The sequence below is a fragment of the Streptomyces sp. NPDC046821 genome, assembly GCF_040645335.1.
Classification (GTDB): domain Bacteria; phylum Actinomycetota; class Actinomycetes; order Streptomycetales; family Streptomycetaceae; genus Streptomyces.
The window spans coordinates 57672-112736 of sequence record NZ_JBEYYB010000013.1; the positions used below are offsets into that span (position 1 = coordinate 57672).

The following is a 55065-nucleotide window of genomic DNA, read 5'->3' on the forward strand; positions in this document are numbered from 1 at the left end:
CTCCAGCCGGGCCAGGAGTTCACGGTCAAGGAGATCGCCGAGCAGTACGGCGTCTCCGCGACCCCGGTCCGCGAGGCCCTGGTCGACCTCGCCGGGCAGGGCCTCCTGGACTCCGCGCAGCACCGCGGCTTCCGGGTCCACGAGTACACGTTCGCCGACTACCGCGGCATGATCGAGGCCCGCAGCCTGGTCACCGACGGCATCTTCCGCGGCCTCGTCGCGAACGCCGACCAGCACCACGCCACCCCCGCCGACCTGGCCGGCGTACGACGCCGCGGCGAGGAGGCCGCCCGCGCGGCCTCGGCCGGCGACCTGAACGTGCTGATCGGCTACGACCTGCGGTTCTGGCGCGAGCTCAGCGCCCTGTTCGGGAACCCGTACCTCTCCGACTTCTTCCACCGCCTGCGCGTCCAGGCGTGGATGTACGCGGTCCCGCACCTGCGCCGCGTGGACGACCTGCGCGGGCACCTCTGGTCGGGGCACACCCTCCTCGTCGACGCCATCGCGGACCAGGACGCCCTTGCCGCGCAGGACATCGTCACCGCGTACAACGAGGACTCCCTGGCCCTCGTGGAACGGCTGGCCTCGCAGTGACGACGGAACCCGCCGACCGCTCCGTCGCCGTGCTCGACGGCCTCGTCGACCTGACCGTCGTGGTCCCCGCGTACAACGAGGAGGCCCGGCTCGGCCCGACCCTCGACGCGATCAGCGCCTATCTGGACGACGGAGACGGCGACGGGTGGGGCGAGTGGGAGATCGTCGTCGCGGACGACGGCTCCACCGACCGCACCGGCGAGATAGCGGAGCTGGCCGCGGCCTCGGATCCGCGTGTCCGGGTCGTCACCAGCCCCCGCAACCGAGGCAAGGGTCACGCCCTGCGCCAGGGCGTCATAGCCTCCCGGGGCCGCCGCGTCCTCGTCACCGACGCCGACCTCGCCGCCCCCATCGAGGAGCTGGACGCCCTCGACAAGGCGCTCGGCGAAGGGCACACGGCGGCGATCGGCTCGCGCGCGACCCCCGGTGCCACGATCACCCGCCACCAGCACTACCTGCGCGAACTCCTCGGCCGCACCGGCAACTTCCTGATACGCGCGACGGCCGTCCCCGGCATCAAGGACACCCAGTGCGGCTTCAAGCTCTTCGACGGTGACCGGGCCCGCGCCGCGTTCGGCGCCGCGCGTCTGGACGGCTTCGGCATCGACATCGAGATCCTCATGCACTTCCGCCGCTCCGGCTGGCCCGTCGCTGAGGTGCCCGTGCGGTGGTCGCACCAGGAGGGCTCGAAGATCCGCCCCTTCGACTACCTGCGCGTCCTCGCCGAACTCGTGACGCTCAGAGCGCGACTCGTGACGCTCAGGGCACGCTCGGCGTCGAAGGCCGACTTCCTCATGGCGGCCCTGTTCCTCTTCCTGTCCGTCGTGCTGTACGCGGCCCGCTGGGTGTCCCCGGCCCACCGCTACCTGCCCGGCTCGATGCAGGACCAGAACCAGTGGGAGTGGTTCTTCGCGGTGACGGCGGACAATGTCCGCCACCTCCACAACCCCCTCTTCACGACGCTCCAGGGCTTCCCGGACGGCGTGAACCTGATGGCCAACACCGCGATGCTGGGCCTCTCCATCCCGCTCGCGCCGCTGACCTGGGCGTTCGGTCCGGCCGTCGCCCTGAACGTGGCGATGACGGGCGGCCTGGCCGCCACCGCGTTCGCCTGGTACCGGCTGATCCTCAAACGGCTCGTACGGAACAGAGGGGCCGCCGCGACCGGCGCGCTGCTCGCCACGTTCGCGCCCCCGATGATCAGCCACGCGCAGGCGCACCCGAACTTCGTCGTCCTCTTCATGATCCCGCTGATCATCGACAGGGCGCTGCGCCTGTGCGAGGGCGGGCGCGTGGTCCGCGACGGCGTCGTCCTCGGCCTGTTCACGGCGTACCAGATCTTCCTCGGCGAGGAGCCGCTGCTGCTGGCCGCGCTGGGGATGCTCCTCTTCGCGCTCGCCCACGCCGTCGTGCGCAGGGACGTCGCCAAGGCGGCCTGGCGCCCGCTGCTGCGCGGGATGGGGATCGCCGCCGCGGTCGCGCTGCCGCTCGTCGCGTTCCCCCTGTACTGGCAGTTCGCCGGCCCGCAGAGCTACAAGAGCGTGCTGCACGGCGACAACGCGGGCAACAGCCCCCTCGCCCTCCTCTCCTTCGCCCAGAACTCCCTGGCCGGCACCGAGGAACGCGCCGCCGCGCTCTCCCTCAACCCGACCGAGCAGAACGCCTTCTACGGCTGGCCGCTTGCCGTCCTCGCCTTCGCGATCGCCGTACGGCTGTGGCGGAACACGGCCGTCAAGGCGCTCGCGTTCACGGTGTTCGCGGCGGCACTGCTCTCGCTCGGCCCGAGGTTCCGGATCCCGCTGACGGACGTCGTACTGCCGGGCCCCTGGGCGCTGCTCGCGCACCGGCCGCTGTTCGAGTCGGTCATCGAGTCGCGGGTGGCGATGGTGTGCGCGCCGGCGCTCGGGATGCTGCTCGCTCTCGCGCTGGACCGGCTGCCGAAGCTGGACGCGCGGCGCCGGTTCGTCGGTATCGCGGTGGTCGCGGCGGCGCTCCTGCCGATCGTCCCGGCACCGCTCAGGGCGGTCGAGCGCACCGACGTACCCGCCTTCATCGCCGACGGGACGTGGCGCCGGTACGTCGGCCCCGGCGAGAGCCTCGTGCCGGTGCCGCTGCCCGACCCGGGCAACGCGGAGGCCCTGCACTGGCAGACCGCGGCCGGCCTCGGCTTCCACCTTCCCGGCGGCTACTTCAACGGCCCCTACGGCCCCGACCACGTCGGCATCTACGGCGCCGCCCCGCGCTGGACCTCCAACCTGCTGCGCGACATCCGCTATTCGGGCCGCGCCCCCGAGATCACCGACGCGTGGCGCGCCCAGGCCCGCCGCGACCTCGCGTACTGGCACGCGGGCGTGCTCGTCCTCGCCCCGCAGCAGAACGACACCCTGCTGCGGAAGACGGTCGACCAGCTGGTCGGCGAGAACGGGGTGTGGACCGGAGGCGTATGGGTCTGGGATCTGAGCAGCCTGCAGGGTGGGAGCTGAACCGGCTCCCGCGCATTACGCTGCCTTACCCGTCGTCTACTGACCGGAGGAGTCGCCTTGGCCTGTGACCTGTGGCTGGTCCCCCTCGTCGATGTGCTGTGCCACAGCCCCGACAACCCCTTCGCCGAGGAACTCGCGCTCTACGACAAGGCGTTGCACGAGGCAGGACTGCCGCCGGTGCCGGTCTACTCGTACATGCCGGGCCTCTCCGGTGACGTGGCCCCCGTCGCCGGCTTCGACTACGACGCGCTGCACTTCCTGCGCCGCGCCTACCTGCTCCAGATGTGCGGCCTCGCCGTCACGCCGGTCGACGAGCTGGGCGGCGACTACGAGCAGCTCCTGGAGATGTTCGAGACCACGGCCCAGCAGTCCCACCTGGTCTGGCACTACGACCACGCGGGCGCGTACGTCCCCGTGGACTTCCCGAGCCCGCTCTCCGACGACGAACTCCTCGCCGGGGGCGGCCCGTTGGGCTCCTCCCACGCGCTCCTCCGGGAGCTGGAGTACGTGGCTCCGTCGATCGGCATAGACCCCGCGAACCCTCCGGCACCCCCTGTCCCGCCGGCGGGCCCCACGGCCCTGGAGGAGCCGGCCGCTCCCGCGCCCCTCGACAACAGCCCGTTCGCCCGCGAACGCCATGTGTGGCTCGGCCTGCACGCGGCCGCGACCCGGAGCCTGGCGCAGGGCTCGATGATCGTCTTCAGCTGACCCCTGACCCCTGACCCCTGACCCGCTGACCCGGCGTCCCGGGGAGTGTCCTGCCTGAGTCCTCGCGCGAGAAGCTCTCAGCGGGGCTCGGGCGGGCGCTGGCGCGGCATGTTCGGGCGCGCGCCCGGGGGGAGGGGGAAACGTCCCGGCGGCGGATCGACGGGACGTACGCCCGGGGGGACGGAGGACTGCATCATCAGCGGCGCCGGGCCCGAGCGGAACTCCACCATCCAGTCCGCCGTCTCCGAGCGCACCAGCTCCGTCACGTCGTCCGTGAACCGCCGCAGCACCGACAGACATCGCTCGGTGGCCTCGCTGGCCGTGCCCTCCGCCGGACCGAGCACCTCCCGCACGCTCTCCGACGCCCAGTCGAACTGGAGCCCGTGCAGCCGCCGCTGCACCGCCTGCGCCGTGGCCACATCTCTTATCCAGCCCGACGTGAACCCGAAGTACCGGTCACAGGCCACACACGCCACCCCGAGCAGCAGCGCCAGGAACCCCCAGGGCGCGACCCCGCCGAGCGCCCCCGTCAGATCGAGCAGCGGCAGCGCCGCCCCCGACACGGCGCCTAACGCCGCGCCGCCGCGCAGTCCACGCGCCGCCCGCCGCTTCCACACCCGGTCGGCGAGATACCAGGAAGCCGTCTGCAGAGCCCCGCGCTCCACCCATCTGTAGAGCTCGTCGAGGCGCTCCGCGGGCTCGCCCCAGTCGCCGACCGGAAACATCCGTCCGGCCAGATCCCCCGGCCGCGCCGCCCCGCCCGTGCCGTCACGCCGCTCACCGCGCCCGTCCCACTCCTGCTGCGGCAGTCCCTCGGGCTGCATCTCCGGCTGACTCACCCGGCACTCCCTACGACTCGGTCCTGGTCACGGCTGAAGCTCAGCTGAGGCTCATGTGGCAGAGCATCTTCTTACCTCCCAATGGGTGGCCAAGGGCCCGTTTTCGAGGTATTTGAGCCCGGAAGTGGGCCTTGATCAGGTATAGGAAAGCAGGCCGCTTCACTCGAAAGAGTGCGGTGAAAGGTGCCGGAGCGGGCGCATCCCCGACCACGTAGGCTCGTTCCAGGGCGGAGACCCCGCCCGCGAGCGCAGGTCGAAACAGGACGCAACAGGAGCTGATCGTGATTCCCGGTGGTGGCCAGCCCAACATGCAGCAGCTGCTGCAGCAGGCCCAGAAGATGCAGCAGGACCTCGCGAAGGCCCAGGAGGAGCTGGCGAGGACCGAGGTCGAGGGCCAGGCGGGCGGCGGCCTCGTCAAGGCGACGGTGACCGGCTCGGGCGAGCTGCGCGGCCTCGTCATCGACCCGAAGGCGGTCGACCCCGAGGACACGGAAACCCTCGCCGACCTGGTCGTCGCGGCGGTCCAGGCGGCCAACGAGAACGCGCAGACGCTCCAGCAGCAGAAGCTCGGCCCGCTGGCCCAGGGACTCGGCGGCGGAGGCATGCCGGGACTTCCCTTCTAAGGAAGCCCGCGCGCAACTAACGTACGTACTACTCGGCGGCTGACATGCTCAGCCGTACGGCATCCACAACGGCACAGACAGACGGCACAGCAGAATTCGGAAGGCACTCCGTGTACGAAGGCGTGGTTCAGGACCTCATCGACGAGCTCGGCAGGCTGCCCGGCGTCGGTCCCAAGAGCGCGCAGCGGATCGCCTTCCACATCCTCCAGGCGGAGCCGACGGACGTCCGGCGCCTCGCGCAGGCCCTGATGGAGGTCAAGGCGAAGGTCCGCTTCTGCGCGACCTGCGGCAATGTCGCGCAGGAGGAGCTGTGCAACATCTGCCGCGACCCGCGCCGCGACCTGACGGTCATCTGTGTCGTGGAGGAGCCCAAGGACGTCGTCGCGATCGAGCGGACCCGTGAGTTCCGCGGGAAGTACCACGTACTCGGCGGGGCGATCAGCCCCATCGAGGGCGTCGGCCCGGACGACCTGCGGATAAGGGAACTCCTGGCCCGGCTCGCCGACGGCACGGTCACCGAGCTGATCCTGGCCACCGACCCGAACCTGGAGGGCGAGGCCACGGCGACGTACCTCGCCCGCATGATCAAGCCGATGGGCCTCAAGGTCACCCGCCTGGCCAGCGGGCTCCCGGTGGGGGGCGACCTGGAATACGCGGACGAGGTCACCCTCGGCCGCGCCTTCGAGGGGAGACGACTCCTAGATGTCTGACGCCACACTGAACACCGTCAAGGACGATCCGAACGACTTCGCGGTCCAGATCTCGGACCAGGTCGAGTCGTTCCTCGTCGCGGTCGCCGAGGTGGCGAAGGGCGACGAGCCGGACTCGGCGGTCCCCTTCCTGCTCCTCGAGGTCTCCCAGCTGCTCCTGGCCGGCGGCCGCCTCGGCGCGCACGAGGACATCGTCCCGGACGAGCGGTACGAGCCCGACCTCGGCCCCGAGCCGGACGTGGACGACCTGCGTCAGAAGCTCGCCCGCATCCTCGACCCGATCGACGTGTACTCCGAGGTGTTCGACCCCTACGAGCCCCGCAAGGCCCCCGTCGCCTGCCGGATCTCGGACGACCTCGCCGACGTCATGGCGGACCTGCGGCACGGCATGGCCCACTACCGCGCGGGCCGCACCACCGAAGCCCTGTGGTGGTGGCAGTTCTCCTACTTCTCGAACTGGGGCTCCACGGCCTCCGGCGCCCTGCGCGCGCTCCAGTCCCTCGTGGCCCACGTCCGGCTGAACCAGCCGCTGGACGACCTGGACGGCCTCGACACCGACGAGGACCTCACCGAGGACGCCCTCGCCGAGGTCGCGGGCCAGGTCATGGCGGAGGAGATCGCCGGTCCGCTGGGCATCCGTACGGCGAAATAACCGGCCGGTGACCGGCCGGCCGCGCCGGTGAGAGGTGTCCGGCCGTGGGTACTCGCGGGTGTGACACGGCGGCCGGTGAAGTGACCCAGCCCACTTTTCCGGTTGCCCGGCCGGGGTGCGGGCATGTGCCTGTCCGAGCGGCCGGAGCGCGACGCCCGCACCGGACCCCTACGATCCGGTGATCACTTCTTGAGCGGGACATCTCAGGATGTGGTATTCCCGGGGCTGATTTCGGCCGCTCGTTAGACTGAGCCGACCGAGACAAACTGAGCGAGGAGCGCACGTGGGCCTTGTCGTGCAGAAGTACGGAGGCTCCTCCGTAGCCGATGCCGAAGGCATCAAGCGGGTCGCCAAGCGAATCGTCGACGCCAAGAAGAACGGCAACCAGGTGGTTGTCGTGGTGTCCGCGATGGGCGACACGACGGATGAGCTGATCGATCTCGCCGGGCAGGTATCCCCTATTCCTGCCGGGCGTGAGTTCGACATGCTGCTGACCGCCGGAGAGCGGATCTCCATGGCACTGCTGGCCATGGCGATCAAAAACCTGGGCCACGAGGCCCAGTCGTTCACGGGCAGTCAGGCCGGCGTCATCACCGACTCGGTGCACAACAAAGCCCGGATCATCGATGTGACCCCGGGCCGGATCAGGACGGCGCTCGACGAGGGCAACATCGCCATCGTCGCCGGCTTCCAGGGCGTCAGCCAGGACAAGAAGGACATCACCACGCTCGGCCGTGGCGGGTCCGACACGACCGCCGTCGCCCTCGCCGCCGCGCTCGACGCCGAGGTCTGCGAGATCTACACCGACGTCGACGGTGTGTTCACCGCCGACCCGCGCGTCGTGAAGAAGGCGCGGAAGATCGACTGGATCTCCTTCGAGGACATGCTGGAGCTCGCCAGCTCCGGCTCCAAGGTGCTCCTCCACCGCTGTGTGGAGTACGCGCGCCGCTACAACATCCCGATCCACGTCCGCTCGTCCTTCTCCGGACTGCAGGGCACCTGGGTCAGCAGCGAACCACACGATCAAGGGGACCAGAAGGTGGAGCAGGCCATCATCTCCGGTGTCGCTCACGACACCTCCGAGGCGAAGATCACCGTCGTCGGCGTCCCGGACAAGCCGGGCGAGGCCGCGAACATCTTCCGGGCCATCGCGGACTCCCAGATCAACATCGACATGATCGTCCAGAACGTGTCGGCGGCCTCGACCGGCCTCACCGACATCTCCTTCACGCTCCCCAAGACCGAAGGCCGCAAGGCCATCGACGCCCTGGAGCGCACGAAGGCGGCCGTCGGCTTCGAGTCGCTGCGTTACGACGACCAGATCGCCAAGATCTCCCTCGTGGGCGCCGGCATGAAGACGAACCCGGGCGTCACCGCCGGGTTCTTCGAGGCGCTCAGCGACGCGGGCGTCAACATCGAGCTCATCTCGACCTCCGAGATCCGCATCTCGGTCGTCACCCGCGCCGACGACGTGAACGAGGCCGTGCGCGCCGTGCACACCGCCTTCGGACTCGACTCGGACTCCGACGAGGCCGTGGTCTACGGAGGCACCGGCCGCTGATGGCCCGGACCGAGAGGCCGACGCTCGCGGTCGTGGGAGCGACCGGGGCCGTCGGCACGGTCATGCTCCAGATCCTTTCGCAGCACGCGGACATCTGGGGCGAGATCCGTCTCGTCGCCTCCCCGCGCTCGGCCGGCCGCAAGCTGGCCGTGCGCGGGGAGGAGGTCGAGGTCGTCGCGCTGAGCGAAGAGGCCTTCGACGGCGTCGACGTGGCGATGTTCGACGTACCCGACGACGTCGCGGCCGAGTGGGCGCCCGTCGCCGCCGCCAAGGGTGTCGTCGTCGTGGACAACTCGGCGGCCTTCCGGCTGGACCCGGACGTGCCGCTCGTGGTGCCCGAGGTCAACCCGCACACCGCGCGCGTCCGCCCGCGCGGCATCGTCGCCAATCCCAATTGCACGACCCTGTCGATGATCGTCGCCATCGGCGCCCTGCACGCCGAGTTCGGCCTCCGTGAGCTGGTCGTCTCCAGCTACCAGGCTGTCAGCGGCGCCGGCCGCGCCGGCATCGACACCCTCCGGCAGCAGATGTCGCTCGTGGCCGGTACGGAACTGGGGACGCACCCCGGTGACGTACGGCGTGCCGTCGGCGACCTCACCGGCCCCTTCGCCGAGCCGGTCGCGCTCAACGTCGTGCCGTGGGCCGGCTCCCTGCGCGAGGACGGCTGGTCCTCCGAGGAGATGAAGGTGCGGGACGAGTCCCGCAAGATCCTCGGCCTGCCCGACCTGAAGGTCGCGGTGACCTGCGTACGGGTCCCCGTCGTGACCACGCACTCCCTCACCGTCCACGCCCGCTTCCAGAGCGAGGTCACCGTGGACAAGGCCCGCGAGATCCTGGCGACCGCGCCCGGTGTCGTCCTCTTCGACAACCCCGAGGCCGGGGAGTTCCCCACGCCCGCCGACGTCGTGGGCACCGACCCGACCTGGGTCGGCCGCGTCCGCCGCTCCCTCGACGACCCGGCCGGACTCGAACTCTTCGTGTGCGGGGACAACCTGCGCAAGGGCGCCGCGCTGAACACGGCGCAGATCGCGGAGCTGGTGGCGGGGGAGTTCACCTCAGGGTGACGCGTCTGGCGGGCGGCGGTCAGGCTTGGCCGTCGCCGTTGTCTTCCCCCGTCCGGCGTTTTATAAGATCTGCGCAAAGTCCTGTGTCGCCGAGTGGTGGTCTCAACCACTTGTCCCGAGCCCTCGCGGCGTCGGAAGATGCATCGGACATCCTTCTCCGTTCCGTGCAACCGGGCGGCGTGCGGGGGGCGTCTACGCGAACACTCTTCGGGGGCGTAGGGCGCCGGGGGACTGGGGCATAGGGGAAGAGCTGGTACGCATGAGGGCACTTGACGCAGTGTCGCGGGTGAGGCCTGCCGCGAAGGGGACGCAGATCGCGTACAACCCTGGCGGGGGGACGTGTGTCCAACAGGCGTGGCAGAGGTACTCGATTTCACAGTGGCACAGGCGAGGGGCGCGGCCCTCCGCCCGCCCCGGCGTCCCCGGAAGGCCGGTTCGTCCGGCGGTATGCCGGTGATCGCCCCGATGCCCACCGCGCGGTCAGCCCGCATACCGGCCCAGCGTGACGGCTCCGACGAGACGACGGCGGCCGGCACCACGGTCGACCACCTCACCGAGACGTACCGCGCCCACTACCGTTCGCTGCTCGGCCTCGCGGCCCTGCTCCTGGACGACACGGCCTCATGCGAGGACGTGGTGCAGGAGGCGTTCATCAGGGTCCACTCCGCGCGCAAGCGCGTGCGGGACCCGGAGAAGACGCTCGCGTATCTCCGGCAGACGGTCGTCAACCTCTCGCGCTCCGCGCTGCGCCGCCGCATCCTCGGCCTGAAGCTTCTGACGAAGCCGATGCCCGACATGGCGAGCGCGGAGGAGGGCGCGTACGACCTGCTGGAGCGGGACGCCCTGAAGCAGGCGCTGCGCGGACTCCAGCGCCGTCAGCGCGAGGTCCTCGTCCTGCGCTATTTCGCGGACATGACCGAGGCGCAGGTCGCTGAGGCGCTCGGAATATCCCTGGGCTCGGTGAAGGCGTACGGTTCCCGGGGCATGGCGGCGCTCCGCGTCGCCATGGAGGCATCGGCATGACCAGCGACCACGACCGTGACGACCGGTATGACCAGAGCGACAGGGATGAGCAGGGCAGGCGTGTGGGATCCGGGGACGACACTGTGAATCACGGCCCTGGCCCTGACGACGGCGCGGACGTGTTCGACGGTGACGAGCTGGCGCTGCGCCGCCTGATGCAGCACGCCGTCGAGGACATCGAGCCGAAGAGCGGGACGCTGGACCACCTGAGCCGCGCGGTGCCGGCCCGGCGGGCCCGCAAGCGGCAGGCCGTCGTCGGCATGGCTGCCGCGGCCCTGTTCATCGGTACGGCGATCCCGGCCCTCGTCCATGTGACGGCCGAGAGCGGTTCGAACGACCACCCGTCCATCGCCGGCAACAGCCAGGCGTCGCACGGCGGTACGGGTTCCGGGAAGGAGCCCGACGGCGGCCAGACCGGTACGGGCAGCCCGTCCGGCAAGGTGAAGTCCAAGGACAAGGGCAAGACGAAGGACAAGCCCGGCGACAAGGGCAAGGGCGTGGGCGGCGGGGCCACCGGTGGCCCCGACCCGTCGGGCACGGCGGCCGCCAGCTCCCCGGTCTGCGGCCCGGCCGACCTGGGCAACGCGACGGCGACCCTCGGCATGACCGAGGCGGACGGCAAGGTCTACGGCTCGTTCCGCGTCACGAACGTCTCGGCGGGCAACTGCACGGTGGACGGGCCCGGCGCGGTCTCGGTCCTCGCCCAGGGCGCGACCCAGTCGGCCAACGTCAACGTGGTCGACCACACGACGGGCGACGCGGCGACCGGTCTCCCCGACCCGTCGACGGCGCCCAGCCAGCTGATCCTCGAACCAGGTATGGCCTACGAGGTCCGCTTCGCGTGGGTCCCGTCGGCGGCGTGCCCTCCGGTGGACGGCAGCACGGGCGGCGGCGCGGGCGGCAGCGGCGACGCGTCCCCCACCCCGACCCCGTCGTCCGACACCACAGCCGAAACGACCGGCACGACGACGGACCAGTCAGGCATGTCCACCCAACTGGGCACCGAGGGCGGAACGGCGGACGGCCGAGTCTCGGTCACTCACACGGCAGAAGCGGGCACGGCGTCGGCGACGACGGTGATCCCTAATGCTTGCGCGGGAACGGTTTATCGGACGGGGATTTTGCCGGGGTCGTAAGGGAGCGCGTCGGCGTCGGCCGGGTTCCGTGACGGGTGCGGGGAGGTGTGACACACCTCCCCATCCCATTCCGCCGCAACGGCGCCGCACCACTACGGCGCATCCCGGCGGTGCCGAACTGGCCTCAGGCCGTCGTCTCCGCGCTCGCGGAGCGCGACGCACCCGGCACGTCCACGCCGGGCGCCCCATCCCCGTCAAGCCCCAGCGCAGCGTCCCGCTGGAACTCCACCTCCCGGCGCAGCAGCCGGAACCACATGAACAGCACGAAGCCCGCGAAGACGAACCACTCGCCGGTGTAGCCCAGGTTCTGGAACGCCTTCAGGTCGAGCCCGCTGCCCTGCGGGGCCGTCGCCGGGACGGCCGTCATGCCCGAGTCCGCCTTGTCGAGCGTGATCCACGCGTCGTAGACGTCGTACGGGACGAGGTTCACCAGCGACGCCGCGCTGATCGCGCCGAGCTGCCCGGCCGGCAGGCCTCCCGCCGCGGACGCCCCGTTGACGCCGGGGCTCTCCGAGGCCTGGAGCGCGCCGGTGACGGTCACCTCACCCTTGGGCGCGGCCGGCGCCTTCGCGGCGTTCACCGCGCCGGGCACCCATCCCCGTACGACGGGCAACGCCCGCCCCCCGTCGACGCGGAGCAGCGTCACCACGTAGAACCCGGTCCGGCCGTCGAGCTCACGGTCGGGGACGAGGAGCTGCTTGTCGTAGCGCCCCTTCGCGACGGCGCGCTTGCCGGACGACTTCCCGTCCACGGGCAGCAGAGAGCCGAGCGGCCGGGGCGCGGCCTTCTCGTTCGCCGTCGACTGCGCGGACGCGTCCTGGTGGCTCTGCACGCGGTCCTCGAAGCGGCCGAGCTGCCAGGAGCCCATGAACACGCAGAACGGGATGGCGAGCACGACGAACACGTTGATCCCCCACCACCGGGGGGTCAGGAGGAACCGGTACACCCGTCCCACGGTACGGCGCCCGCGCGGCGACCCCGGTCTCGGGGTGGGACCACTCACCCCGAGACCCGTAAAACTCCCGGCCCGTCGGCCCGTCGGCCCGTCAGCCCGCCAGATGCCGCGCCGCGAAGTCCAGCTCCAACCGCACCTGCTTGATCCGCTCCTCCACGACCAGCGACCCGTGCCCCGCGTCGTACCGGTACACCTCGTGCGTGGCGCCGCGGGCCACGAGCCGGTCCACATAGTTGTCGATCTGCCGGATCGGGCACCGCGGGTCGTTGACCCCCGCCGAGATGTAGACCGGCGCCTTCACGTCGTCGACGTACGTCAGCGGGGACGACGCGCTGAACCGCTCCGGCACCTCCTCGGGCGTGCCGCCGAACAGCGTCCGGTCGAGGGCCTTCAGCGCCTCCATCTCGTCGTGGTACGCGGTGACGTAGTCGGCGACGGGCACGGCCGCGAGGCCGACCGCCCAGACGCCGGGCTGCGTGCCGAGGCCGAGAAGTGTGAGGTACCCGCCCCATGAGCCGCCGGCGAGGACGAGCCGGTCCGGGTCGGCGAGCCCGGACGACACGGCCCACTCCCGCACCGCCGAGACGTCCTCCAGTTCGATGAGCCCGACGCGGTGCTTGAGCGCGTCCGTCCACTCACGCCCGTATCCGGTCGAACCCCGGTAGTTGACGCGGACCACCGCGTACCCGTGGTCCACCCAGGCCGCGGGCCCGGCCGCGAACGAGTCGCTGTCGTGCCAGGTCGGCCCGCCGTGCACCTCGAACACGGTCGGCAGCGGCCCCGTCGCCCCCGCCGGCTTCTGTACGAGGGCGTGGATACGGCCGCCGGGCCCCTCCACCCACACGTCCTCCACCGGCACGGACACCGGCGCCTTCGTCCCCGGCGGATCGAGGACGACCCCGCCGGACGTGGAGCGCACGACCGACGGCTCGGCCGCCGACGACCACAGGTACTCCACGCTCCCGTCGGGCCGCGGCGTCGCCCCCGACACCGTGCCCGGCGGCGTCTCGACCCGGGTCAGCGCGCCCGACCCGAACTCGTACCGCCACAGATCACTGCGCGCCTCGAAGCTGTGCGCGACAAGGAGCGCCGAACCGTCCGGATACCACTCGGCCGAGACGTCCCCGGGCAGGTCGAGGGCGAGCTCGGTCTCCTTGCCGGAGGCCACGTCCCACACCATCGGCTCCCAGCGCCCGCGCCGCTGGTGCCCGACGAGGAGCCGCGTGTCCCCGTCGACCGGCGCGAAGCCGAGAACTTCGAGACCCAGCTCGCGCGTGCCGCCCGCCGTGTCGTCGAGCTCGGCGACGGCCGTCCCGTCCGGCCGCACCACGCGCAGCGCCGCGTGCATGGCGTCCCCGTGCTCGGTGTGCTCGATGGCGATGAGGGTCCCGTCGTGCGAGAGGTCTCCGACACCGGCCGACTCACGGTGCCGGTAGATCTCCTGGGGCGCGCCGCCGTCGCGGACGACATGGATGGTCGTGCCGTCCTCGTCGGTGGAGCGGCCCACGACCGCCGTCGAGCCGTCTCTGCCGAGGGCCAGGCCCGCCGGGTACGAGGGTTCGAGCCCGTCGACCGCGGGGACGTCCTCGCCGCCGCCGAAGGGCTGGCGCAGCCACACGCCGAACTCGTCGCCGTCCTTGTCGCTGAACCACCAGATCCACTCGCCGTCGGGGGAGAGGACACCGTCCGTCGTCCCGTTCGGCCGGTCCGTGGCTCTGCGCTGCTCGCCCGTCGACCGGTCCCACGCGTACAGCTCGTACGTCCCCGTCGCGTTCGACACGAACAGGGAGCGGTGCGGCGCGTCCTCGGCCCAGTCGGGCAGGGACACCCTCGGCGCGCGGAAGCGCTTCTCCCAGTCCGGCACGGATCCGCCGTCCGCCCCCCGAGGGGCCCCGTTGCTCTCAGTCATGGCCCCATAGTGCCCCCACCCGCGGACAATCCGCTGACGAGGTTCCCCAGCCTGTGGATAACTTTCCGGCCGAACTCGCGGAACGGGTCACTCCGAGGCGTGGGCCTCGCCCTGCGCGACCTCGACACCCGAGTGCAGGTCGTACGCGGCTTCGGTCGCCGCGCCCGCGGAGAGCGCCGCGCACACGAGGAGGGCGCCGGCCACGGTTCGGCGCAGCGCCTTGCGCGGGCGCGCCGAGGTCGAACCCGGCGCGAGCAGCGCGGATACGCGCCGCGGAACCGGTCCCGCCGTGGCGGCGAGCGCCACGCGGGGCCGCGCCCCGGGCCCCGGCGCGCGCGCCGCCGCGAGCGCCGCCCGGCCGATCGCGCGCGCGGTCAGCGCCCGGTCACCCGTCGCGCTCGCCGCGGACTCGTCCGCCCAGCGCTCCAGCGCGTACGCGAGCGGTTCGCGCAGGCCGCGCAGCATCGGGTGAAGGGTGACGGCCAGCTCGGCCGCCGAGAGGAACAGATGGTGGCGGCCCTTGAGGTGCGCGCGCTCGTGCGCGAACAGCACCTCACGCTCCCGCGCGTCGAGCGCCCGCAGCATCCCCGTCGTGACGACGATCCGGCCCGGGCGCCCCGGCAGGGCGTACGCGTACGGGGACTCGTCCGGGTGTACGGACAGCTCGTCGGCGCCGCCGGCGGATCCGGCGTGGGCCGTGCGCATTTCGCGCCGCTGCCGCAGCCCCGTACGGACCAGCGCGCACGCGCCCGCCGCCAGCGCGACCAGGGCGAGCAGCGACACAGGGAGGGGGACCGAGGCGTCGTCGCCGAGGAGGGGCGGCGAGAGATGAGCGAAGGCGGCCACCGGCGGCAGCCGCAGCGCCCCGGCCGACGCGAGGAGGCCGAGCGCGGCCGTGCTGGACCCGGCCAGGACGACGGAGAAGCCCGCCAGTGTCCAGGCCGCCGCGCGGGGCGGCAGCCACTCGGCGGCCCGCCGCGCGGCGGGCACGGCGAGCAGCGGCATGAGCAGCGGAATCCAGACGGCATAGATCATCGGCCGGTACCTCCACCGCCGTCGGAACCACTGTCGAAAGCGCTGCCCGCGCCGTCGAGCAGCGCGCGCAGCATCTGCTCGTCCTCGGAGCTCAGCTCGGAGACGAAACGCGCGAGGACGGTACCGCGGTCCTCGTCCTTGTCGAGCTCGGCGTGCATACGGCGTGCCGTGAGCCCGTGGGAGTCCTGCGCGGGCCGGTACGCGTAGCCCCGCCCGGCGCGGTCACGCGTGACCGTCCCCTTGGCGTGGAGCCGGGTCAGGATCGTGGTGACGGTGGTGCGGGCCAGGTCGTCGGCGAGCGCGCGCTGCACCTCGCCGGGGGTGAGCGGCACCTCGGCCGCCCACAGCGCCGCGAGGACGCTCGCCTCGAGTTCGCCGGCGGGACGCCGTTCCTGATCCTCGGCCATGGGAACGATCCTCCGCTCTTCTTCGTCTACAGTTGCGTAGACCGTCTACACGACTGTAGTCACTCGGTCGGGTGAGTCCATATGGGGCAGCCCGTACCGCGCGTCCCGTCCTGCCCATTATGACGACGAAGAGAGGAGCGGCCCCGTGGCCGTAGACCCCCTCGCCGCCGCGCAAGCGGTGAACGTGCTGGACGCGGGTTCGCTCCTGTCCGCATTCGGAGCCCTGGGAGTGGCCGCCGTCCTCTTCGCGGAGACCGGCCTGCTCGTCGGCTTCTTCCTGCCGGGAGACTCGCTGCTCTTCACGGCGGGCCTGCTCTGCGTGAGCGGCTCGCACGGACCCGTCCACCTGTCCTTGCCGCAGGTCCTGGCCGCCGCCGTGGTCGGCGCACTGGTCGGAGCACAGGTCGGGTACTGGATCGGACGGCGAGGCGGCCGCGCGCTCCTCGCCCGCAGCAGATCCAAGAAGCTCCACGAGGGCGCGGCCCGCGCCGAGGAGCTCCTGGAGAAGTACGGACACGCCAAGGCCATCGTCCTGGCCCGCTTCGTCCCCGTCGTCCGTACGGTGCTCAACCCGCTGGCCGGAGCGCTCGGCGTACCGGCCCGCGTCTTCGTCCTGTGGCAGGCCGTCGGCGGCCTCGTCTGGACGGTCGGCCTGGTCCTCGCGGGCTACGCACTCGGCTCGTCGATTCCGAACGTGGACCGGTACCTCCTGCCGATCGTCGCCCTCGTAGTCATCGTTTCCCTGACCCCCCTGGCCCTGGAGCTGTGGCGCTCCCGTGCCCGGGCCCGTGAGCGCAGCGCCACAGAGGAGAGCACCTCGTGACCGACCCCCTAGCCTTCAGCGGCGCGTCCGTGGACGGCGGCCTCTACACCTGGGTGACCGATCTCGCGAACCGCAGCCCGCACTTCGTGAACCAGGTGGTGTCCCTGTGGACCGACCTCGGGCTCGGGCTGTTCGCCGTGCTGATGATCGTGGCCTGGTGGCGCGCGCGAGGTGACGGCAGCGTCCGTATGGCCAGGGTCCTCGCGTCCCCGGTCATCGTCGTCGCGGCGTACGCGGTGAACTCGGTCATCAAGTCGCTCGTCGACGAACAGCGCCCCTGCCAGACCATCCACACGGTCACCGTGGAGGCGTGCCCGGCGGTCGGCGACTGGTCGTTTCCGAGCAACCACTCGGTGATCGCCGCCGCGGCCGCCATCGCCCTGCTGTACGCGGACCGGCGCATCGGCCTGATCGCCATCCCGGCGGCGCTCCTGATGGCCGCGTCCCGTGTGTGGGTCGGCGCGCACTACCCGCACGACGTGGTGGCCGGCCTGCTGGTCGGCGCCGTCCTGGCCGTGATCCTCGCCCCGCTCGCGACCCGCGCCGCGCCCCTCGTGGACCGCCTGAGCACCACGCGCCTGCGCCCGCTGGTATCGGCGGGGTGACGTGACGGAGGGGGACGCGGTGAGCACGGGGGCCGAACGCGAACCGGACGCGGCGGGAAGCGAACCGGACGCTCCGGCCATCGAACCGGACGCGCCGGAAAGTGAACCGGACCCACCGGCGACCGAACCGGACGCGCCGGGAAGCGAACTCGCCACCCCCACGTCCACCCCCGGCTCGCCCGCGCACACACGGCGCGAGAGCCGCATTCCCCTCCTCACCGCCGCCACCTCCGCCGTCTGCGCCCTGCTCTTCACGGCGCTGACCACCCTGATCGTCGTACGCCACGGCCAGCCGCTCCCCGGCGACGCGGCACTCCACGACTGGGCCCGCGCCCACCGCCCGCCCGTGGCGCTGGCCCTGGGACGTGCGGTCACCGCCACCGGCACCGGAGTCTGGCCCTACCTCCTGGCGGTCCTGGCCGGAGCGTTCGCCTGGCGCGGGGCACCGGCACGCGGACGCCTGAAGGGCGCCGTCCTCGCCCTCGCCGTCCTGGTCGCCGGACAGCTCATCCGCACGGGCCTGATGGAACTCATCGCCCGCGCCCGCCCGGCCCGCCACGACTGGGCGACACAGGCCTCGGGCCACTCGTTCCCCTCGGGCCACGCCACGACATCAGCGATAGTCGCGGGCCTGCTCTGCTGGGCAGCGCGCCGCACGGTGACCCGAGTCATCGCCGTGAGCTGGGCGCTCGCCGTGGGCCTGACCAGGATCGAGCTCGGCGTGCACTGGCCGACCGACGTACTCGCGGGCTGGCTGCTCGCGACGGCCTGGCTCCTCGCCCTGCACACGGCGACCCCCCGATTCCGAGCCCCGCGACTCCCCACCACCGACGACCCCACCCCCGCGCCCCGTCGAATACGCCGAGTGACACCGCTGCCCCCGCGTGCCACTCGACGACAGACAGGTCCCACGTCAGGTGAACCCGAACTCCCCGTCCTCCGAGCCTGGGTCGTTACCGCCCGTCCCCACTGACCCACGGCAAGGCAACAACCCCCGTCCCCCCAAAACCTCCCTGGGCCCCCGCGTCCTCACCCTGATCAGGCGCCGCCTCACCTGGCTCATGGTCGCCGCCTACATCGGCGCCGTACTGGTCCCCGGCCCCGGCAAGTGGGCACGCACGACAGGGTGGGCCACCCTCACCCTCCAGCAAGGCGCCGGCCTCACCCACGCCACCACCAGCGCCGGCGCCCCCGCACCCGGCGGCCCCACCCTCCCCTCCCTCCTCCTCGCCTACGTGCTGTTCACCGCCGCCCTCCAGGTCCCCGCGCGCGAACTGCCCACGCTGCTCCGCCGCCCCCTGCCCCTGCTCATCGGCACGGCGGCCGCCGTCGGCGTACCCGTGGCGCTGCTGTTCGTGCTCTCCCGCGCGTTCGCATGGCTGCCCGATTCCGACGGCGGCAGCGGCCTGCTCACCGGGCTCGCGCTGATCGGCGCCATGCCCGTGGCCGGCGGCGCCACGGTGTGGGGCGGCAGAGCCGGCGGCAATCACACCCTGGTCGTCGGCCTGGTCCTGTCGTCGACGCTGCTCAGCCCGCTCACCATCCCGCTGACCCTGCTGGCCGCCGCCGCGGTCACCCACGGCCACTACTCCACGTCCCTGGGCCAGCTGGCCGGCACGGGCGGCGGCCTCTTCGCCGTGATCGGAGTCGTCGCCCCCTGCCTCGGCGGCCTCGCGGTACGCGCCTTGCTGCCCAGCCGTGCGCTGACCGGCGGCCTGGCCTGGCCGAAGGTCGTCGCACTCGCCGCCGCGCTGCTGCTCACGTACACGAACGCCACCGGCGGGCTCGGGGACCTCGTGAGCCACCCCGATCCGCTGCTGTTCGTCGCCGCGGCGGGGGCCGCCGCACTGATGTGCGGGGCGAGTTTCGGCCTCGGCTGGTGCCTCGCGCGGGCCCTGCGCAGCGACCGCCCCGACGCCATCGCGATCACATTGGCGACCGGTATGAACAACAGCAGCGCCTCCGCAGTCCTCGCCGCCGACCGGCTCGCGGATCACCCGCACGTCCTGCTGCCGGTCCTTGCCTACAGCGTGCTCCAGAAGGTCCTGGCCGGTCTGGTCGACAACGCGTTCACACGATCCTCGGAATTCGCGTCACGAATTACTGAACTTCACGAACTCCGAGAACCGTAAAGCGCAATAGCCCTCTATAAATAGAAGTCCGCCGGACGGGGCACGTTTCGGCCGTGACCTGACGCACGCACATCCGTTGAACCGGCGTGCGGACGCGACTGTGCGGCCGTATGTACCCAGTAAAAGGAGAACGTGATGTCTCGCATCGCGAAGGCCGCAGCTGTCGTGCTCGGCACCGGCGCCGTGGTGATCAGTGGTGCCGGCCTGGCCATGGCCGACGCCGGCGCCCAGGGTGAGGCCGTCGGTTCGCCCGGCGTCATCTCGGGCAATGCGGTCCAGGTCCCGATCCACGTCCCGGTGAACGTCTGCGGCAACACCGTGAGCGTGATCGGCCTGCTGAACCCGGCCTTCGGCAACACCTGCGCCAACACCGACCACGAGGGCGGCAGCGGCAACGGCGGCAGCACCGGCGACCACGGCTACGGCGACTGATCAGAGCCTGAAAAAGGCCCCCGGCGCAGCTGCGCGGGGGCCTTTCCCATGGGCGAAAGCGGAGGCGAAGGCCTCCTATGTGTACCGGTACAGATCCCCGTGCCCGATGAGCGACCGCGGCTTCACGTCCCACGGCGGCATCGGCTGGTCGCCCGCCACCACACTCCCCGTCCCCGAGGCCTTCCTCGCGGGCAGAAAGGCCGTCGACTGCGGATGCCGCCGCTGCCAGCGGTCCCACAGCAGGTCGATGAACGAGTGGTGGAGCCAGAACACCGGGTCGTTCACGGAGGCGGCGCCCAGCATGTGCCCGCCGATCCAGCGGTGCACCCGGTTGTGATTACGGAACCGGGCGTTGCCCACCCCCGACGTCCACCCCTCCAGCTTGTTGCGGAACCCGCGCGAGGAGGTCGAGTTCCAGGGGGCGGAGTCGTAGAGCGAGTCCCGCATCGCCCACTCCAGTTCGTCCTTGGTGGGCAGATTCATCGGGTCGCGTGGGCGGCCGAATTCGCGGGTCAGGAACTCGCCCTCCGTCACCGCCTCGTTGATGTTCCAGTTGCCGCTGTCGTAGGCGAACGGCCCCGTCATCACGCGCTTGTCGGAACGGCGGCCGTTCCCGCCGAGGAAACCCTCACCCCAGATCGAGGAATGCGGCGAGCGGTCCACGGTCCAGTCCCAGTAAGGGACGGAAACCCCGGGGTCGACGTTCTGCAGTGCCCGTTCGAATTCCAGCAGGAAGCGGCGGTGCCAGGGCAGGAACGTCGGCGCCATGTGCGCCACCGGATGCCCGCCGTCCCCGTCGCCGATGTAGAACTCCACATGCATCCGCACGAAATCGTCGTACTGTCCCGAGCGCTTGACCGCGAGCACCGCGGACACGAAGCGCTTCTTCTGCGCCGTCGTGAGCGTGCTCTGGTTCTGCCGCGTGTAGACCAACGCCGTCCCCGTTCATCGTCGTTCTGCGTGCCGCCGTACTCGGGCGCCGCGATCAGGTCGCCGTAATCCGGTCGCCGTACTCAGAGCGCGTCGCGGCGCAGCATCTGGTCGCCGAGCTCGTCCACGGCCCCCCGGGCGGCGCCCAGGGGGGTGGCGTACGACTGGTAGTGGTCGACCATGCTCAGGTAGGTGCCGTCGGCGCGCCGCATCAGATGCAGCGGCCGGCCGTCGACCGTGACGTTCCAGGGATGGGCGCCGGAGGCGTCGGCGTGTGCGCGCATCGACATCGCGCCGCGCTCACCGCGGATATGGCGTCCCCGGTAGGTCTCCTCGAAGTCCGCGCCGGCTGCCTTCTCGTCGTCGTGCGGCTCGCGGAACGCCCGGCCGACGAGCGCGGCGGCCGGCACCACGGCGGCGGCCACCGCGATCCCGATCGCCCCCCGCACCACGGCCTTGCGGGGGACGCCCCCTCCGCCGGCGCGGACCGGACCCAGGCGTGACGTTCCGGCACCCACTCGCTTTCCCCTCTGCACCATCTGGCCCCTCCGCATCCTCATGCGAGGTCGAGGACCGCGCCCGGCGTCGTCTTCAGGAGCGGCGATTCGAGCCCGGCCTGCGGCAGCGCCACGTCCGGCAGCCCCATCCGGTCGGCCCGCGGACCGGAGAGCGGCGGGTTCACCGACGCGCCGGGGGTCGCCGTCTGCACGGGGGAGCCGGGAGTGGCCAGGCCCAGATGATCGATCTTGTGATCCCCCGTCAGATCGGACAGCGGCGCCACGACCCGGGTCGCGGGCAGTTCGGTGCTGAGCGGAACGGCCGGCAGCAGCGGCTGGGGAAGCATGTGTCCCGTGGTGAACCGCGGCGCTTCGGGCCGGCCCGGCAGCGGAACCGGAACCCCGGTCGACAGCTCGGGCGCCTTCACGTGGAGGGCGTTCTCCACACCGTTCAGCGGGACGGGTACGGGTACCTGGCCGCCGCTCGCGGCGGCGGGGGCGGCCCCCGCGCCCGCGGCTGCGAGGCAGCCGGCCAGTACGGCGAATGTTCCTCGGGCAGTTGACTTCATGGTGTGCACGGATCCTTTCGGGCTTCGCGGCACTTGTCACCGCGAAAGGACTAACGACCCGGTGGGCGAGATCAGTGCAAACTTCCCCCAGCCGGTGGAACCAGCCGGAGCTTCAGCTGGTCCAGAAATCCCACCAACGGGTGAGAACCAGCATTCCGATGATTCCGACGTGCAGGACCGGGAGCACCCAGGTGAACTCGCCGAAGAAGGACCGGAGCCAGGGCGGCGCGGGCAGGAATCCCTTGCGCACGTTGTACGAGGTCACGTACCAGAACATGGTGATCGTGGCGACCCACGCGAGGCTGCACCACAGGCACAGCGCGTTGATCCGGTACAGCGACTCGAACTGGAGCCAGGTGCAGAAGCAGACGCCGAACAGCGTGCCCGCGTTGAACGTCAACCAGTACCAGCGCGGGAACCGCCCCCGCGCCAGCAGGCTCATCCCCACTCCGATCACCACCGCGTAGGCGGCGAGCCCCAGCATCGGGTTCGGGAACCCGAACACCGAGGCCTGGGCGCTCTTCATCACGCTGCCGCAGGACACCACGGGATTCAGGCTGCAACCCGGCGTGAAATTCGGGTCCTTGAGCAGCTTGAACTCGTCGAGGGTGATGACCCACGCCGCGAGCAGCCCCGCCGCGCCGGTGATCACCAGAAGCAGGGCGAGCCCGAGCGAAGCGCCTTCGGCGGCGTTCGGCGCATCAACTGATCGCTCATCAAAGCGAGTTGGCTCGGACTGCCGCGGCATCATGTCCGGGCTTCCCTCGGTCCTCGTGGTTCCCATCGGGCGGCTCCTTACTTGTCAGACGCGCAGCTTGCGTACGGGGAGCAGGCAGTGGGCCGCGCCGGTCAGCGTCTCCTCGTCCCCCGCGAACGAGGTGAGGTCCGACTCGGAGACCGGGCTCCCGGGGACCGCCGACGTCCAGGGGCGGGTGGTGAACACGAAGTAGGCGTAACCGCGTTCGGCCGCCGCGGCGAGCCACTCGGGGGGCGCGACGCACTGGGCGTTGAGATAGGGCATGTTGACGACGGCCTGACCGGCCTCGACGAGCAGCGAGACGGGGAAGCTCGGGTTGCGCGTGGCGTCCACGACCTTGCCGACGGGCAGGCCGTTGTTCTCGAGCAGCGTCCGCACGGCCTCGGTCGATGCCTCCTGCCCGCCCGCGCCGTCCCCGAGGGAGTAGGCGAGGAGGAAGGGCATGTCCCCTGCCTCGTCCGGGTGTTCGCCGCTCCAGGCGATGACGGCGAGGGTGCCCAGGTCGGCGGCGCGGAAGGCGCGGTTCTCAGTCGGCGTTGAAGTCACCACGGCAGATTAGCCACGCTCGCCGGGCGCCCCGCCGACGTTTCACCCGCTTGGGTTAACGCCGCCCACTCGAACGAGAAGGCGCCGGCGCCGGACAGGCCAACAGCCAAGCGCAACCAGCCAGGCGCCCGCGCTGAACCGGCCACGAGACCGGTCCGGACAGGCCAAGAGGCCGGTCCCTGTCCGCTCGACGCGGTGGGTCCGGCCTCTTGTGGGCTGTCAGCCGGTGCGCGCGGGGGTGCGCACCTGGGGTGTCAGCTGTTCTCGCCGGCGTTTCCGAAGGCCGGGTTGAGACCGGCGATGCCGTTGACCGTGTTGCCCACGACGTTGACCGGGACGTGGATCGGCAGCTGGCCGAAGTTGCCCGAGCCGACACCGGGGGAACCGACAGCCGCGCCCTGGGCGCCGGCACCGTCGACGGCGAAGGCGCTGCCCGAGGCGGCACCGGCCGCGAGACCGGCGGCAGCCATGACCAGAGCAGCCTTCTTGGCGGAGTTCATCAGAAAAGCCTTCCCGATTGGAGTTTTTTGCAGCTTATGGAGTGATTTGCATGGCGGACGGCAGGAACACGCCCGCGCGGAGCGCTACTTGCCGAGGGGAAGGCCGCCGAGGAGACCGGCGGGGGCACCGGCACCGGCGTCGTTCAGCTTGTCCGCCGTGCCCTGCACCGTGTTGAGGACCGAACCGCCCTGCTGGGTGTCGAGCATGTTGGTGTGCAGCGGCTGGGCGTCGAGCACCGACTGACGGCTGAGGGTGTCGACCGCGCCGTTCAGGCTCGTCGGCGTGAGGTCGGAGGCGAAAGCGGGTGCGGCCGCACCGGCGATGACCAGGGATCCGGCGACGACGGCGGCGGCCTTCAGGGGCTTCATCATGTTCCTTCCTTACGGTGACGACTTGTCACCGGCGACGGAAGGCTCAACGAGCATTTCCGGCAATGGAAACTCCGGGTCCCGAGTATTCGCGGAACCCACACGAACGAAGTTCCCTGGAGTTTTCATATGAGACTTACGAAGAGGTGAATTGTCGGCGCGGGGTCCCCGAACTGCGGCGGGCCGGACATGAAAAGCCCGTCGCGCCGGGGGAGGACCGGCGCGACGGGAGGGTGAGGGCGCCCGCTCTGTCGCGGACGCGCCCCTGTCAGGAGGGTGCGACGGGCAGCGCCGGGGCCTGCGGGAGCGAGGCGGTGGACGGCAGGGGGAGGCCGGTCGACGGGAGGGAGGGCAGCTTCGGCAGGCCCGGCAGGTTCGCGGCGGGCAGTCCGCCGCCGAGCAGGGTGGCCGCGAGCAGGTTCACCAGGCTGGTGACGACGCCCGTGGCGGCCGTGGCCACACCGGCCACGTCGCCCGCCGTGGACGCCTTGATCAGGGCGTCGACCGCGGACTGGACGGCGGCGAGCGCGTCGCTCTTGACGTCCATCGGGGCCTTGGCGGCGTTGGGGCCGGACGACTTGGGGGTCACGGGAGTGGCGGGGGCGGCGCCCTTGACGGCGTCGATGGCCGCCTTGATCGCGTCGGCGTGCTTCTGTGCGTCGGCCGCGGAGAGCTTTCCGTTGTCGGCCTTGAGGACGGCGGTGAGCAGGTCGGTGACCGGGGTGATCACGGAGCTCATGCCGCCGAGCGAGGACGCCTGGCCCAGCAGCGCGTCCGCTCCGGGGACCGGTGCGCGCAGGGCCTCGACGCCGGTGGCGCGTCCCGGATCGCTTTCGGAGGCGAGTGCCGGAGTGGCGGTGCCGAGGAGGATCGTCGCGCAGAGAGCGGCGGTGGCGAAGCGCCGTACGGGCTGAGAAGGCATGGTTGATCTCTTTCGGTGGTGTTTTTCCGATCTTGTGACCACCGTCGGATGGCTGAACGCACCGCGCAACCGAGCCGCGACACGCCGTGCGCCATCCCCCTCGCCTCTCGGCGTGTCGTGCCAGGTGGGGCGCCCGTTCGGGGTGCTGACGATCCGTTCGGGAACACCCCCCGTACGGCGCAACGCACACAACAACGGCCGCCCCCGAAGGGGCGGCCGCGGAAGGGTCCGGGGGAACCGGATCAGTTGTTGTTCTCGCAGTGGTTGCCGAAGGTCGGGTTCAGCAGACCGATGACGTCGACCGTGTTGCCGCAGACGTTCACCGGAACGTGGACCGGCACCTGGGCCATGTTGCCCGAGAGGACACCGGGGGAGTTGGTGGCGGCACCCTGCGCGCCGGCGTCTGCGGCGGCGACACCGGCGGTGCCGGCCAGCGCTGCGGCGGCAACGGTGGAAAAGACAAAGGCCTTCGCGGTACGCGACATGGGGAAGAGCTCCTCGGTCGGTTGGTACGTCTCCGGGAATAAGTCCCGGCGCGTGGCTCAACGCTTGTTCCCGGTGCGGGGTTTCGCCCCCGATCGGGTGATGGAGCGCCATTGACTTAACTGCTTTCACCATTCCGACACACATGACGAGCTTCACGGTTAAATGCTCATCGGTCGGTACAGTGACTCACCTCCCAGCTCGGCGAGGCGATCGCACAAGTGGCACCATTTAAATGTGACTTTCGCATTCTCATTCCGTGATTGAAAAGCTCTTCGTCCCTGAAAGGGAATCGGTCATGCGTCATCCCTTCGGCTCGCTCCTGAGTCGCCGGGCCAGACCCGTCGTGCTGCGGAACACCGCCAACTCCGCGGAAGACGTGCTCAGTTCGAGCATCAGTGAACCGGGACGCGCGCAGCCGCGAAGAACTCCCGCGTACGCCAGCACCCCCGGCTACGACTCGGACGTCTTCGCGGTCGCCAGGGGCAGCAGGCAGCGGGGGCCGGGACTCGGCCTCCGGATGACGCCGCGGCGGGACACGGCCTGGACCGGCGTGCTCTTCGCGGCAGTCGACGCCAGGCCCTAGCGCGTTTCCCCCCAGCACCATGACCAAGGGAAACGCGTATGCAACTGACAGCGACCCCCTCCGGACCCCGTGTCCTGCACGTCACCCAGCCCGTCGACGGCGGAGTGGCCCGCGTCGTCCGTGATCTGACCCGCGCCCAGCTCGGCGCCGGTATGCGGATCAGCGTGGCCTGCCCGCCGGACGGCCCCCTCGCCGGCTCCCTGCGCAGCATCGGCTGCGACGTCCTGCCCTGGCAGGCGACCCGCTCGCCCGGGCCCGGCATCGCCCGTGAAGTGCGCGGCCTCGCCAAGCTGGTGGCCCAGGTGAAGCCGACCGTCGTCCACGCGCACAGCGCCAAGGCCGGACTCGCCGCGCGTCTCGCCGTACGCGGCAAGGTCCCCACCGTGTTCCAGCCGCACGCCTGGTCCTTCGAGGCCGTCGACGGTCCCACCGCCCGGCTCGCCCTGGCCTGGGAGCGGCGCGGCGCCCGCTGGGCCTCCCGCGTCGTGTGCGTCAGCGAGGCGGAACGGGCCACGGGCGAGCGCGCCGGGATCACCGCGCGCTGGGACGTCATCCCCAACGGGGTCGACCTCACCCGCTTCGCCCCCGGCGGCGAACCGCGCGAGGCCACCGCCGATCCGCTCGTGGTCTGCGTCGGACGCATCTGCCGGCAGAAGGGGCAGGACGTCCTGGTGCGCGCCTGGCCCCTCGTGCAGGAGCGGTTCCCCAGGGCGCGGCTCGTGCTCGTCGGGGACGGACCCGACGCGGAGACGCTGCGCCGGCAGGCCACCGCCGCTGTGCGTTTCGTCGGGGCGGGCGACCCGGTGCCCTGGTACCGGCAGGCCGACCTCGTCGTACTGCCGTCCCGCTGGGAGGGCATGGCGCTCGCGCCCCTGGAGGCCATGGCCTGCGGGCGGCCCGCCGTCGTCACCGACGTGGACGGCGCCCGCGAGTCCATGCCCGCCGACCTCGCGCCCCACTGCCTCGTCCCCCCGGACGACCCGGCCGCGCTCGCGCGTGCCCTGACCGGTCTGCTGCGCGACCCCCACCGGCTCGGGGCCCTCGGCGAGGTGGCCCTCCGGCACGCCCGCACGCACCACGACGTACGGCGCACCGCCGACGCGGTCGCAGACGTGTACCGCGAACTACTGGGCGCGGAGCCCACCGAGTGCAGGGAGCCCCTCAACACGTGACCGCGGAACGTACCGTTGCCTCCCCCGCGGGGCAGTCACGCGCGACTGCCACGAGCACCCTGCTCGCCGCGGTCATCCCGCCACGCGCCGCCGCGGGCGGCCGGCTGTCCCAGGCGGGCCGGCCTCCGGCCGAGCGCCACTCCTCCCGCACGTCCCTCCTCGCGGCGGACGCCACGGCGGCCGTGCTCGGCACCCTGGTGATCGAGCCGGTCCAGCGCCACCCCCTGCTCGTGATCGCGCTGGTCGCCGCCGTCGCGGCGGCCAACGCGCGCGCCGGGCTCTACCGCTCCGACGTGCACCGTTTCCTGCTCGACGACCTGCCGGCGCTCGCCGGACGCGTCGTCGCCGTCTGGTGCGTCATGGCGGCCGGGCTCGCCGCGCTCCCGAAGCTCGACCGGCTGCCGGCCGCCACGCTCGGGAGCGGCATCGTGCTGCACTGCGTCCTCGCGGGCGCCTGCCGCGGCATCGTCTACTGGCGGCGCCGCGAGGCCGCGGCGCGCCGCCCCTGCCCGACCCTCATCGTCGGCCCCGGGACCGCCGCCCGGCAGGTCGCCGCCGCGCTCCTGCGCCACCCGCGCTCGGGTGTCCGCCCGGTCGGCATCCTGGCGGCCAAGGAGCTCGAACGCCCGGCCGGCGACGGCCCCGAGCTGCCCGTCCTGTCCACCGCCGACGAACTGCGCCGCGCGGTCATCCAGAACGGGGTGCGGCGGGTGATCCTCCTCGACGGACCCGTCGGCGCAGCTTCTCCCTCGCCCGACTGGGCCGCCTGCCAGTCCGTCCTGGCCGAACACGACTGCGCCGTATGGGAGTTGGACCCGAAAGCCCCGACCGCCCCGGCCGCGTACCCGTACCCCTCGCGGCACCTCGCCGGGTTCCGGTACCGGCCGCAGCCGGCGTCGCCCGCCGCGCGGCCCGGCAGTGCCGGGAAGCGTGCTCTCGACCTCGTCGTCTCCGGGGCCCTGCTCGTCCTCGTCAGCCCGGTGCTGCTGGTGTGCGCCGTGTGGCTGCGCGTCACCGAGGGGCCCGGCGTCGTCTTCCGGCAGGAACGTATCGGGAAGGACGGCAAGCCGTTCACGCTGCTGAAGTTCCGTACGCACCGGCCGAGCGACGCGATGGAGTCCGCCACGCGGTGGAGCGTCGCCAGCGAGCAGCGGATGCGGTGGTTCTGCCGGTTCCTGCGGCGCACTTCCCTGGACGAGTTGCTCCAGCTGTGGAACGTCTTCCGCGGCGACATGAGCCTCGTCGGGCCGCGCCCCGAACGCCCGTACTTCGTCATGCAGTTCAGCGAGACGTATCCCGGTTACGCGGCGCGCCACCGTATGCCGACCGGCATCACCGGGCTCGCCCAGATCCACGGACTGCGCGGTGACACCTCGATCGAGGACCGCTGCCGCTTCGACAACGCGTACATCGACAGCTGGTCGCTGTGGCAGGACGTCAGCATCCTGGTCCGCACGGCGGCCGCGCTCGTCCGTTCCACGGGGAGTTGACCCGGGTGACCGCCACCGCCGCGGACGCCGGTCCGCGTACGGCTCATGCGACCACGGGGGCGCGGCCCGCACCGGCGGCCGCGCTCGTCGCCGCCGTCGGCCGGTACGCGCCCGTGCTCCCGGCCGTCCTCATGGTCGCCGTGCTCGGGCTGCCCATGGCGCCCGGCACCGCCGGGTCCGGGGGCGGCAGCCTCTCCGACGCGGTGTCCGGCCTCGTCGTCGCCGTGTGCGTGGCCGTCACCGTGCGGCGCGCCGAGCGGCCCCTGACCCGTACCGCCGCCGTCGTCCTCGGGCTGCCCGTCGTCGGGATCGCGCTCGCCGCGGCCGGCGCGGACTCACCGTCGACGGCGCTCGTCGGCATGGTGCGCTACTGCCAGATCTTCGTCCTCGTCCCCGTGTCCGTCCTGGTCCTGGTCCGCGACCGCCGCGACTTCCGGCTCCTGGCCTGGTCGTTCGTGGGACTCGCGCTGTGGCAGGGCGTCATCGGCGTCGAGCAGTACCTCACCGGGACCGGCGCCTCGTACATGGGCGAGGACATCCGCGCGGTCGGCACGTTCGGGCCCACGGACGTCATGGGCATGGCGACAGTGGTCTCGTACGGGCTCGTGGCCGCCGTCGGCCTGGCCCTCGGCGCCCGCGACGCGGCCCGCCGCACGCCCGCCCTGCTGTGCGCCCTCGCGCTGCTCGTGCCGCTGGCCCTGTCGTTCAGCCGGGGCGCGTGGATCGCGACCGTCGTCGCCTGCGGCGCACAGGTGCTGCTCGGCGGAGTGCGGCGCGCCGTCCGCCTGTTCGCCGTGGCCGCCGCGGCCGCCGTCGTCCTGGTGGGCGGCCTCGGTGTCGGTACGTCGATGCTCCAGCAACGGATGAGCAGCATCACGCAGGTCACCGACGCCCCCGACCAGTCCGTCACCGACCGGTACACGATGTGGGCGGCGGCGGTCGACATGTGGCGCGAGCATCCCGTGACGGGCGTCGGCCTCAAGGGATTCCCGGCCCACCGCGACAGCCACGCCTCGCTCGCGCTCTCCTCGGGCAGCGACACGGCGGGCGCGGGCGCCGCGTTCGAGAAGCAGCCGCTGCTGTCGCCGCACAACATGTATCTGCTGATCCTGAGTGAGCAGGGGCTGGTCGGCCTTGTGGGGATTGCGGGGGGATGGCTGGCGCTGCTGGTTCTTGGGCTGCGGAGGCTCGGGCGGGATGCGTCGGGCAGGGGTGAGCGCGCCGCCGATTGCGCCCTCGTCGCCTGCGGCCTCCTCCTCTGGCAGCTCGTCGACTTCGTGTACGCCGACATCGGCGGCCCCTCGACCGTGCTGACCGGACTCGTCATCGGCCTCGCCGCGTCGTGGGGCCTCGCGCCCCTGAAGGAGGCGGGCCCGCGGTGACCCTTCCCACCGCGGGCGGCTCCACCCGTACCGCCGTCCCCGCCCAGGCGGCCGCCACCGCACCGCCCGCCCCCGCGCGCGCCAAAGGCCTGAGCGGCCGCCTCGCCAAGGCCGCGCTGCTCACGGCGCTGCTGTCCGCCGCCGGTTCGGTCCTCGGGCTCGCCCGGGACCAGTCCCTCGCCCACCTCTTCGGCGCCGGCACCGAGACCGACGCCTTCCTGGTGGCCTGGACCGTCCCGGAGTTCGCGTCCACGCTCCTCATCGAGGACGGCCTCGCGTTCGTCCTCGTACCGGCGTTCAGCGCGGCCATCGCCCGCCGCGCGCAGGCGGCCGGCCGCGATCCGGTACGGGCCCTCGTCTCGACGTCACTGCCCCGCTTCGGCCTCGCGTTCCTGGCGGCGGCGGTGCTGCTCATCGCCGGGGCGCCCGGCATCGTCCACGTGCTCGCCCCCGGCCTGCCCGACCCGGGCCTCGCCGTCGACTGCACCCGGCTGACGGCCACCTGCGTCCTGACGTTCGGCCTGACCGGCTACTGCAGCGCGGCGCTGCGGGCCCACAGCTGTTACGTACCGCCCGCCGCGATCTACGTCGCGTACAACGTCGGCATCATCGCCACGATGCTCGCGGGCGGGGCGCGCTGGGGGGTGCGGTCGGCGGCGATGGGGGTTGCCGTGGGCGGGTTCCTGATGGTGGCGATCCAACTGCCCGCGTTCCGGCGGAGGTTGAGGGCGGCGAAGGCGGCGGAGCGCGTCGCGGACACCGGCCGACCCATCCCCGAGCACACCCCTGACCAAGCCCTCGACCAACCCCGCGCCCTCCGCCTCGCCCTCATCGCCGCCGTCCTCGCCTTCGCCCTGTGCCGGCAGTCGCAGGTCTTCATCGAGCGCTTCCTCGCGTCGTCGCTCGCCCCGGGCGCCATCTCGCACCTCAACTACGCCCAGAAGATCGCCCAGTTGCCGATGGTGCTCTCCCTGATGCTGTGCACCGTCACGTTCCCCGTCGTCGCGCAGGCCGTGGCGCGCGGTGACATCGCGGCGGCCCGCGCCCGCGTCGAGCGCGACCTTGGCCTCGCCGCCTGCGTCGTCCTCGCCGGCGCCGCAGCCGTCGTCGCGTGCGCCCCGCAGATCGTCCAAGTCCTGTTCCAGCGCGGCGCGTTCACCGCCGCCGACACCGCCGCCACCGCCTCCGTCATGCGCGTGTACGCCCTCGGCCTCCTCGGCCACTCCATGGTGGGCGCCCTGGTCCGCTCCTACTTCTCCGGGAGCCGCCCCACCTGGTACCCGGTCGGCGCGATGGCCCTCGGCATGGCCGCCACCGCCGGCGTGGGCGCGTGGGCCGTCGGCCCCTGGGGCGTACGCGGCATCGCCGCCGCCAACGCCTTCGGGATCACGCTGACCGCCGTGCTCCTGCTCGCCGCGGTGAACCGGCGCGGCGTCCCCGTCGACGTACCCAAGGTGCTGTCCGAGCTGGTCAAGCCGATGGTCGCCGCCGTGGGCGCGACCGGGGCCGGACTGCTCGCCGCGGCTTCCTGCCCGTCCCCGGTCACGGCGGGCGCGGCCGGCTGTCTCGCCGTGCTCGCCGTGTTCTCCGTCCTGCTGTGGGCGCTGCGGGCCGAGTGCCTGGCGCCCCTGGCCCCCGTAGTCCGCTCCATGACCAGAAAGCTCCGGAATGCGCGTTGACACAGGACGCACCGAGACCAGAACCCCCTCCCGGGCCGTGGCCCGCACCCGGCACCTGCTGCCGGCCCGGCCGCTGTGGGTGGCGATGTACCACTCCGTGGACGACTGCCGCGACGACCCGTACGGCATCACCGTCTCCCCCGAACGCCTCCAGGAACAGCTGTGCTGGCTGCGTACGCGCGGGCTCCGCGCCGTGAGCGTGGCGCAGCTCCTCGAAGCCCGCGCCCGCGGCACCGACCGCGGACTGGTGGCCCTCACCTTCGACGACGGCTACGGCGACTTCGTCGAGAACGCCCTGCCGCTCCTGCGCCACTACGACTGCGGCGCCACCCTGTTCGTCCTGTCCGGCCGCCTCGGCGGCGAGAACGAGTGGGACGCGCTGGGCCCCCGTAAACCCCTGCTCTCGGAGCGCGGCATCAGGGCCGCGGCCGCCGCGGGCGTCGAGATCGGCTCCCACGGCCTGACCCACGTCGACCTCACCCGCGCCGACGACCGCGTGCTGCGCGAGGAGACCGAGGGCAGCCGAAGACGGCTGGCGGAGCTGACCGGCCGCGAGGCCGACGGCTTCTGCTACCCGTACGGCCATGTGGACCGCCGCGCCGTGGACGCCGTCCGCCGCGCCGGGTACCGCTACGCCTGCGCCATCTCGCCGGGCACACTCACCGGCGCCTTCGCGCTGCCCCGCTTCCATGTCGGCCAGGAGGACGCGCCCTGGCGCCTGGAGCTGAAATTGCGCCTGCACCGCCTGCGCCGCCGCTCCGTCAGCGCCTCGGAGGCCCGCACATGAGGACCCTGCACGTCATCACCGGCCTCGGGACCGGCGGCGCCGAACAGCAGCTGCGGCTCCTGCTCCGCCATCTGCCCGTCCACAGCGACGTGGTGACCCTGACCAACCCGGGCGCCGTCGCCCGCGGCCTCACCGCCGACGGCGTCCGCGTGACGCACCTCGGCATGACCGGCAACCGCGACCTGGGCGCCCTGCCCCGGCTCACGAAGCTGGTCCGCGAGGGCCGCTACGACCTCGTGCACACGCACCTGTACCGCGCCTGCGTCTACGGCCGGTTCGCCGCGCGCCTCGCCGGGGTGCGCGCCGTCGTCGCCACCGAGCACTCGCTCGGGGAGAGCCAGATGGAGGGGCGCCCGCTGTCCGCCGGGGTCCGCGCGCTCTATCTCGCGGGCGAGCGCGTGGGGCGGGCCACGCTGGCGGTCTCCCCGTCGGTGGCCGAGCGCCTCGCCCGGTGGGGCGTCCCCCGGCACCGCATCCACGTCGTCCCCAACGGCATCGACGTCGGCCGCTTCACCCACGACTCGGAGCGCCGCACCGCCACCCGGCACGAACTCGGCCTGCACCGGGACGACTTCGTCGTGGGCGGGGTGGGCCGCCTCGTGCCCGGCAAACGGTTCGACATCCTCGTACGGGCGATGGTTCAACTGCCGGACTACGTAAGGCTGTTGCTCGTCGGCGGCGGGCCCGAAGAGGGGCGGCTGCGGGAGCTAGCCCGGGAGGCGAGGGTCGGGCGGCGGGTCGTGTTCGCGGGGGAACGCCCGTACGCCTCCCCGTCCGGCCGCGTCGACGACCCCGACCTCCCGGCCCTCATGGGCGCGATGGACCTGCTGGCCTCCCCGTCCGCCGACGAGGCGTTCGGCCTCGCCGTCGTGGAGGCACTCGCGGCCGGCCTGCCCGTCCTCTACGTCACCTGCCCCGCCGTCGAGGACCTGCCGCCGCACCTGGAGACGGCCGCCGTCCGCGTCCCCGGCGACCCCGAGTCGTTCGCACAGCAGACGCTGCGGATCCTCGCGGCCCGCCCGTCCGCCCGCCCCCCGTCACCGGCGGCACACCACTACGGCATCACGCGCTCCGCCGAACAGCACCTGCGGCTGTACGAGGCGGCGGTGAGCGGCCACCTGCGCAGCCCTGATCGAGACCCCCATCGAGACCCCGCGACTTCGAGACCCTGAGATTTCGAGAGTGAGTAAGACATGACCGACGCTCCTCACCGGCGGGTCCGCCCGGCCGGTCCGCTCGCCCGGACGGCGGCCCGCGTGAAGCGCCTCCCCCTGTGGTCCCTGATCGTCGCCGGGGTCCTCCTGGGCGGCCTCACCGGCGGCCTGTACGGCGTACTCAAGACGCCCACGTACTCCGCCACCAGCTATGTGATCGCCGTGCCCGACGAGAAGTCCGACCCGCAGGCCGCGCTCGGCTTCGCCCAGGCCTACGGGCGCGTCGCCACGCAGATCGCGGTGCTCGGCGACGCCCAGGTGTCGGCGGGCGTCCCCGTGAAGACCCTCCAGGACAGCGTGACCGCCCAGACCTCGCCGGACGCGCCGATGGTCGCCGTCTCCGCCACCTCCGCCCGGCCGGGCCAGGCCGCCGCCATGGCCAACGCCGTGGCACGCGCGCTGACCGTCGCCGCCGACCACACGCAGGACAGCACCAAGGTGAAGCTCCTGCAGTTCTCGCGCGCGCTGGAGCCCACGTCCCCGTCGTCCCTGTCCCCGCTGGTCACCGCCCTCGTGGGCGCGAGCGCGGGCGGTCTCCTCGGCGGGCTCGTGATGCTGGTGCGCCCGCGCCGCGAGCACCGGGAGCCGACCGCGACCGTCCCCGGCCCGGCCCCCGCCCCGGCGCCCGCCGCCGAACTGCAGGGCACCGTCTGATGAGACTGAAGAACAGTGGCCTCACGGTCGAGGTGTGCTCCGACGGCGAGCGGTTCGGCGCCCTGGACGCGGAATGGCACACCCTGTACCGAGGCTCGCGCACTGCCACCCCGTTCCAGAGCCACGCCTGGCTGCATTCGTGGTGGCTCTCGTACGGAACGGGCCGCGGCCTGTGCGTCGTCCTGGTCCGCGACGGGGACCGGCTAGTGGCCGCCGCTCCGCTGATGCGGCGGTGGCGTCCCGTACCGGCCCTCGTCCCGCTCGGCGGCAGCATCTCCGACTTCTGCGACGTCCTGATCGACGACAGCCGCGCCGCCGACCTGTCCCGCCGTGCGGCCCACGCCCTCCAGTCCGCGCTCTGGAGACTGGCCCTCACCCACGTCATCGACTTCCGCGAGGTCCGCCCGGGAGGCGCCGTCGAGCGCCTCTACGACCGCTGGCCGGGCCCGAAGCGCCGCCTCGACGACTCGCTCTGCCTCGAACTGCCGCCCGTACCGATGGACGACATCGTCAGCCGCCTCCCGAGGGCACGCGCGCAGCGCGCCCGCGCCAAGATGCGCAAGCTCGACGCCCTCGGGATCGAGCGCCGCGTCGTCCCGTACGACGAGGTCGACGGCTCGGTGCGCCGCCTCGTCGAGCTGCACCGACTCCAGTGGCAGGGCCGCAAGGTGACGACGGAACACCTCCGTCCGCGCTTCGGCGAACACCTCACCCGCTCCGTCGCGCTCATGGCCAGGTCGGGCGACGCGATCGTGACCGAGTTCCGTATCGACGACACCGTCCTCGCCGCCGACCTGACCTTCCTCTCCCCGCGCCTGGCCGGCGGCTACCTCTACGGCGCCCACCCCGGCCTGCGCGAACGCAAGGCCGACGTCGCCACGATGCTGCTGCGCTCGTGCAGCGAGCACGTCCAGGACCGTGACTCCGGCGCCCTGAGCCTGCTGCGCGGCGACGAGCCGTACAAGCACCACTGGCGCCCGCACAGCGTCGTCAACCAGCGCTTCGTCCTCGCCCGCCCCACCACGGCGCCGGGCCTCGCCCTCGCCGTCGGCGACGTCACGGCACGCCGCGTGGCCAAGAAGGCGCTCGCCGCGTGGAAGGCCCGGGGTGGCGACAGTTCCTGAGGACCCTGCCGCCACCGGTCACGGCCGGGGCGGCTCAGGAGTTGCGCGACCACCAGTCGAAGCGCACGCACAGCTTCCCGCCGAGCCAGTACTCCACCCAGTCGCCGAAGTCGAGCGGCGCGCAGTTCGGCGGCGGGGTGACCGGCGGGGTCACGGGCGTCGCCGGCTCCGTGGGCTCCGGCACCGACGGTTCGAGGCGCCCGGAGAGCACCGAGCGGTAGACCTGCGACGCCTTGGGGTTGTCGTCGCACTGCCACACCCCGTGCGGGCAGTAGTCGGTGAGCGTGTTGTAGAGCGGCTTGTGCTGGTCGATCCACGCGAGCATCCGCTGCATGTACTGCGGGTTGTCGCCGTTGCGGAACAGACCCCACTCCGGATACGAGATCGCCTTCTTGTGCTCCTTGGCGAAGTCGACCTGAGCCTGGAGCCCGTACGGCTCGGAGATCTGCCGGTCGAACGACTCGCCCTCGGGCTGGTCGTAGGAGTCCATGCCGACGATGTCGACGACGTCGTCACCCGGATAGCACTTGGTCCACGGGACGGCGTCCCGGCCCCGGCTGGGCGTGAAGTCGAAGCGGAACTTCTGCCCCGGCACCGACCGCATCGCGGTCACGATCCGCTTCCAGTACGCCTTCCAGGCCTCCGGGTCGGGCCCGCACCGGTGGGTGTACGTCGTCCCGTTCATCTCCCAGCCCGGCACGATCACCGTGTCGGGCACCTTCAGGCCGACCAGGCGCTTGGCGAGGGCACGGAAGTGCTCGTCGAACTCGCCGGCCGCGCCCCGCTGGAGGAGCGCGCGGACCTCGGCGTCGCCGAGATGGTCCTCGTTGCGTTCCAGCATCGGGACGTTGAGCACGAAGATGCGGTCGGCGCGTGCCTGCCGCCATTTGGCCCAGGAGTCCAGGAACCCGGGGGCGCCCTCGATGTTGCTCCACTGGTCCCCCGGCAGGTACGTGTGCCCGACGCGCAGCTCGGACCCGCCGAGCCACTTGCTGAGCTGCGCCATCCGTGTCACGCCGGCGGGCCCGTAGTCCAGGTAGGCGCCGAACGCGGGGTAGACCGGGCCGGGCTGAGGGTGCGTCACCCCATCTGTCGGGGTCTGGGTCGGGGGCGGCGTCGGGGTGGCCGGTGGGGGCGGAGTGAGGCCCGGCGTGGGGGCCGGTGCCGGCGGGGTGGATCCGGGGGGTGCGGGCGGCGGCTGCGTACCGGGGGCGGGGGACGCGGAGCCGGCCGGCGGCGTGTCACGGGGCGCGGCGGCGGCCGACCCGGCGCTGACGGAACCGGAAACGATCACCGCTGAGGCGAGGATCCCGGCAGCCTTCAACGGGATGCGCCGGCCCATGGTCCTTCGGCGTTGTGGGGACATGCCAACTCCTCGTGCCGCACTTCCTGCATTGCTGACACTCAGTCATATGAACGCGTGACGCGCCATCGGGAGACCACCCCGAGCACCGCTTTCGTCGCCCGTACGGGTCAACCCGGTCAGCCCGGTCAGCTCGGTCAACCACACGAAAGGAATCTCCCCGCGTGCTCGACGACGGCGTTCCCGCTGTGCTGCTGCGGATCGACCCGAACCCCTTCCACCACGGGACGCTCGGCGCGGTGCGCTCCCTCGGCCGCGCCGGCGTCGACGTCCATGTGGTGGCCGCGTCGGAGCGAAGTCCCGTACGCCGGTCCAGATTTCTGAGCGGGGCGCACCCGCCGCCGGGCCCGGACGCGCCGCCCGCCGAGGTCGGAGCGGTGCTCCGCCGGGTCGCGGCACAGGTCGCCGGGCCCGCCGTCCTCATCCCGATGGACGACGCGGGAGCCGTCGCGGTGAGCCGGCTGCGCGCCGAACTCCTCACCCGCTACCTCCTGCCCGACCAGCCCGCCGGCCTCGCCGAGCGCGTAGCGGACAAGGCCAGGCTCCCCGAGGTGTGCGCGGCGGCGGGCATCTCCCACCCGGCCACGGTCACCCCGGAAAGCCCCGAGGAGGCACGTTCGGCCGTACGGGAACTCGGCCTGCCCGTCGTCGCCAAGTGGAGCCGCCCCTGGCTCGTCCCGCCCGGCACCGGCCTGCGCAGCACCCGCGTGCTCCACAGCGCGGACGAGGCGGCCGCCCTGTACGAGCGCACCGGGGAGGCCGGCAGCCGGCTGCTCCTCCAGGCGTACCTGCCCGCCAGTGCGGGCGGCGACTGGTTCTTCCACGGCCACGTCGACCGCCGGGGCGTGCTGCGCGGCGGCGGCGCGGGCCGCAAGCAGCGCTCCTGGCCGCGCGGCGCGGGCCTGACGACGGTCGGCCGCTGGGTCCCCAATCCCGACCTGGAGGCACTCGTCGACCGGCTCGTCACGACGCTCGGCTACCGAGGCATCCTCGACGCCGACTTCCGCGTCGACCCGCGCACCGGCCGCTACTGCCTGCTCGACCTCAACCCGCGCCCGGGCGCCCAGTTCCGCCTCTTCGCGGACGACGCGGGCCTGGACGTCGTACGGGCCCTGCACCTCGACCTGACGTACCGGCGGCCGCCCGCGCCACGGACCGTCCCCGGGCGGATGTTCGTGGTCGAGAACTACGCGCCGTTCAGCGCGCTGCGCGGTGCGCGGGCGGGGCGCGAACTGGCCTGGTACAGCCGCGACGACCCCGGGCCGGGCCTGGCCATGGCGGGCCTGTGGTGCCGCCACGTGGCCGGACGCCTGTGGCGCGGGGCGCCCGTACCGCAGTCCGGGAGCGATGAACACCCGCACCCGACCCCCGTGATGGACGAAGAGAAGGCGAGCTGCCGCTCATGCACGACCTGCTGATTGTCGGAGCGGGCCCCTACGGGCTGTCCGTCGCCGCCCACGCGGCGGCCGCCGGCCTCGACGTGCGGGTCTTCGGACGCCCCATGGCCTCGTGGCGCGACCACATGCCGCGCGGCATGTTCCTGAAGTCGGAACCCTGGGCGTCCCACCTCTCCGCCCCGGGCGCCGGCTTCGGCCTCGACGCGTACTGCGCGCTCCAGGGCACCACGGCCCGCCATGGCGAGCCGATCCCCGTCGAGACGTTCGCCGCGTACGGGCTGTGGTTCGCGCGCTCGGCCGCGCTGCCCGTGGACGAGCGCACGGTGACGACCGTGGACACCTGCCCCGGCGGCTACGCCGTGCGCACCGAGGACGGCGAACTCGTCCGCGCCCGCGCGGTGGCCCTCGCCGTCGGCGTGCTCCCCTTCGTGGAGATCCCCGGGACGCTGCGCGGCCTCGGCCCGTCCCTGGTCACCCACAGCAGCCACCACAGCGACCTCGCCCGCTTCCGCGACCAGGACGTCACCGTCGTCGGCGCGGGCCAGGCAGCCCTGGAGACGGCGGCTCTCCTCGCCGAACAGGGCACGCGCGTAAGGATCGTGGCCCGCTCGACGGCCCTGTCCTGGAACACCCTCCCGCCCCCGTGGGCCCGCCCCTGGTGGCAGACCCTGCGCGCCCCGCACAGCGGCCTCGGCTGCGGCTGGCGCAACTGGTTCTACGCCGAACTGCCCGGCGCCTTCCGCCACCTCCCGGAGACGACCCGCGCCCGCGTCACCGCGACGGCCCTCGGCCCGGCGGGCGCCTGGTGGGTACGGGACCGGGTGACCGGCCGCGTCGACATCCACCTCGGCCGCGAGATCCGCGAGGCGCGGCTGTACGGCGGCCGGCTGCGGGTGGCGACCTCGGGACCCGGCGACGGGCCCCCGGAGTTCGAGACAGACCACGTCATCGCGGCGACCGGCTTCCGCGCGACCTACGCCCGCATGGGAATCCTCACGCCCGCACTGCGCGCCGCACTCGGCCCGGACCGGCACGCGGCCCCCCGAGTCGGCGCCGGCTTCGAGTCCCGTGTGCCGGGCCTCTTCCTCGCGGGCCTGACCACCGCGACGGACTACGGCCCCTCGATGCGCTTCGTCCACGGCGCCACGTTCACGGCCCCCCGCCTCGTGCGCGGCGTCCGGCGACGGCTCAGGGAAGAACGCCCGGCGGCAGGCGTCACGTTGCCGGGCAGCAGGGCGGCGCGGGAGCACGTACCGGCGGCCGAACGCTGAAGGCGTCGGACAGATGACGGGACCGCCGCCGCTGCGTTGTTCACGGCCCCTGCCTCGTGCGCGGCGTCCGGCGACGGCTCAGGGAAGAACGCCCGGCGGCAGGCGTCACGTTGCCGGGCAGCAGGGCGGCGCGGGAGCACGCACCGGCGGCCGAACACTGAACGCGTCGGACAGATGACCGGGGCCACCGCCGCTGCGTTCGCGCCGGCGGCGTCCTTTGGAGTGACGGTCGGGGCGTACGGGTGAATCGGTTCTCCAGCGGCGGCCACGCGGTGGTGGACTGGCCGGGATGCGAGACGGGCCCCCGCTGTCTCCCCCCTCAGCCGTCGGCGATGTCGCCGCGGGTCGGCAGCGAGGCGGCCCTCTCCGCCGGGCCGGGAAAAACATGACGGTGGTTCTTCCCGGCCCGGCGTACGGCGAGGGAGTCACCCGGCGGCGCCGCGTCCCCGCCGGTAGAGGATCCCGCCGCCGATCAGCAGCGCCGCACTCGCCGCCGCTGCGGCCAGCACGTTCTGGTCGGTCCCGGTCTGGGCCAGCCGTTCGTGCCCGCCCATGACATGGGCCGCCCGCGCCTCGGGCTCGGTCAGGCCCTGCGCCGCCGGCGGCTGCTTCGTGACCGGGGGCTCCACGCTGCGCACCGCGGGCGGAGCGGCCTCGGAGCTGTCCTCGGGCGCGGCCACTCCGTCGGAACAGCCGTTGCCCATCGCGGGGTTGGCGACCCCGGTCACGTCCACGGTGTTCCCGCACACGTTCACCGGAGCGTCCACCGGTGCCTGTACGGAGTTGCCCGACAGGATGCCGGGGGAGCCCGCCGTCTCACTGCCCGCGTGCGCACCGCCACTGTCGTTCCCCCGGGACGAGGGGGCGGCGGCGCGGTCGGAACCGGTGCCCTGGGCGGACACCGGACGCGAACCGCCTTCGTTCGCACAGGAGTTGCCGGACGCCGGGTTCAGCGCGCCGACGACGTCGACACTGTTGCCGCACGCGTTCACCGGGACGTCCACCGGGGCCTGGACCGTGTTGCCCGAAAGAATGCCGGGGGAGCCCGCCGCCTGCCCGTCCGCGCCCGACGCGGCGAACGCACTCGAGCCGGGCAGGGACAGAATGCTCGTCGCGGCGGCAGCCGCGACCATTCCCAAATTCAGGGCCTGTCGCATTGAGTGGTCTTCCTGCTCGCTAGATGAAAGAGCCGGCCTTGGAGTTCGAGGCGTCCAAGGCCGGCTCAGCCACGGCCTGTCGGCCGGGGCGAGGGATCAGTCGTTGTTGGCGCAGGCGTTGCCGATGGCCGGGTTCAGACCCGCGATCCCGTTGACGGAGTTGCCGCACACGTTGACCGGTACGTGGACCGGGATCTGCAGGAGGTTGCCGGAAAGGACGCCCGGCGAACCGACCGCGGCACCCTCGGCACCCGAGTCGGCGAACGCCGGAGCGGCCATACCGAGAGCCAGCACAGCACCGGCGATGATCGTCGCGCTCTTCTTGAGAGTCACTCTCTCTACCCTTCTTTCGTAGGTCATGACGGACGCCAGGACCTCGGTATGAAAAACGAGCGATTAAGCGGAAAGAATTGAGCCGTCCGCGTTAAAGAACGCGCTCGGAGCAGCCGGTTCGAAGCAACCGTGAGGCAAAGAAAACGGGCCGCCCGCCTGCGAAGGCGGACGGCCCGGGTTTCCGGGAGGCCGGGAGGCCGGATTCCCGGGAGACCGGATCAGCCGTTGCCGGTGCCGTTCCCGGAGAGGACGGGGATGTCGTCCACGATGTGCGAGAGCGGCTCGTCGCCCTTGCCCTGCGTGGAGTTCTCCGCGCACTGCTGGTTCTGCGGCGCGGACAGGACGGGGACGTCCTGGACGGAGACCGGCACGAAGAGGCCGAACACGGGGCCCACGTTGCCCTTGACCGGCAGGCCGATGCAGGGCTTGTTCAGCGAACCCTGGACCGCGCCGAGCTGCGGGCTCTGGGCCCCGTCGGTCGTGGAGTTGCCCTGCGCCTGGGTGGCGCCGTTGCCGCTGGAGGACGTGGGGCCGGACTCGTCACCGATGGCCAGGGCCTGAGGAGCTGCCGCAGCCGAGACGCCGACGACCGAAACGGCGACCGCGGCCGCTGCCATTGCCTTCTTGAGCATTTTCTGTTCCTTTTTCGACAGACGTCAGTTAACGCTCCCTGGTCAACAGGCCCGTCGGCGCAATGGTTGCGGCCCTTCACTCGGTCGGGCCGTGCACGCGGAAAATGATCGACCGATTGTCATTTTTTTCGAGAGAACCCTGAGTGAACCCGTGAGGGTGAACCGGGACAACCATGTGCGTAAATCGGAGTTGGGCAGGGGGCTCCCGGGTCGGGGGCCACAAGAAAGGGAAAACATCATGATGAAGAAGGTCATGGCGGCTGCCGCAGTCGCCGCCTCGGTCGCCGGTATCTCGGCCGTCGCCGCCCCCCAGGCCATGGCGACCGGCAACGACACCGGCACCACGTCCTTCAGCGGCAACGGTGCCGAGCAGGCCTACGGCAACTCCGCCACGTACGGCAACATGAGCCCGCAGATGGCGCTCATCCAGGGCTCGCTCAACAAGCCCTGCATCGGCCTCCCGGCCAAGGCCAACGTCGGTTCGCTCGTCGGCGTCGTGCCGGTCTCCGTGCAGGACATCCCGATCCTGTCGGCCCCGCAGAACCAGCAGTGCGTCGAGAACTCCACGCAGGCCAAGGGCGACGAGCCCCTCTCGCACATCCTGGACCAGATCCCGGTCCTCTCGGGCAACGGCGTCGGCAACAACTGACCCCGCGCGTCATTCCGTTGGGTCCCCGGCCTGTCCGGCGGCCCAACGGCCATGACCGTCGCCGGGCCAGATGTCCCGCGACACGATCTCGTCCCACTCCCGGTCGGGCGCACCCGGCAGCGTTCTGCCCTGGTCCCGCCACCGGTCGAGCAGTTCCCCGTAAAGGGGTTCGTCGATTCTGTATTCGGGCGACTCCCGGCTCTGCGGAATAAAGCCTTTGAGCGGTCGGCGCTTCTTGTTCTCAGGCACAGTACTTCGCCTTCCTCGGGGCGATCTCTGGCTTCCTGTTCCATATTCTTCGGTCGCCGAAACAGCCCGTAACAGCCCCCTTAGGGCGAAAGAGTTACTTCCACGCGGCACGCGGGACGGACACCGTCCGATTTATTCGGCTGGCATACGGTTCCGGAAGACCTGTCCCCCCGCTGTGGAGCGAATAAGGTGACAAAGAGTCCTTCACGAACCAGCCGTCGGAAAAAAGTCCGCATCGGTGCGGCAGCCCTAGGGGCTCTTCTCGCCACCGCCGTTTCCGTGGCGGGGAACTCCGTTTCCGCGATGCCCTACAAGATTCAGCGCGTCGATGCCTTCGGCGGTGTCGAAAACCGTCCTGACCAGGGCGCCGGCACAAACATCCTGCTCATGGGAACGGACACCCGGGCCACCATCACCGCCCGGGAGAAGAACAAATTCCACGCCGGCGGAGTCGCCTGCAACTGCACCGACTCCCTCATGCTGATCCACGTATCGCAGCGCCGCGACCACGTCAGCGTGGTCAGCCTCCCCCGGGACTCGTACGCGGAGATCCCCGAGGAGCGGAACGCCGCGACGGGCGATGTGCGCCCCGCCCACGCCGCGAAGATCAACGCGGCCTATCAGCAGGGCGGTCCCGCGCTCACGATCCGCACCGTGGAATCCATGACGAACGTCAGGATCGACCACTTCCTGCAGATCGACTTCCGCCGCTTCATCGACAGCGTGAACGCCGTCGACGGCGTGGACGTCTGCACCTCCCGCCGGCTCTCCGACTCGGCCACCAAGCTGGACCTGCGCCCCGGCCGGCACCGCCTCGGGGGCGGTCAGGCCCTGCAGTACGTCCGCTCCCGCCACGTGGACAACAGCGCCGACCTGGGCAGGATCCAGCGCCAGCACCGGTTCCTGGTCGGCGTCCTCAAGAGGCTCGACGCCGGCCGGTTCCTCGCCGACCCGGTCAAGGCCGACAAGCTCGCGCGGACCGTGCTCGGCTCCACCAAGGTCGACCAGGGCTTCACGCGGAAGGACCTCATCTCCTTCGCCCGCGACATGACTCAACTGCCCACGAACCGGACCGAGTTCACCACCGTGCCCATCGCCGGGTTCAACCCGGACATCCCGGGCGTGGGCTCGACGCTGAAGTGGGACAAGGCGGCGGCGAAGAAGACGTTCGACACGCTCAACCAGGACCGCGAGCTCACCCCGCGCAACGACACCACCAAGCCCGCCGACCCCCCGCGCATCGGGGTCGAGCAGAAGTTGCGCGGAAACACGCTGGCCTGCGCCTGACCATCTGTGCGCTGGGCCATTCGGGTTGCATTCCGCAACCGCTGTCCGTCCGGCTCGGTTGATGACCATGCGGCTTCCGGAACGGAGCCCGCCGATTGAAGGGATTCACCATGAAGAAGCTGTGGGCAACCGCGGCCATCGCTGCGTCCGTCGCCGGTATGTCGGCAGTCGCCGCCCCCCAGGCCCTCGCCGTCGGGGACGACACGGGCACCACGTCGAACAGCGGAAACGGCGCCTCCCAGGCGTTCGGCAACTCCGCGACGCACGGTGACATGAGCCCCCAGCTCGGGCTCATCCAGGGCTCGCTGAACAAGCCCTGCGTCGGCCTCCCGGCCAAGGCCAACGTCGGCTCGCTCGTCGGCGTCGTGCCGGTCGCCGTCCAGGACATCCCGATCCTGTCGGCCCCGCAGAACCAGCAGTGCGTCGAGAACTCCACCCAGGCCAAGGGTGACGAGCCGCTGTCGCACATCCTGGACCAGATCCCGGTCCTGTCGGGCAACGGTGCCGGCAACAGCTGAGTAGCTGAGTAAGCGCGGAAGCGGGGCAACCGGTCACCGGTTGCCCCGCTTCTTTGCGTTCGTGTTCTTCACGGGAGAAGGCACGTTCCTCACGGGAGAAGGCCGGCGGTGGTGACCGCCGGCCTTCTCGGTGTCCGTGGCTGTCTTCAGCTGCTTTCAGCTGACAGACGGGAGAACGTTCGTCACCGGGGCCACGAGGTCGGTGACCTGGTGCAGCTCGTTCAGCTTGTTCAGGCCGCCCAGCTGCTGGGTCACGGTGGGGATCTCGCCCTTGTGCTCGGCCGGGATGCCGGTGGTGGCGAGATCGTCGAGGCTGATCGGCTTCACACCGAGAGGTGAGCCGGGGGCGGCCTGGGCGGCGGGCATGGCGAGAGCGGAGGCGCCGGCGGCGAGAGCGACCGCGGCGAGAACACGTCGTGTGGAGATCATGCCCGTATCAACGGAATTCGGACGCCCGGGGAAACGGGGGCGAGGGTTCGCACACCCGACGGGCGTACGGATTTCGCCCGTGCCGGGGGCGCGCGGTGGGCGGTGTGAAGGTTCGTCGGGGCGCTGAGGTGGAGATACAGTCCGGCAGGGTCGGAGCGGGGCGCGGACCAGGGGAAGGGCCGACATGCTGGAAGTTGTGGCGCTCAGTGCGCTCACCACGTTTCTCACCGGGATGTGGAACGGGGCCTCGGGCGAGATCGGCAAGCAACTGAGCGTGTCCACCGGTGTGTTGGTGAGACGCACGCTGGGACGGGACGCGCCCGTGCCGACCGGTCCGGAGGGCTGGGAGGACCTGGCCCGTCAGATGCATGAGCGTCTGGGTAGGGATCCGCAGCTCGCGGGGGAGTGGCTGAGGCTCGTACAGAGTCTTCCGGAGCCGACGGGTGCGGGGACGTGTGCGGGTGGACTTCCGCCCGCGCCACGGGATTTCACCAATCGTCAGAAAATCGTCAAGCGGCTCAAGCGGGAAGCCACGCGGCGTCCTGCGGGCCGGCCGCGTGTCGCGCTGCTGCACGGGCCGCCGGGAATCGGCACCACGTCCGTGGCCCTGCACCTGGGTGCTCTGTATCGATCTCGCTTCCCTGACGGGCAGTTCTACGTCGATCTGCGGGACGCCGCCGGGGAGAACGGGCTCGACCCGGCCGCCGTCCTGTTGCGTCTGCTCCTGAACATGGGCGTCGAGCGCGACCGGATGCCGCCCACGGCGGCGGGCCGCGAACAGCTCTACCGGCGGCTCACCGCGCACCGTAAGGCACTGGTCGTCGTCGACCACGCGTCGTCGTACGCACAGGTGCGGCGGCTCGTTCCGGCGTCGCCCGATGTGTTTCTGCTGGTCGTGGTGTCGGGGCGGCCGTTCGCGCTGGACGCGGAACGGGTGGCCGTGGCCGGGCTGAGCGACCGGTACGCGGTCCGCATGATGCGGAAGGTGGCGGGGCGGGAGCGGGTTGCCCGTGCCCGGCGGGAGATGCCGGCGCTCCTTGAGGGGTGCGGGGGCAATGCCTTCGCGCTGAAGACGGCGGCTCTCGCGCTGCGGGACCGGGAGGACGTACGCGTTCCGGACCAGGGTCTTACGGGTGATCCCGTACGGGACACGATCCGGGGCGTGTGCGATCGCCTGCGGCCGGAGACGGCGCGGATGTGCCGGCTGGTAGCGCTGGGCGGATGGCCTGCGATCGACGCGCACCTCGCCGCTGCGGCAGCGGACGTGACGGCTGAGGAAGCCGACGGGATGCTGGCCGAGGCGGCGGAGGCGCGGCTCCTGGAGCTGGTGCCGGGCGATCGTTATCGCTTCCGGCCCGAAGTGCGGCGCTATCTCGCGGACACGGCCGGGCCCGAGCTCGGTACAGCGGCGTGTTCCGCCGCCGTGGACCGCGTGCTCGACGCCCTGCTGCGGCGCGCGCTGCACGCGGCGCACTCGGCCCTGCCGCAGAGCTGGCGCACCGAGCCCGCCCCGGAGGAAGGGCCCGCGTACGGCGGCGAGGCGGCGGGGGTCGCCGCGCTGGGAGCAGAGGTCGGCAATCTGGTGCGGGCGGTGTCGGTGGCCGAGGAGTACCGGCACGTCGATACGGCGCTGCGCCTGGCGCGCGCCCTGTGGCCGCTTCAGCTGAAGGCCGGGTACTGGGACGAGGTGCTGCCCGCGCTGCGTGTCGCCGTCCGCTGCGCCGACGAGCGTGAGCGGGAGTCACGTGAGCCGGAGGCGCGTATGGCGGAGGCGCGTATGGCGGGCGCGTTGCACTTCCAACTCGCGCACTGCCTGGGCGAGTTGAAGCAGTTCGAGGATGCGGGGCGGGAGGCGCGGGCCGCCGTCGAGTGCGAGCGGGCGGCCGGACACCTGCGGGGCGAGGCGTCGGCGGTGGAGTTGCAGGGCCTGCTCGGGCTGCAGGACTGGAAGTACGAGCCGGCGTACGAGTGCTTCGTCGAGTCGGAGGGGATCTACCGGCGGATCGGGGCGGGTGAGGAGGGTGCGGGGGATGTTCCCCGGGCTCTCGCGCTCTCCGGGCGTCATCAGGGGCGCGCCCTTAGGGGCCGGGGTCGGCTGGACGAGTCGCGTCGGCTCCTGGAGGTAGCGGTGGACTACTTCAAGGTGCAGGGCGAGGCGTACAACCAGGCACGCTCTCTCACCGACCTCGCGGAGACGCTCCATGACGCGGGTGAGGACGCCGAAGCGATCTCGCGGATCGCCGAGGCGGAGCGGCTGCTCACCCCGGAGGCCACCCCGCACCTGAGCTACCTGGCGAATCTGCGTCTGCGGTGCGAGGGGGCCGGCTGACGGTCACCGAGTGCGGGCCTTGGGCTGCGTGGACGGTGAGTGTGGTGGGGCGGTCGTCGGGTGCCGGTGTCTTGTGGGACGTCAGCCAGGCGTAGAGGGCGGAGGCGTACGCGGCCGGGTCGAGGTCCGCGTCCGGTCCTGCGGACAGCTCGAAGAGGCCGTGGCTGCGGGTCCGAAGTGTGCAGGTGTCCGGGCCGCTGACGTATGCGGCGGCGGAGCAGTGTGCGTGTCGGCGGAGGACCTCTGCCGTCCATGCCACTGGGCTGCCGAGGCGCGGGTCGTCCGGTGCGCCGTCCCGCACGATCAGGTCGGCCGACTCCAGGTCACCGGGGTTGCGGGTGTCCTCGTGCACGGCGAGATGGGCGTCGCCGTCGGCGTCGTAGGGCTGCACGGTGGACCGCTGGAGTGTGATGTCGGTGCCCTGGACTCGGGTCAGTACGTGGAGGGGGGCCGTGCGGTGCGGGGGGTCGTAGGGCGGGAGGGGGAGGGGTTCGAGGAGGGCGGGGGTGGTGGGTTCGGGGAGGTCGAGGAGGGCGTAGAAGTGCTTGCGGAGGAGTGGGGCGGAGGCGCCGGGGGCGGAGGTGACGAAGTCGGCGGGGTGCGGGGAGTGGGTGTGGTGGGTGCTTTCGACCTGCGGGCGCAGCGGGGCGTGCGGGTCGAGGCGGGGGGCGTTGCGGACGAAGGTGGCGAGGGGCGCGTCGGGGTCGAGCCGGTCCTGGTCGGCGGCGGCCAACAGGACAGGAACGTCAAGGGCGGCGGCGTAGTACGTAACGGCGCCGAAGTCACCGATCACGAGGTCGGCGGCCAGTAGGGCCTGGCGCCAGCCGAGGTCGGGGTCGATCAGGGTGAGGCCGCTGCGGCGGGCCCGGTCTAGCCAGGCGCGGATCTGGCCGGGGCCGTGCCCGTGCCAGATGTTCGGGTGCAGGACGGCTGCCAGGCGGTAGTCGTCGGCGGGGAGTTCGGCGGTCAGGCGGGGGAGCAGACTGGGGAGGACGTCCTGGCCGCCGCCGTCACCGAAGAACCCTTCCGGGTTCCAGGTGGAGTTCAGTACGACGAGACGCTGGCCTTGACGTACCCCTAGGGCGCGCCGGAATCGGTCCCGGTAGGGGCGGGCGGCGAGCATCCGGTCGAAGCAGGGGTCGCCGGCGAGTACGGCGGAGTCGACGGCCGGCGGGCAGACGTGCCGCAGCCGCGCCAGCTGCTCGGGGTGGGAGAGGACGAGCCCGTCGACGAAGGGCGAACCGTCCGCGAGGAGCCAGTCTGGCGATAGCCCGAAGGTCGCATCCGCGTTCTTGGAAGCGTCCGGCTCGTGGCTCGTGGCTCGCGGCTTCCGGCTTCCGGCTTCCGGCTTCCGGCTTCCGGCTTCCGGCTTCCGGCTTCCGGCTTCCGGCTTCCGGCTTCCGGCTTCCGGCTTCCGGCTCCCGGCTCCCGGCTCCCGGCTCCCGGCTCCCGGCTCCCGGCTCCCGGCGTGCGTAGTTTCTTAGTGTATCCAACGCCATGCGAGAGAACGGTCAACTTGCCCTGGATCAGGTCGAGTTGGCCGCCGAAACTCGCCGACACCGCAAGGTCGACCGGCGTCGCGAGGGCCTGCTCCCAGGGCAGTACCGGCAGCCCCAGCCCCGCGAACAGCTCGCTCACCCCCGACTGGAACGGCGACGACCCCGTCGACGTGACGAGGAGCTGTACGCGGAAGTCGTCATGGAACAGGGGCAGCACATCGAGGAGCCGTCCGGCCGAGGTGACGTTGTGGACGACCAGCAGCACACGGCGGCTCGCCGCCCGGCTGGTCCACAGCCCGGCGTCCCGACCGACCGGCACACGTATGTGCCGGGGCTCCGTCGCCCCCACCGGCCACCTCCTGATCGCACACGTTCCACCGGGCGATCACCCTAACGGGCTCGGAGAACTCAGAGGTCGAGCGTCGGAACGTGGCCGCCGGGCGCGGGGCGTACCCGCGTCAGCAGGCATTCCTCCAGGAGGGTCGCGTAGATCCCGGCCCGAGTGGGGGCAGGGTGGTTCGGGGGCCAGACGCGTCGGCGGTAGACGCAGCGGTGGCCGCGGAAGAGGACCACGGCCGTGGCGGCGACGACCGTCCCGCCGGTGGCGCCAACCGTCCCGCCGGTGGCGCCGGTCGTCACTTCCCAGGTGAGCGACTCCAGTTCGCAGCCCCGCCGTTCACAGAGATCCCGGACAGCGCGGCTTGCGTACCCGAGGAATTCGTCGGCGTACTCGCGCGGACCAGTCGTGGGCGGCCAGGCCATCAGTCCCTGTCGGAGGTGGTGTCCGTGGTGCCGCGGGTCGTGTTGAAGGTGAGGTTGGAGAAGTCCCGGCCCTGGACCAGAGTGCCGACCTGGGCGTTTCCGCCCACGATGTTGTGCACGTCGCCGCCGGCGGCGCCCGCCTGGGCCTCGCGCCACCACTCGTCGAGCCGTGCGCGGAACTCGCCGTCCAGAGCGGCCCGTACACCGAGAGCCGTGGCCAGTGCCTGGGCGCGCATCGGGTCGGCGGGGGCACCCTCAAGGTCGGCGACCTCCAGTTCGCCGGAGCTGACCTGAGGCTCCGCCCCGTCCTCCTCCGAACGCCGCTGGAACGGGCGCCGTACCAGCGCGGTCAGCCCCTGCCAGGTCTGGCGTCCCGCTTCGCTGCCGAGGCTGCCGGCGAGTGCGGCGAGGGCCGCCGCGGTGATCGGGTCCATGCTGGGGCTCCCCCTCGGTCGGCGTCGGATCGTCCTCAGCCTAGGGCCCGTCGTCGAATTCCCGCCTGCCGGGCGCCGCCTGGCCCTAGGTCCGCGCGGACGCATCGTCACGTCGCAGGCCTGCCCATAGTGTTGGCGCATGGCTGAGGAGACGCGGAACAGTGTGGACGGGCGTGCGGACCTGGTCGTCCAGTCGGGGCACATAGGAGAGCTGCATCTGCACCAGCACGGCCCGGAACTTCCCGCGCCGCCCTTGCAAATCCCGCCCGCCTTCGGCCCGTTCGAGAACCGTCACGCCGAGCAGGAGCGCATCGCGCGCGCCCTCGACGAACACCAGCTCCAGGGCGGCCCTCCGGTCATCGCGCTGACCGGCATCGGCGGCATCGGCAAGACGGCGCTCGGTTTCCACGTGGCCCGCGGCTTCACCGAGCGGTACCCCGACGGCGTGCTCTACGTCGACCTGGACGACCTGCGCCGGGACGACGGCGTCGTCGAGGTGGCGGACGCCGTCGGCGAACTCCTGACCGGGCTCCGCGTGAAGCCGGCATGGCTGGAACGGTCCCAGGGCGGCCGTATCAAGCAACTGTGGGCGAAGACCCGGGACCAGCGGATCCTCGTGGTCGTCGACAACGCCCGCTTCGGGACCGAGGTGCTTCCTCTCGTCCCGTCGTCGTCCCGCAGCCTCGTGATCGTCACCAGCCAGGGCGCCCTGTACGACCTCGACGGCATCGCGGCGGTCGAGGTGCCGCTGGGCCCGCTGGCCGTGGACGACGCGGCGCGGTTGCTGGGGCGCCTCGTGGACGACCCGCGGCTGACGGCGGAACCGGACGCGGTGACCGACCTGGCGCGGGGCTGCGGCGGGCTGCCGGCCGCGCTCCTGGTGGCGGGGCAGTGGGTGCGCAAGTACCGCCGGCGCAGCCTGTCCCGGCTCGTCGCGGAACTGACGGCGGAGTTGCACGAGAAGGGCATTCCCATGGTTGAGGCGGTATGGGACGCGGCGTACGCGGGTCTGACGCCGGAGGCCGCGCGCCTCTACCGGCTTCTGCCGCAGCATCCCGGCCCGAGGGTCGAGGCGCCGGCCGCCGCCGCTCTGCTGGCGTCCGGTCGCGCGGTCGCGGAGGACGCGCTGGAGGAGCTGGAGTCGGCGGGGCTGCTGGAGCCTGTGGGGCGGCTGGAGTCCGCGGGGGTGCTGGAGTCCGCCGAGCCTCTGGAATCCGCTGAGCCCATGGAAGGCGCGCCCCAGGGCTGGCGCCTGCACGGCCTCCTGCGCGGACACGCGGAGCGGCGCGCGCGGCACGAGGACCCCGACGGAACGGAACGAGCGCGGGCCCGCCGCTCGCTGATCTCCTGGTACCGGCGCCAGGCCGCCCACGCGGACGACCTGGCGGCGGGCTCGCGGTTGCGGCTCGCGGTGACACCGGACCCCGTCGACGCAGACGTGCCGGACGTACTCGACATGCCCGGTGTGCCCGGCGTACTCGACGTGCCCGGTGTGCCCGATGTCGAATTCTCCGGGAAGCCGGAAGCGCTGAGGTGGCTGGAAGCGCAGCGGCACGCCCTGTTCGGCTGTGTCCAACTCGCCTTCTACGACGGGCAGTTCGAGGACGCGTGGGCCCTGTGCGAACCGTTGTGGACGCACTTCCTCGACCACCCGCACTACGCGGACGTCACGGACGCGTTCCGTACGGGTGTGTCCGCCGCCGACCGCGCGGAGTATCTGCCGGCCATGGTCCGGATGCGGCTCCAACTGGCCCGTCCCCTCTGGGAACAGGAGCGGTACGAGGAGGCGGCCGAGCAGCTGAGGCAGGCCCTCGGCGCAGCCGCCGGCCTGGGGGAGTCGAAAACCGAGCGCAAGCTGCTGGCGTCGACCGTGGAGTTCCGGGGCGTGCTCAAGGCGGAGACCGGGGACCTGGCGGGCGCGGCGGCCGACTTCGAGGCGTCGAAGGCGATCCACGAGGAGATCGGCAACGCGTACGGAGTGTTCCTCCAGACCTATCTGCTGGGCAAGAACGCGCTGCGCGGCGGGCAGTACGAGGAGGCGGTGGCCCTCCTGCGCCCGGCCCACGACATGGCTGTGGAGCAGAAGCGGGAGCGGATGGAGGCGCGGTCCGCGCTCGAACTCGGCAGGGCGCTACGCCTGGTGGGCCGGCCCGAGGAGGCGCAGCCGCTGGCGGAGGCCGCGCTCGCCGGGGCGCGGCGGCGCGGTTCCGGCACGGACGAGGTCCGCGTACTGAAGGAGCTGGCGCACCTCGCCGAGGCCCGGGGGGACGCGGACGCCGCCCTGGAGCACCGTACGGCGGCGAGCGCCATCGAGGCCCGGAACGGGGTGTCGGCCGAGGGGGCTCAGATTTCGTAGTCGACGTCGTCCGCCTCCGGGAGCGCGAGATGTACGCGGACGGTCAGCGTTCCCGTATCGCACACCAGCGACGCGGGAACGGCGACCGAGGCCGGACCGGCGCTCAGCCAGGCGTGCACCGCGGACGCCACGGCCGCCGGATCGGCGTACGACATCTGGCCGTCCTCGTGGTGGGGCTCCACCCGCACGCTGAACAGGCCTGCCGTGCGGTGCCTGACCAGGCACCGCCGGGGTGTCAGGACCGCGACCGCCGTCCGGCAGAGCGGCGCCTGAGCCAGGACCTGGGCGGTCCACCCGCCCGCCGTCCATACGGTCGCGTGGACGCCAGGGCCCGTCGTCTGCGCCGCTCGGCGCCACAGCACCGCCGCACTCTGCACCTGGCGGGGCCCGGCGGCCGGGTGCTCGGCGGCGATGTGGTGCACCGGCTCGTGCGTGTGCGTGGGGAAGCGGTCGACGGCGATCCGGTCACCGTCCACGTCGGTCCGCACGGCGAAGGCGACGGGCCGGCGCGGCACGGTGGAGGGCGGCGGGAACGCCCGCGCCTCCGGCTGCCCGTCCGGTGGCGGGCGTAGTCCGAGCAGTCGGTAGAGGTGTTGCCGCAGCTGCGACAGCGCCCGCCCCTGCCAGGCGAACGCGTCGGCCGCATGGCCGCGGGTGTCCGTCTTCAGCGCATGGCGCAGGGCGTCCGGCAGATCCGCGGCCTCCGTGAGCCGGGGCGCGGCGGCGAGCAGCCGTCCCATCGGACTGTCGGATATCAGCTCGTGGCCGCCGTCGTACGCGCCGACGACCGGGCGGCCGAGCGCGGCGGCGTAGAGGGCGGTGGAACCGTGGTCGGTGACCACGGCGTCGGCCGCGACCAGCAGCGTCGCCCATTCCTCGTAGGGGCGGGCGAGCACGAGACCCGCGGCGAGGGCGGGGGCGAGCTGCCGGGAGAGGTCGAAGTCTCCGGTTCCGCTGTACTCGTTGGGGTGCAGGACGAGGGCGACCTGGAAGGAATCGTGGGGGAGTACGCGGAGGAGGTCGGCCGGCAGCGTGGGGCGGCGGGCGAGGAGCGACTCCGGTCCCCAGGTCGACGTGAGGACGACGAGCTCGCGCGGGCCGGTACCCAGGGCGGAGCGGTAGTCGACGCGGTGGGGGACGGAGGCGAGGAGCCGGTCCAGGGTGGGGTCACCGACGACGGCGGCCGCGCGCGTCGCCGCGGGGCAGTGACGCGCCAGGCGGGACACCTGCTCCTGGTGGGCCAGGGCGTGCAGGTCGGCCCAGGGTTCGCCGTCGGTCAGCAGGTAGTGGGGGTCGAGGCCCGAGGGGACGCCGGCCGACCCGTCGTCGGCCACGGTCTTGTTGAACCCGGCGCCGTGCGGCAGCAGCGCCCGCGGCCCCGACAGCTCCCGGAGCGCTCCCTTGGGACTGGCCGCCAGTACGAGGTCGTGCCTGGTCCGCAGGGCTTCCTGCCAGGGCAGGGTGCGGGCGCCGGAGTGCTCCAGTGCGGCGAGGGCGTCGACATCGAAGTCGGAGCCGGGCGCGAGCGTGAACCGGGTGACGACCCGGCCGTCCCCCTCGAAGACGGGCAACACGTCGAGAAGCCGATGCAGGGCTCCTGCGGAACGGACGGCGACGAGGACGGAGCGGTGGCGGGGCTGGGGCCGTGGCTGCCGCCGTTGCTGGGGGCTGGTCACCGCCTGTGCCCCGCGCCCCGCGTCCGGCTGCCCGCGTCCGGCTGCCCGCGTCCGGCTGCCCGCTGCCCGCTGCCCGCTGCCCGCTGCCCGCTGCCCGCTGCCCGCTGCCCGCTGCCCGCTGCCCGCGAAATTGTCAATTACACGGTTGTAGGGCATTTGTCCATGCGTGGATGCGCCGGAAAGCTCAGGGGCGTCGTCGTGAGCCAGGTGCGGCATGGCCCCGATCGTATCGACCGTGAAATCCCTCGCGTCCTCAGCCGACGAACCGCTCGTGCCCGGCGCCGACGATTGCCGCGCCCCCGGCGAGGGGAGCATCGCCCCATGACCTCCATCTCCCCTTTCCTCGACCGGAAGTTGGCCCGCCGCTTCCGTACGTACGACACCGACGGCAGCGGCTTTCTGGAGCGCTACGACTTCGAGGGCGCGGCCACGCGCATGGGCGACGAGTTCGGGCTGGCCCCGGACGATCCCGCGCGCGAGCGGTTCGTCGGCCTGTGCGTGGGGCTGTGGGAGCACCTCGCCGCCGTGGCCGACGCCGACAAGGACGGCAGGATCAGCGAAGCCGAGTACAAGTCGGCTTTCGCGCAAGGGCTGTTGGAGACGGAGGAGTCCTTCGACGCGGGGTACGTGCCGTTCCTGGAGGCGCTCGTGGCCGTGGTCGACGCGGATGGTGACGGCCGCCTCACCGTCGAGGACCACATCCGCTGGACCGGCTCGCTGATGAACGTGTCCGAGGCGGACGCCCGAGAGATCCACCGCCGCCTCGACACCGACGCCGACGGCTACGTCACCACCGCCGACCTGCTGACCGCGATCCGCGCGTACTACTTCGACGAGGCACCGGACTCGGCGGGAAGCTGGCTGCTCGGCCCGCTCGACGCCTGAGACCGGAGGTTCATAGATTGACCGGCATGACCCCTCAACCGCCCCCCGACCACCAGCACACCAAGAAGCCGTTCCTGTACGTCGTCGTGTGCGCGTCCGGCATCGCCGGCGACGTGGGCAAGCTGATCACGGCGGCGCAGGAGGCGAACTGGGACGTCGGTGTCGTGGCCACGCCACAGGGGCTCGGCTTCATCGACGTCACGGCGGTGGAGACGCAGACCGGCTACCCGATCCGCTCGGCGTGGCGCCGCCCCGGCGACCCCCGTCCGCTGCCGCCCGCCGACGCGATCGCGGTGGCCCCGGCGACGTTCAACACGATCAACAAGTGGGCGGCCGGCATCTCCGACACCCTGGCCCTTGGCATCCTGTGCGAGGCGTACGGCATGGGCGTCCCGATCGCCGCCCTGCCCTACCTGAACGCGGCCCAGGCCGCCCACCCCGCGTACCCGCGCAGCCTCGGCGTGCTCCGCGAGATGGGCGTCCGGAT

General features: G+C 72.1%; 57 protein-coding genes (2 of these 57 running past the window's edge). 33 read left to right on the plus strand and 24 right to left on the minus strand.

Annotation, left to right across the window (positions count from 1 at the left end; genetic code table 11):
• The 3 genes in view from ABZ893_RS26135 to ABZ893_RS26145 are tightly spaced (at most 57 nt apart) and all read left to right on the plus strand, a layout consistent with a single transcriptional unit that may run on beyond the window.
• Positions 1 to 594: the 3' portion of a GntR family transcriptional regulator gene (locus tag ABZ893_RS26135; protein ID WP_361407907.1), read on the plus strand. Its footprint begins 93 nt before the window's first position; 594 of the gene's 687 nt are visible here — the last part of the coding sequence; its start codon lies off the left edge, out of view; the stop codon is at positions 592 to 594.
• The gene (locus tag ABZ893_RS26140) at positions 591 to 3077 is read left to right on the plus strand and encodes a dolichyl-phosphate beta-glucosyltransferase (RefSeq protein ID WP_361407909.1); all 2487 of its coding nucleotides are present in this window, start codon (positions 591 to 593) and stop codon (positions 3075 to 3077) included. The genes ABZ893_RS26135 and ABZ893_RS26140 overlap by 4 nt, the downstream gene beginning before the upstream one ends.
• Before the next feature lie 57 nt (positions 3078 to 3134).
• Positions 3135 to 3785: a hypothetical protein gene (locus ABZ893_RS26145; RefSeq protein WP_361407911.1), complete on the plus strand. Its 651-nt coding sequence runs from the start codon at positions 3135 to 3137 to the stop codon at positions 3783 to 3785.
• Between the two features lie 77 nt (positions 3786 to 3862).
• Here the strand turns inward: ABZ893_RS26145 and ABZ893_RS26150 are convergent, their stop codons facing one another.
• Positions 3863 to 4624 carry an SLATT domain-containing protein gene (locus ABZ893_RS26150; protein ID WP_361407913.1) on the minus strand — a complete coding sequence of 254 codons (762 nt, stop codon included), beginning with the start codon at positions 4622 to 4624 and terminating at the stop codon, positions 3863 to 3865.
• A 281-nt stretch (positions 4625 to 4905) separates the two neighbouring features.
• On the opposite strand from ABZ893_RS26150, the gene ABZ893_RS26155 reads away from it, so the two are divergent.
• The 7 genes from ABZ893_RS26155 (at position 4906) to ABZ893_RS26185 (ending at position 11393) form a co-directional block, all read left to right on the plus strand.
• Complete coding sequence (locus tag ABZ893_RS26155; RefSeq protein ID WP_361407915.1) at positions 4906 to 5247, plus strand: YbaB/EbfC family nucleoid-associated protein; 342 nt, start codon at positions 4906 to 4908, stop codon at positions 5245 to 5247.
• A gap of 110 nt (positions 5248 to 5357) precedes the next feature.
• Positions 5358 to 5957, plus strand: coding sequence for a recombination mediator RecR (gene recR / locus ABZ893_RS26160; protein ID WP_116511760.1), 600 nt, complete (start codon positions 5358 to 5360; stop codon positions 5955 to 5957).
• On the plus strand, positions 5950 to 6609 hold the full coding sequence (locus ABZ893_RS26165) for a DUF5063 domain-containing protein (protein ID WP_361407917.1): 660 nt from the start codon (positions 5950 to 5952) through the stop codon (positions 6607 to 6609). Before recR ends, ABZ893_RS26165 begins: the two co-directional genes overlap by 8 nt.
• 283 nt (positions 6610 to 6892) lie before the next feature.
• A complete protein-coding gene (locus ABZ893_RS26170) occupies positions 6893 to 8170 on the plus strand; it encodes an aspartate kinase (RefSeq protein ID WP_361407919.1) in 1278 nt (425 codons plus the stop codon).
• Positions 8170 to 9234, plus strand: coding sequence for an aspartate-semialdehyde dehydrogenase (locus ABZ893_RS26175; protein WP_361407921.1), 1065 nt, complete (start codon positions 8170 to 8172; stop codon positions 9232 to 9234). Before ABZ893_RS26170 ends, ABZ893_RS26175 begins: the two co-directional genes overlap by 1 nt.
• 354 nt (positions 9235 to 9588) lie before the next feature.
• Positions 9589 to 10257 (plus strand): SigE family RNA polymerase sigma factor, encoded by a 669-nt coding sequence (locus ABZ893_RS26180; RefSeq protein ID WP_361407923.1) that lies wholly within the window; start codon positions 9589 to 9591, stop codon positions 10255 to 10257.
• Complete coding sequence (locus ABZ893_RS26185) at positions 10254 to 11393, plus strand: hypothetical protein (RefSeq protein ID WP_361407924.1); 1140 nt, start codon at positions 10254 to 10256, stop codon at positions 11391 to 11393. The genes ABZ893_RS26180 and ABZ893_RS26185 overlap by 4 nt, the downstream gene beginning before the upstream one ends.
• A gap of 124 nt (positions 11394 to 11517) precedes the next feature.
• Here ABZ893_RS26185 and ABZ893_RS26190 read toward each other — a convergent pair whose 3' ends face one another.
• From ABZ893_RS26190 to ABZ893_RS26205, 4 genes are all read right to left on the minus strand, one after another.
• A complete protein-coding gene (locus ABZ893_RS26190; protein ID WP_361407926.1) occupies positions 11518 to 12339 on the minus strand; it encodes an SURF1 family protein in 822 nt (273 codons plus the stop codon).
• 100 nt (positions 12340 to 12439) lie between these two features.
• On the minus strand, positions 12440 to 14257 hold the full coding sequence (locus ABZ893_RS26195) for a prolyl oligopeptidase family serine peptidase (protein ID WP_361407928.1): 1818 nt from the start codon (positions 14255 to 14257) through the stop codon (positions 12440 to 12442).
• An 87-nt stretch (positions 14258 to 14344) separates the two neighbouring features.
• Positions 14345 to 15292, minus strand: coding sequence for a M56 family metallopeptidase (locus tag ABZ893_RS26200; RefSeq protein ID WP_361407929.1), 948 nt, complete (start codon positions 15290 to 15292; stop codon positions 14345 to 14347).
• Positions 15289 to 15699, minus strand: coding sequence for a BlaI/MecI/CopY family transcriptional regulator (locus ABZ893_RS26205; RefSeq protein WP_361407931.1), 411 nt, complete (start codon positions 15697 to 15699; stop codon positions 15289 to 15291). The genes ABZ893_RS26200 and ABZ893_RS26205 overlap by 4 nt, the downstream gene beginning before the upstream one ends.
• A 145-nt stretch (positions 15700 to 15844) precedes the next feature.
• Here ABZ893_RS26205 and ABZ893_RS26210 point away from each other — a divergent pair, with 145 nt between their 5' ends.
• The 5 genes from ABZ893_RS26210 to ABZ893_RS26230 all read left to right on the plus strand — a co-directional run bounded on the left by ABZ893_RS26210 (position 15845) and on the right by ABZ893_RS26230 (position 19691).
• Positions 15845 to 16522, plus strand: coding sequence for a DedA family protein (locus ABZ893_RS26210; RefSeq protein WP_361407933.1), 678 nt, complete (start codon positions 15845 to 15847; stop codon positions 16520 to 16522).
• Entirely contained in the window at positions 16519 to 17127 is a 609-nt protein-coding gene (locus ABZ893_RS26215; protein ID WP_361407935.1) for a phosphatase PAP2 family protein, read from the plus strand. The genes ABZ893_RS26210 and ABZ893_RS26215 overlap by 4 nt, the downstream gene beginning before the upstream one ends.
• A 19-nt stretch (positions 17128 to 17146) precedes the next feature.
• Complete coding sequence (locus tag ABZ893_RS26220; protein WP_361407936.1) at positions 17147 to 18100, plus strand: phosphatase PAP2 family protein; 954 nt, start codon at positions 17147 to 17149, stop codon at positions 18098 to 18100.
• Positions 18101 to 18188: 88 nt separating this feature from the next.
• On the plus strand, positions 18189 to 19259 hold the full coding sequence (locus tag ABZ893_RS26225; RefSeq protein WP_361407938.1) for a sodium-dependent transporter: 1071 nt from the start codon (positions 18189 to 18191) through the stop codon (positions 19257 to 19259).
• A gap of 135 nt (positions 19260 to 19394) precedes the next feature.
• Complete coding sequence (locus ABZ893_RS26230; protein WP_361407940.1) at positions 19395 to 19691, plus strand: chaplin; 297 nt, start codon at positions 19395 to 19397, stop codon at positions 19689 to 19691.
• 75 nt (positions 19692 to 19766) lie between these two features.
• Here the strand turns inward: ABZ893_RS26230 and ABZ893_RS26235 are convergent, their stop codons facing one another.
• The 9 genes from ABZ893_RS26235 to ABZ893_RS26275 form a co-directional block, all read right to left on the minus strand.
• Entirely contained in the window at positions 19767 to 20624 is an 858-nt protein-coding gene (locus ABZ893_RS26235) for a tyrosinase family protein (protein ID WP_361407942.1), read from the minus strand.
• A gap of 80 nt (positions 20625 to 20704) precedes the next feature.
• On the minus strand, positions 20705 to 21160 hold the full coding sequence (locus tag ABZ893_RS26240; RefSeq protein ID WP_361407944.1) for a tyrosinase family oxidase copper chaperone: 456 nt from the start codon (positions 21158 to 21160) through the stop codon (positions 20705 to 20707).
• A gap of 17 nt (positions 21161 to 21177) precedes the next feature.
• Positions 21178 to 21687, minus strand: coding sequence for a hypothetical protein (locus tag ABZ893_RS26245; RefSeq protein WP_361407945.1), 510 nt, complete (start codon positions 21685 to 21687; stop codon positions 21178 to 21180).
• A gap of 112 nt (positions 21688 to 21799) precedes the next feature.
• A complete protein-coding gene (locus tag ABZ893_RS26250; protein ID WP_361408282.1) occupies positions 21800 to 22438 on the minus strand; it encodes a vitamin K epoxide reductase family protein in 639 nt (212 codons plus the stop codon).
• Positions 22439 to 22489: 51 nt separating this feature from the next.
• Positions 22490 to 22990: a DUF5949 family protein gene (locus ABZ893_RS26255; RefSeq protein ID WP_361407947.1), complete on the minus strand. Its 501-nt coding sequence runs from the start codon at positions 22988 to 22990 to the stop codon at positions 22490 to 22492.
• A gap of 254 nt (positions 22991 to 23244) precedes the next feature.
• Positions 23245 to 23490 (minus strand): chaplin, encoded by a 246-nt coding sequence (locus ABZ893_RS26260; protein ID WP_361407949.1) that lies wholly within the window; start codon positions 23488 to 23490, stop codon positions 23245 to 23247.
• A gap of 84 nt (positions 23491 to 23574) precedes the next feature.
• A complete protein-coding gene (locus tag ABZ893_RS26265; RefSeq protein WP_361408285.1) occupies positions 23575 to 23859 on the minus strand; it encodes a hypothetical protein in 285 nt (94 codons plus the stop codon).
• A 268-nt stretch (positions 23860 to 24127) separates the two neighbouring features.
• Complete coding sequence (locus tag ABZ893_RS26270) at positions 24128 to 24781, minus strand: hypothetical protein (protein WP_361407951.1); 654 nt, start codon at positions 24779 to 24781, stop codon at positions 24128 to 24130.
• Between the two features lie 242 nt (positions 24782 to 25023).
• Complete coding sequence (locus ABZ893_RS26275) at positions 25024 to 25266, minus strand: chaplin (RefSeq protein WP_361407952.1); 243 nt, start codon at positions 25264 to 25266, stop codon at positions 25024 to 25026.
• A gap of 296 nt (positions 25267 to 25562) precedes the next feature.
• Between ABZ893_RS26275 and ABZ893_RS26280 the strand changes: the two genes are divergently transcribed.
• The 9 genes from ABZ893_RS26280 to ABZ893_RS26320 all read left to right on the plus strand — a co-directional run bounded on the left by ABZ893_RS26280 (position 25563) and on the right by ABZ893_RS26320 (position 35352).
• Entirely contained in the window at positions 25563 to 25850 is a 288-nt protein-coding gene (locus tag ABZ893_RS26280) for a hypothetical protein (protein ID WP_361407954.1), read from the plus strand.
• 38 nt (positions 25851 to 25888) lie between these two features.
• A complete protein-coding gene (locus tag ABZ893_RS26285; protein WP_361407955.1) occupies positions 25889 to 27022 on the plus strand; it encodes a glycosyltransferase family 4 protein in 1134 nt (377 codons plus the stop codon).
• Complete coding sequence (locus ABZ893_RS26290; RefSeq protein WP_361407957.1) at positions 27019 to 28512, plus strand: exopolysaccharide biosynthesis polyprenyl glycosylphosphotransferase; 1494 nt, start codon at positions 27019 to 27021, stop codon at positions 28510 to 28512. Before ABZ893_RS26285 ends, ABZ893_RS26290 begins: the two co-directional genes overlap by 4 nt.
• Before the next feature lie 131 nt (positions 28513 to 28643).
• On the plus strand, positions 28644 to 29894 hold the full coding sequence (locus ABZ893_RS26295) for an O-antigen ligase family protein (RefSeq protein ID WP_361408288.1): 1251 nt from the start codon (positions 28644 to 28646) through the stop codon (positions 29892 to 29894).
• Complete coding sequence (locus ABZ893_RS26300; protein WP_361407959.1) at positions 29891 to 31573, plus strand: lipid II flippase MurJ; 1683 nt, start codon at positions 29891 to 29893, stop codon at positions 31571 to 31573. Before ABZ893_RS26295 ends, ABZ893_RS26300 begins: the two co-directional genes overlap by 4 nt.
• An 85-nt stretch (positions 31574 to 31658) precedes the next feature.
• Entirely contained in the window at positions 31659 to 32360 is a 702-nt protein-coding gene (locus ABZ893_RS26305) for a polysaccharide deacetylase family protein (RefSeq protein ID WP_361408291.1), read from the plus strand.
• Positions 32357 to 33532: a glycosyltransferase gene (locus ABZ893_RS26310; RefSeq protein WP_361407961.1), complete on the plus strand. Its 1176-nt coding sequence runs from the start codon at positions 32357 to 32359 to the stop codon at positions 33530 to 33532. Before ABZ893_RS26305 ends, ABZ893_RS26310 begins: the two co-directional genes overlap by 4 nt.
• A 21-nt stretch (positions 33533 to 33553) precedes the next feature.
• Positions 33554 to 34228 (plus strand): lipopolysaccharide biosynthesis protein, encoded by a 675-nt coding sequence (locus ABZ893_RS26315; protein WP_361407963.1) that lies wholly within the window; start codon positions 33554 to 33556, stop codon positions 34226 to 34228.
• Positions 34228 to 35352 carry a GNAT family N-acetyltransferase gene (locus ABZ893_RS26320; protein ID WP_361407965.1) on the plus strand — a complete coding sequence of 375 codons (1125 nt, stop codon included), beginning with the start codon at positions 34228 to 34230 and terminating at the stop codon, positions 35350 to 35352. Before ABZ893_RS26315 ends, ABZ893_RS26320 begins: the two co-directional genes overlap by 1 nt.
• A 34-nt stretch (positions 35353 to 35386) precedes the next feature.
• On the opposite strand, the gene ABZ893_RS26325 is transcribed toward ABZ893_RS26320, so the two are convergent.
• Positions 35387 to 36718, minus strand: coding sequence for a glycosyl hydrolase (locus tag ABZ893_RS26325; RefSeq protein ID WP_361407966.1), 1332 nt, complete (start codon positions 36716 to 36718; stop codon positions 35387 to 35389).
• A gap of 161 nt (positions 36719 to 36879) precedes the next feature.
• Between ABZ893_RS26325 and ABZ893_RS26330 the strand changes: the two genes are divergently transcribed.
• Complete coding sequence (locus ABZ893_RS26330) at positions 36880 to 38133, plus strand: ATP-grasp domain-containing protein (protein ID WP_361407968.1); 1254 nt, start codon at positions 36880 to 36882, stop codon at positions 38131 to 38133.
• A complete protein-coding gene (locus ABZ893_RS26335) occupies positions 38118 to 39383 on the plus strand; it encodes an NAD(P)-binding domain-containing protein (RefSeq protein WP_361407970.1) in 1266 nt (421 codons plus the stop codon). Before ABZ893_RS26330 ends, ABZ893_RS26335 begins: the two co-directional genes overlap by 16 nt.
• 425 nt (positions 39384 to 39808) lie before the next feature.
• Here the strand turns inward: ABZ893_RS26335 and ABZ893_RS26340 are convergent, their stop codons facing one another.
• From ABZ893_RS26340 to ABZ893_RS26350, 3 genes are all read right to left on the minus strand, one after another.
• The gene (locus ABZ893_RS26340; protein WP_361407972.1) at positions 39809 to 40540 is read right to left on the minus strand and encodes a chaplin; all 732 of its coding nucleotides are present in this window, start codon (positions 40538 to 40540) and stop codon (positions 39809 to 39811) included.
• A 96-nt stretch (positions 40541 to 40636) separates the two neighbouring features.
• Complete coding sequence (locus ABZ893_RS26345; protein WP_361408294.1) at positions 40637 to 40819, minus strand: chaplin; 183 nt, start codon at positions 40817 to 40819, stop codon at positions 40637 to 40639.
• A gap of 272 nt (positions 40820 to 41091) precedes the next feature.
• Entirely contained in the window at positions 41092 to 41505 is a 414-nt protein-coding gene (locus tag ABZ893_RS26350) for a rodlin (protein ID WP_361407973.1), read from the minus strand.
• Between the two features lie 238 nt (positions 41506 to 41743).
• On the opposite strand from ABZ893_RS26350, the gene ABZ893_RS26355 reads away from it, so the two are divergent.
• Positions 41744 to 42154, plus strand: coding sequence for a rodlin (locus tag ABZ893_RS26355; RefSeq protein WP_361407975.1), 411 nt, complete (start codon positions 41744 to 41746; stop codon positions 42152 to 42154).
• 9 nt (positions 42155 to 42163) lie between these two features.
• On the opposite strand, the gene ABZ893_RS26360 is transcribed toward ABZ893_RS26355, so the two are convergent.
• Positions 42164 to 42403, minus strand: a complete 240-nt coding sequence (locus ABZ893_RS26360) for a hypothetical protein (protein ID WP_361407977.1) — start codon at positions 42401 to 42403, stop codon at positions 42164 to 42166.
• Between the two features lie 303 nt (positions 42404 to 42706).
• Between ABZ893_RS26360 and ABZ893_RS26365 the strand changes: the two genes are divergently transcribed.
• Together ABZ893_RS26365 and ABZ893_RS26370 are read left to right on the plus strand one after the other, a co-directional pair.
• Positions 42707 to 43690, plus strand: coding sequence for an LCP family protein (locus ABZ893_RS26365; protein ID WP_361407979.1), 984 nt, complete (start codon positions 42707 to 42709; stop codon positions 43688 to 43690).
• Positions 43691 to 43800: 110 nt separating this feature from the next.
• Positions 43801 to 44208 (plus strand): rodlin, encoded by a 408-nt coding sequence (locus ABZ893_RS26370; protein ID WP_361407981.1) that lies wholly within the window; start codon positions 43801 to 43803, stop codon positions 44206 to 44208.
• Between the two features lie 156 nt (positions 44209 to 44364).
• On the opposite strand, the gene ABZ893_RS26375 is transcribed toward ABZ893_RS26370, so the two are convergent.
• Positions 44365 to 44637 carry a hypothetical protein gene (locus tag ABZ893_RS26375; protein WP_361407983.1) on the minus strand — a complete coding sequence of 91 codons (273 nt, stop codon included), beginning with the start codon at positions 44635 to 44637 and terminating at the stop codon, positions 44365 to 44367.
• A gap of 184 nt (positions 44638 to 44821) precedes the next feature.
• Here ABZ893_RS26375 and ABZ893_RS26380 point away from each other — a divergent pair, with 184 nt between their 5' ends.
• Positions 44822 to 46966: an ATP-binding protein gene (locus ABZ893_RS26380; RefSeq protein WP_361407985.1), complete on the plus strand. Its 2145-nt coding sequence runs from the start codon at positions 44822 to 44824 to the stop codon at positions 46964 to 46966.
• Here the strand turns inward: ABZ893_RS26380 and ABZ893_RS26385 are convergent.
• From ABZ893_RS26385 to ABZ893_RS26395, 3 genes are all read right to left on the minus strand, one after another.
• Entirely contained in the window at positions 46896 to 48089 is a 1194-nt protein-coding gene (locus ABZ893_RS26385; RefSeq protein ID WP_361407987.1) for a hypothetical protein, read from the minus strand. The genes ABZ893_RS26380 and ABZ893_RS26385 overlap by 71 nt on opposite strands.
• 784 nt (positions 48090 to 48873) lie before the next feature.
• Positions 48874 to 49227, minus strand: a complete 354-nt coding sequence (locus tag ABZ893_RS26390; protein WP_361407989.1) for a hypothetical protein — start codon at positions 49225 to 49227, stop codon at positions 48874 to 48876.
• Positions 49227 to 49661: a hypothetical protein gene (locus ABZ893_RS26395; RefSeq protein ID WP_361407990.1), complete on the minus strand. Its 435-nt coding sequence runs from the start codon at positions 49659 to 49661 to the stop codon at positions 49227 to 49229. The genes ABZ893_RS26390 and ABZ893_RS26395 overlap by 1 nt, the downstream gene beginning before the upstream one ends.
• 139 nt (positions 49662 to 49800) lie before the next feature.
• Between ABZ893_RS26395 and ABZ893_RS26400 the strand changes: the two genes are divergently transcribed.
• Complete coding sequence (locus tag ABZ893_RS26400) at positions 49801 to 52017, plus strand: NB-ARC domain-containing protein (RefSeq protein ID WP_361407992.1); 2217 nt, start codon at positions 49801 to 49803, stop codon at positions 52015 to 52017.
• On the opposite strand, the gene ABZ893_RS26405 is transcribed toward ABZ893_RS26400, so the two are convergent.
• Positions 52005 to 53693 (minus strand): translation initiation factor 2, encoded by a 1689-nt coding sequence (locus ABZ893_RS26405; protein WP_361407994.1) that lies wholly within the window; start codon positions 53691 to 53693, stop codon positions 52005 to 52007. The genes ABZ893_RS26400 and ABZ893_RS26405 overlap by 13 nt on opposite strands.
• Positions 53694 to 54014: 321 nt before the next feature.
• On the opposite strand from ABZ893_RS26405, the gene ABZ893_RS26410 reads away from it, so the two are divergent.
• Together ABZ893_RS26410 and ABZ893_RS26415 are read left to right on the plus strand one after the other, a co-directional pair.
• Positions 54015 to 54578, plus strand: a complete 564-nt coding sequence (locus ABZ893_RS26410; RefSeq protein WP_361407996.1) for an EF-hand domain-containing protein — start codon at positions 54015 to 54017, stop codon at positions 54576 to 54578.
• Positions 54579 to 54604: 26 nt separating this feature from the next.
• A protein-coding gene (locus ABZ893_RS26415; protein WP_361407998.1) for a flavoprotein crosses the window boundary here: on the plus strand, positions 54605 to 55065 show its 5' portion. The gene runs 91 nt beyond the window's last position; the window shows 461 of its 552 coding nt (coding positions 1-461); it begins with the start codon at positions 54605 to 54607; its stop codon lies off the right edge, out of view.

What these genes read in the sequence shown, in the direction of transcription:
- ABZ893_RS26165 (WP_361407917.1), top strand. Translation starts at nt 5,950, where the DNA reads ATGTCTGACGCCACACTGAACACCGTCAAGGACGATCCGAACGACTTC.
- ABZ893_RS26175 (WP_361407921.1), top strand. Translation starts at nt 8,170, where the DNA reads ATGGCCCGGACCGAGAGGCCGACGCTCGCGGTCGTGGGAGCGACCGGG.
- ABZ893_RS26185 (WP_361407924.1), top strand. Translation starts at nt 10,254, where the DNA reads ATGACCAGCGACCACGACCGTGACGACCGGTATGACCAGAGCGACAGG.
- ABZ893_RS26195 (WP_361407928.1), bottom strand. Translation starts at nt 14,257, where the DNA reads ATGACTGAGAGCAACGGGGCCCCTCGGGGGGCGGACGGCGGATCCGTG.
- ABZ893_RS26200 (WP_361407929.1), bottom strand. Translation starts at nt 15,292, where the DNA reads ATGATCTATGCCGTCTGGATTCCGCTGCTCATGCCGCTGCTCGCCGTG.
- ABZ893_RS26205 (WP_361407931.1), bottom strand. Translation starts at nt 15,699, where the DNA reads ATGGCCGAGGATCAGGAACGGCGTCCCGCCGGCGAACTCGAGGCGAGC.
- ABZ893_RS26225 (WP_361407938.1), top strand. Translation starts at nt 18,189, where the DNA reads ATGGTCGCCGCCTACATCGGCGCCGTACTGGTCCCCGGCCCCGGCAAG.
- ABZ893_RS26230 (WP_361407940.1), top strand. Translation starts at nt 19,395, where the DNA reads ATGTCTCGCATCGCGAAGGCCGCAGCTGTCGTGCTCGGCACCGGCGCC.
- ABZ893_RS26240 (WP_361407944.1), bottom strand. Translation starts at nt 21,160, where the DNA reads ATGGTGCAGAGGGGAAAGCGAGTGGGTGCCGGAACGTCACGCCTGGGT.
- ABZ893_RS26245 (WP_361407945.1), bottom strand. Translation starts at nt 21,687, where the DNA reads ATGAAGTCAACTGCCCGAGGAACATTCGCCGTACTGGCCGGCTGCCTC.
- ABZ893_RS26250 (WP_361408282.1), bottom strand. Translation starts at nt 22,438, where the DNA reads ATGATGCCGCGGCAGTCCGAGCCAACTCGCTTTGATGAGCGATCAGTT.
- ABZ893_RS26260 (WP_361407949.1), bottom strand. Translation starts at nt 23,490, where the DNA reads ATGAACTCCGCCAAGAAGGCTGCTCTGGTCATGGCTGCCGCCGGTCTC.
- ABZ893_RS26265 (WP_361408285.1), bottom strand. Translation starts at nt 23,859, where the DNA reads ATGAAGCCCCTGAAGGCCGCCGCCGTCGTCGCCGGATCCCTGGTCATC.
- ABZ893_RS26270 (WP_361407951.1), bottom strand. Translation starts at nt 24,781, where the DNA reads ATGCCTTCTCAGCCCGTACGGCGCTTCGCCACCGCCGCTCTCTGCGCG.
- ABZ893_RS26275 (WP_361407952.1), bottom strand. Translation starts at nt 25,266, where the DNA reads ATGTCGCGTACCGCGAAGGCCTTTGTCTTTTCCACCGTTGCCGCCGCA.
- ABZ893_RS26280 (WP_361407954.1), top strand. Translation starts at nt 25,563, where the DNA reads ATGCGTCATCCCTTCGGCTCGCTCCTGAGTCGCCGGGCCAGACCCGTC.
- ABZ893_RS26285 (WP_361407955.1), top strand. Translation starts at nt 25,889, where the DNA reads ATGCAACTGACAGCGACCCCCTCCGGACCCCGTGTCCTGCACGTCACC.
- ABZ893_RS26295 (WP_361408288.1), top strand. Translation starts at nt 28,644, where the DNA reads ATGGTCGCCGTGCTCGGGCTGCCCATGGCGCCCGGCACCGCCGGGTCC.
- ABZ893_RS26305 (WP_361408291.1), top strand. Translation starts at nt 31,659, where the DNA reads ATGTACCACTCCGTGGACGACTGCCGCGACGACCCGTACGGCATCACC.
- ABZ893_RS26310 (WP_361407961.1), top strand. Translation starts at nt 32,357, where the DNA reads ATGAGGACCCTGCACGTCATCACCGGCCTCGGGACCGGCGGCGCCGAA.
- ABZ893_RS26315 (WP_361407963.1), top strand. Translation starts at nt 33,554, where the DNA reads ATGACCGACGCTCCTCACCGGCGGGTCCGCCCGGCCGGTCCGCTCGCC.
- ABZ893_RS26320 (WP_361407965.1), top strand. Translation starts at nt 34,228, where the DNA reads ATGAGACTGAAGAACAGTGGCCTCACGGTCGAGGTGTGCTCCGACGGC.
- ABZ893_RS26325 (WP_361407966.1), bottom strand. Translation starts at nt 36,718, where the DNA reads ATGTCCCCACAACGCCGAAGGACCATGGGCCGGCGCATCCCGTTGAAG.
- ABZ893_RS26335 (WP_361407970.1), top strand. Translation starts at nt 38,118, where the DNA reads ATGCACGACCTGCTGATTGTCGGAGCGGGCCCCTACGGGCTGTCCGTC.
- ABZ893_RS26340 (WP_361407972.1), bottom strand. Translation starts at nt 40,540, where the DNA reads ATGCGACAGGCCCTGAATTTGGGAATGGTCGCGGCTGCCGCCGCGACG.
- ABZ893_RS26345 (WP_361408294.1), bottom strand. Translation starts at nt 40,819, where the DNA reads ATGGCCGCTCCGGCGTTCGCCGACTCGGGTGCCGAGGGTGCCGCGGTC.
- ABZ893_RS26350 (WP_361407973.1), bottom strand. Translation starts at nt 41,505, where the DNA reads ATGCTCAAGAAGGCAATGGCAGCGGCCGCGGTCGCCGTTTCGGTCGTC.
- ABZ893_RS26355 (WP_361407975.1), top strand. Translation starts at nt 41,744, where the DNA reads ATGATGAAGAAGGTCATGGCGGCTGCCGCAGTCGCCGCCTCGGTCGCC.
- ABZ893_RS26365 (WP_361407979.1), top strand. Translation starts at nt 42,707, where the DNA reads ATGCCCTACAAGATTCAGCGCGTCGATGCCTTCGGCGGTGTCGAAAAC.
- ABZ893_RS26370 (WP_361407981.1), top strand. Translation starts at nt 43,801, where the DNA reads ATGAAGAAGCTGTGGGCAACCGCGGCCATCGCTGCGTCCGTCGCCGGT.
- ABZ893_RS26375 (WP_361407983.1), bottom strand. Translation starts at nt 44,637, where the DNA reads ATGATCTCCACACGACGTGTTCTCGCCGCGGTCGCTCTCGCCGCCGGC.
- ABZ893_RS26380 (WP_361407985.1), top strand. Translation starts at nt 44,822, where the DNA reads ATGCTGGAAGTTGTGGCGCTCAGTGCGCTCACCACGTTTCTCACCGGG.
- ABZ893_RS26385 (WP_361407987.1), bottom strand. Translation starts at nt 48,089, where the DNA reads ATGCTCGCCGCCCGCCCCTACCGGGACCGATTCCGGCGCGCCCTAGGG.
- ABZ893_RS26390 (WP_361407989.1), bottom strand. Translation starts at nt 49,227, where the DNA reads ATGGCCTGGCCGCCCACGACTGGTCCGCGCGAGTACGCCGACGAATTC.
- ABZ893_RS26395 (WP_361407990.1), bottom strand. Translation starts at nt 49,661, where the DNA reads ATGGACCCGATCACCGCGGCGGCCCTCGCCGCACTCGCCGGCAGCCTC.
- ABZ893_RS26400 (WP_361407992.1), top strand. Translation starts at nt 49,801, where the DNA reads ATGGCTGAGGAGACGCGGAACAGTGTGGACGGGCGTGCGGACCTGGTC.
- ABZ893_RS26410 (WP_361407996.1), top strand. Translation starts at nt 54,015, where the DNA reads ATGACCTCCATCTCCCCTTTCCTCGACCGGAAGTTGGCCCGCCGCTTC.